The sequence below is a fragment of the Streptosporangium sp. G12 genome, assembly GCF_052983175.1.
Genome location: NZ_JBRIQO010000022.1, coordinates 1 through 55,159, shown reverse-complemented (window position 1 = coordinate 55,159; position 55,159 = coordinate 1). Strand labels below are relative to the sequence as shown.

Genomic DNA, 55,159 nt, shown 5'->3' with positions numbered 1-55,159 from the left:
CTGCCTTGGGGGGTGTAGGTGTCGGTGTAGGCCAGACCGATGATGAGGGTCTGGAGCTTGCTGATTTTGCCCCGGACGTCCTTGAGCTTGAGCGGCTGGTCTCCGGACTCGGCATCGCCGACGACATGGTGAAGAACGACCACCGCGGCCTCGGTCTTGCGCGCCAGATCAGCGAGGAAACTCATGGTGGATTCCAGGCTCGTGAAGCCCTCCCCGCCGTCCTCGTCGAAGACGTTGGCGAGGTTGTCCAGCACGATCAGCTCAGGCCATTTGCCATACATGTAGGCGTAGGCGGTGACCTCGGCTTCGATGTGGCTCAGCGACGGTGCGGCGTCGAAGTCGAACCAGATCCTGTTGAAATCCCGCAGGGTCGTGTCGTACTTCTCCCCCTTGCCGGCCTTGTAGGCGGCCTCGATGTCCTGCACGCGTTCGCCGGTGATGATGGCCGCTGCGCGGATGGCCTGGGTGACCTCGTCGCTGTCGGCGCTCATGTAGATGCCCCGGCAGCCGGAGCGGATCGCGAGGTTCAACGTGAGGGCGGATTTGCCCACTCCTGGCGCCGCGACGACCATGGCGACTTGGCTACGGCGGACGTGTACGCCCAGCGCTTCGAGGGACTTCCACACCGTGGGGATGGGGGCGCCTGCGTCCTTGGCTTTTCGCTTGGCGTGAGAAAGAAGAAGGATCTCCTCACCTCCTATTTCAGTGCGGGGCAGTGGGGTGCGACGCCGCAGGTCCGGCAGGCGTCACCGGGGTTGGGGAGGTACAGGCCCTGTCGCTCGATCTCGACCTGGCGGACGAACCACTTCTCGATCCACTCGTTGTCCAGGGTGGTGAGGTCGATGGCGCGGGTGGGTTTACCGTCGCGGGTCATGAAGAAGTCGCCCCACGTCACGTCGATGCCGAGAATCTCTCTCATGGCTTTTCGGTAGACGATGAGCTGGAAGGGCACCGAGGGGACCTTGGCGCCGCTCTTGATGTCGCGGATGAGCGGCTCACCGGTGGCGGTGTCTTGCATGATGATGTCGATGTAGCCCCGGACGACGACGCCTTGGAACTCGATCTCGAAGCCGACTTCGGCGGCGACTGAGCCGTCCGGCATGAGGTAGGGCTGGAGGCTGGTGTCTTCGAGGTTGTAGGTGATGTAGTTGGCGACCTGTTCGAAGCCGCCGTCGTAGCGGTCACGAAGGTCGTTGGAGACCTTCTTGCGGCCCCCTACAAGCCACCTGTCGCGGTCGGGCTCCACCGCGTCGGCCTTGGCAATCTCGGCCGTCCACGTGCGTTTGAAGACCTCCTGGGCCTCAGGGATGGACATGGTCCGGCCTGAGAGTTCCCAGCGGTTGGCGGCCTCGTGGATGGCGGTTCCCTGGGCGAGCCATCCGGCCGGGAGGGAGGGCAGGCGCATCACGCGTTCCAGCTCGAAGGCCGTTCCGCAGCGGGCGATGCTCGTGATCCGGGAGACGGACGTTCGACGACTCACTTGATCGCTCCCACACTCTTGTTTGAGATCATAGGTCAGCCAACCTCCTTCCAGAAGTTGATGCAGATGCCGTCCGGATAGCTGAACGCGTCGCGCATCAGCGCGTCCGGTGGCAGGAGCTGGAGCCCGGCGATGATGTCGGCGACCGTGTTGAAGGCTTCTCGCTCGGCGGTGATCTCGTAGTACGTCCCCTGCTCGCCCCTGGAGAGGTCTACCGAGAGACCGGGCAGGGACAGGATGGGCTCAGGGGCGTTGAGGTCATTGAGGTTGGCGGGTCCGAGCATAGTGTTACCAATCTTATGTACTTGGGGGTGAAAAAAGCGGCCCCAGTCAGATGGGGCCGCTATTCCCGCACACGAGAGGGGAAGTCTATTGATTGAGAGCCCGGTCTACGTCGTCGAGGACCATCTTGATGTGCCAGTTGGTCTCGTCGGCGGGCTTCTCGAAAAAGCCGGTCTCCTCGTTGTAGTCGATGTCCAGGTGGGCATCGTGTAAACGAGTGGCCCAGCGCAGCGCGGAGTTCAGTTTCGCAAGGGGCACCTGCTGCCCTTGTGCGACCCGGCTCAGTTGGCGCAGGGAGGTGGTGGGTCCGGACTGGTTGTGGTCCTTGGACATCTTCCAGGGGATGAATTTATCGTGCCGGAGGTTCTTCCTCTGGAGGCCGATTCGCTCGACGGCTTGCTGTACACCACCGACCGAAACGCCGAAATGCTGGGCAATCTCGCTGTAGTTAACCCCGGACTCAACCATTCGCCTGAGTTCCAGAGGATCAATCTGCCTGTTTGCCATTTTGATTCCTTAGTAGGCTCGTATGCTGTTTACATCAATGGGCTGCCCCTCTCCTTGGGTATTACGAATACGTATAGTAGTGGTAGAAGTGGTCACATACGGTTTCAACTCGTATGTTTAACATGGTGGTATCGGTCCCTGTTATTGGATTATGTGCAATTCTATTCAGTTGTGAGTGCGTTCGACGGTGATCCGAACGTACGGACATGTGGCCGTACGCTCAATTACTATCGAATCCACGTAGTCAGGTTCCAACCCAGAGCCAGTACTGCCTGCATAAGCAGGCCCACGGTTTTCGGTTAAGTTTCCACGGAACCTTTGTGGTCTTGTAGTCACTGGGGCGCGGCCGTGACAGCCGTCTTTGTATCTTTCCACCTCACGAGATTTCAGCGGTTCGCCTTACGAGCTTAGCTACTGATCCCGGACCGTTCTTCTGGCGACGGTGCCCACGTTAATACTGTCAATTTGTGCCGAGTGCGTATCCGCTCTACTTTCTGGCTTTTGGGGCCAGTCGGTGGCGGTGCATATTTTGAAGCTACCAGACTAATATTCGCCTGGCAAACTCCGCCGCTTCGAGATCTTCACTTACCGATCTTGTGTACCGGCTTCGCACTGTCCCTCGGTGGCGACGAACGAAAAGCTACCACACTGATGAATCGTTGCCAATCTCATGTAAACGATCACTGAGAGTTGGGGGTTTCCATGGGCAGTCATGGGCACAAGGGTCCGTTGCGACCCCTCTATGGGCAGTTTGTACAGCCCCTGAGGCTTGTCACGAGCGTTGCACAGAGTGACGTCTTCCCAGGTCAGAGCATGATTGACGCAAAGAAAGATCTACCCTTAGGATGTTGCAGTAGTAACGCCGAAGCCCTGCATGTGCCGGTAGTCGGTGGGGATGCCGCGCGGGCTGAACAGGTTGACGATCATGTGCATGCTCTCCGGCGTCTGCGACATGAAGTCGAAGATCCGGCCGGGCTCCTGCCTGAACGTCACCGGGTCCGGCTTGAGCGCGTGGATCACGTCGGGGAACTTGATGGCGTCCCTGATGAAGAAGACGCCGAGGTTGTTGCCGACGAGGTCCCAGTTGCCGTCCTCGGTGTAGAACTTCACCGCGAACCCGCGCGGGTCGCGGGCGGCCTCCGAGGAGTCCCTGCCGCCGATCACCGTGGAGAACCGCACGGCCACGTCGGTCCGCTTGCCGGCCTCCTGGAAGAGTTTCGCCCGCGTGTAGCGGCCGATCGGCTCGTCGCCGAGCTTGCCGTAGGCCTCGAAGTGGCCGTAGGCGGTCGTCCCCCGGGCGTGGACCACCCGCTCGGGGATGCGTTCACGGTCGAAGTGGCTGATCTTCTCCAGGAACTGGTAGTTCTCCAGCGTGGCCGGGCCCCTCGCGCCGACCGTGCGCTGGTTCTGGTTGTCGTAGACCTGGTGCCCCTGACGATTCGTCAGGACCGGACGGTCATCGCCCGGCTGGGGTCCCATGCTCGACACATCCGTCATGACGACGCTTCCTTCCCTGCCGCGATCGCTTCGGCGTGCGATATACATATCGATACACGGCCCCCTTATCCGACATAAGGCGCTTTATGGCGATAAGGAAGAAAATCTTCGCAAAAAGGGGCAGTGATTTACGCATGGCAATGCCCACCCGGGAACACGGTCCCCGGGTGGGCGTGCGGCGCTCAGGAGCTCAGGAGCTCAGCGGGCCTTCGCCGTGGCCCGCCGGTTCGCCTTCTTGATGGCCGAGACCAGCTCCTCCTTCGACATCGTGGACCGCCCCCTGACGTCCAGGCGCCTGGCCACGTCGTACAGGTGCTGTTTGGAGGCGTTGGCGTCCACCCCCTCGGCGGTCTTGCCCGCCTTGGGCCTGCTCCGGGCGGCCTGGGTGTCGGACGGGCCCTTGCGGCCCTTCGGCTCCCAGTGGTCGCCGACCTTCTCGAAGGAGTGCTTCAGCGCGGCGAACGCCGTGCGGTGCGCCCGCTCCCCCTCCCCGTAGGTCTCCACCGCGGAGTCATGTGCCTTGATCCACGTCTCCTGCGCCTTCTTCGGCGAACGCCGCAGGGTGGTCGGGATCTCCTCGCGTGCCGGCATTGCGTGGTCACCTCTCCTCTTTCTTCGCGGGGCACAACCTCAACGGCGACATGCCCGCCCGATCGCCGATCATGCCGTCACCTCCCGCCCAGCAGGGAGACGACGGCCCGCTCCACGGCGCCGTGCGTGGCCAGCCGCCCGAACCCGGTGTCGGCGCCCAGCCGGTCGAGCGCCCGCGCGACGGTCCTTCCCCTGCCGTACGCGTCGATGACGCGCGGGTCGATGTAGGAGGCGCGGGCGACGGCCGGGGTGTTGCCCAGGTAGTCGGCCACCTCCGCGACCACCCGGCTGACCGCCCTCCTCCTGCCGTTCCTGGAGCGGGCCCGGGAGGAGACGGCCAGGCCCACGGCGGCCAGGACCGTCGCGTGCCAGGTCCTGAAGTCCTTGGCGGACACCTCGGTCTCGAGCGTCTCACGCAGGTAGGCGTTGATGTCGTCGCTGCGCACGTCGGTCCAGCCGGAACCGTTCCGGTAGCGCAGCAGTTCCCCCTCCCCCTCGGCGTCGTGCAGCGCGGTGATCACCTTGCACACGTCCACGTCGACGATCTGCAGCTCCCTGGGCTTGCCTCCCTTGGCCGGGTAGGAGCAGATGACGCGCCCCGCCGAGCAGGTGACGTGCTCCATCCTGAGCGTGGCCAGCCCGAAGGACTCGTACGACTCCCCGCCGACCCGGAAGAACCCGATGTCGAGCATCCGCGCCGCGGCGGCCAGCACCCGCTCGCGCGGCAGCCCGCGCCGCCCCAGGTGCTCGGCCACCCGCTCCCTGAACACCGGCAGCCGCTCGGCCATGCGCCGCACCCGGTCGAACTTCGCCCGGTCCTGCTCCTCGCGCCAGACGTCGTGGTAGCGGTACTGGCGGCGTCCCGCGGCGTCGGTGCCGATCGCCTGGATGTGCCCGTCCGCCGACCGGCAGATCCACACGTCGGTCCAGGCGGGCGGCAGGGCCAGCGCCCTGATCCGGTTGAGGACACGGCGGTCGCGGACCGGCGTGCCGTTCGAATAGTGATAGCTGAACCCCCTGCCCCGGCGCCGTCGCAGGATGCCGGGCTCGGCGGGGTCGCTCTGCCGGAGTTCGCTCACGGCCGCCCCCTACCCCGCGTGGTCCCTCTCATGAGAGCGGCGATCGAACTCCTGGGGAGGGAGGGTACGAGGGTGGCGGCCGGAGCCTTCGACCGCGCCCAGGCCGTCACCGCCGCCTGCGGATCAGGCTTCGTCTCCCCCCGCCGAGACCCCGGAGACCACCTGGGACTTCTGGGACCGCTGGGACGGCTGGGACGGCTGGACGGTCACCCCGGCGTTGCGCAGGATCTCCTCCCCGGGCAGCACCGTGCTCTGCGCGACCGTCAGGCCGGACGCGGCCAGGTGGGCGTCCACGATGCGCAGGCCCACCCCGTAACCGGCCATGTCGGGGACGCCGGCCGGTTCCCGGCCGAACCTGCTCATGGCCGTGTCGCCCAGCACGTAGGCCGGGGTGTTCCACATGCCCTGCAGACCCGCGGCCGCGGTGATCGTCTCGTACGCGCGGTCGAACTCCGCGCCGGTCACCATCCCCGACCACGGGCCCATGGCCTCGGGGCCCGACAGTTCCCTGACGAACGCCTCGGCCAGCCCCTCGGACACGACGTGCTCGCCGACCGTGACCGTCGCGGGGTTCCACTCCACGTTGCGGTAGCGCACCTGGTGGTGGAACTCGTGCACCGCGCAGTGGGCGATCCTGCCGATGACGTCGTCCGAGGGCCAGGCCAGCAGGTAGAGCCAGCCCGGCGAGCCGCCCATGCCGTAGTAGCCGCCGGCGACGTTGGTGAGGTACGCGTCGTCGGGGTCGCCGAGCACGAGCATGACCTGCAGGCTCTCCGGCCCCTTGAGGTCCGGCACGGCGTCGCCGAGATGCCTCCAGGCGGACCGCAGGGCGTCCTCGATCTGGCCGCGCACGTCCCGCTCGACCAGCCGCCGCAGCGCGGGGAGGTGGCGGTCGTCGTCACGGTCCACGCGGAAGCCGCCGCCCATGTGGTGGATGTCGACGAGGTCGCCGGACATGGGAATGGCCTCGCGCATGGGCGCCAGCATCGCGCGCAGCGCCTCCGGGCGCCGCTCCAGCGGGAGATTCGCCAGGTCCAGCATGACCCGTGGGGTGTCGTGAACGATGATTTCCATGCCCGCGACGGTAAAGGCTCCCGTTACGGGAGACTCAAGCGAATTACCGGCGAGGAGCCGGGGAACGCGGGGGCGGTCACGGATCGCCCGCCCTCAGGGGCGCGCCACCGTCTCCCCCTCCCCTGCCGCGCCGTCGGTCCACAGGCGGCCGAAGCTCATCCGCTTGACCGGCGGCAGGGTGTCGCACAGGCGGAACCAGGCCTTCGCGCCGCGCCGGACGAGAGGGTTGCCGGAGATCATGAACTCCGCGAACCTCGCGGAGGTGCGGACGGCACCGAAGCCGTACTCGCGCATCCGGGTCTCGTAGCCGCCTATGGCCTCCGTCAGGCCGCCCCTGCCCCGCCGGAACGCCACCAGCCTGCTCGCCAGCAGGGCGGCGTCGCGCAGCGCCGTGTTGGCGCCGAAGCCCATCGCGGGCGTCATGTTGTGGATGGCGTCCCCGAGCAGCGTCACCGGCGTCGCGGGCCACCGGCCGACGGGGACGGAGGTCTTGAACGGCATCAACTGGACACTGGCCGGGTCGGCCTCGGCGACCAGGCGGCGCAGGTCGGGGTGCCAGCCGGAGGTCATCGTCCCGGCCAGAGCCTTGAGCCCGTCACCGTCGAGGTCCGCGGCCCCGGCCGGATAGGTCCCGTGAGGGGCGACGAAGGCCCACAGCACGTAGTCCTGGAGATCGTCGACCAGGGACCTCAGGTCGAGCCCGAACCCGGCGAGGCCGGTCTCCAGATCGGCGAGGCCCTCTTCCCGCGCGGTGCGGCCGGCTCCTCCGGCGACCCCGGGCTCACGGGCGGAACCGGGACCCGCCCCCCGGGCGAGGAGGCGATCCGCCCTGCGTCTGCCGTTGAAGGCCGCGGTGAACATGGCGCTCCCGCTCGGCGGCAGGATGAGGTTGAGCCCGTCGGCGAGGTTTCCGGGCAGCCACCCGCGGACCCGGTCGTCCAGCGGCAGCCGGGCGCCGATCGCGAGCGCGCCGGTGTCGACACGGCGGGCCCGCGGCAGATACTGGCCGCGTACGCGCGAGTTGGCGCCGTCCGCGCCGACCAGCACGTCCCCGGTGGCCGAGGTGCCGTCGGCGAAGAAGGCGACGATCCTGCCGTCCGGCCTCACCTCGTAGCGCTGGAAGGTCCTGCCGTGGTGGACGACGCCCTCCAGCCCGGCCAGCAGGAGCCTGCGCAGGGTGGTGCGGCTGACCGCGTACTGGCCCCCCGAGGGGTCGGCCGCCCCGCCGGTCATCACGCTCTCCTCCACGAACACGAGTTCTCGCAGCTGGTGGGTGTGGAAGCCGAAGCCGGGGCCGGGGTGGCCGGAGGTGGCGAGGAACGCCTCCCACAGCGGGCCCGGCAGGCACCGGTGCAACGCCCGGCTGCCGATCTGGTTCAGGTGGATGCGGTAGCCCCGCACCCAGCCGGCGGCGTCGCGCTCGCGCTCGTAGACCTGGACGTTCACCCCGGAGGGCAGCAGCGCCTGGGCCAGCGCCAGGCCTCCTATGCCGCCTCCGACGACGAGGACGTCGAGTGGTCTCGCGGGCATGTCAGGCTCCTTCGCCGTCGTTGTCGCCGTCGTTGTCGCCGGGGGGCGTCCCGGGGGATCCCCCGGCGCCGAGGAGCCGGGGCAGTTCGTCGAGCAGCGTCTCGTGCCAGGTGATCTCCGCCCGCAGGCGGACGAGGGTGTGGTCGAAACCGAGCGGTTCGAGGCCGCGGAGGTGGGGGGTGGCCGCCTCCCTCAGCCGCTGCCAGGTCTGGAGCTCGGCGGTGAGCTTGCGGTGCCGGTCCTCGATGACGGCCCGCAGCTCCCCCTCGCCCATGTCGGAGCTGAGCTGGAGAGCGAGGTCCACGGGGTCGGGCCGCAGGCGGGTGTCGCGCAGGGCCGCCTCGCGCAGCGACTCCAGCTCCAGCCCGCCGTCCTCGGTGATCGCGTAGACGGTCCGCGCCGGGAGGTTGCCCTGCTGCTCGGTGCGCACCGTCTCGATCACCCCTTCGGCCTCCATCCGGTGCAGCGCCCCGTACAGGGACCCGACCTTGATGTCGGTCCACAGCTCGGTCCGGTCCGTCTGCGCGCTCTGCCGGATCTGGTGACCGTGCATCGGCCCCCGGCGGGCCAGCGCCCCCAGGATGAACAATCGCGTACTACTCATGCGACTACTCAAACACGAGTAGATGGGGATAGTCAAACATGAGTACTCGTAAGCGAGTAGTAAGACAGAGAAGACCCATGGGATCTCCCCCCGGACACGCACCCGGCTCACTTAAAGCCCGACGGAGGCACCTCGCCCGGGCAGGCCTTTTCGACAGGGGAGATGCGATCTTCCCGCCTGGGCGTCCACCCGGTTCACTTCGGGCCCGGCGGGCGTGTCCGGCCCCGGGGCGTCCGGACGCACCGGGCGGGCGCCCCTAGATGGGCTCGCCCTCGTTCTCGTCGCCCTCCTGCGGGCCGGGCGTGCCGGTCCCGCTCTGGCTCGGCGACGGCGACGGGGTGGGCCGGCCCGGCTCGGGCGTCGCCGGGACCGGCGGCGGGGTCGGGACGAACACCGTGGGCGGCAGCGGCCTCGGCAACGGCTCGAAATCGTCTTCCCTGCGCAGCAGGAACCAGACCATCACCGCCAGCAGCACGAGCAGCACGGTCAGCACGACCCCGGCGATGATCACGGACCTGCGGGTCTCGGTCGGCGGCGGCGCGCCCTTGGGCGGCGCGGGCAGCGCGGGCGAGCGGTCGCCCACCCAGTGCGGCGCGAAGTCGGGGCCGTGCTGCTCGCCGATCAGCGTGCCGCTGACCAGCACCGGTTCCAGGAACCGCTCCGCCCCGGCCCTGTCGGGCTCGTACGGCGTGGCCACCCACGGGGCGCTCCCGCCGTCCATCGCCAGCACCTGCGGGACCGTGTCGGCCACCGCGGTGCGCGCGCGTGTCGCCCTGGCCACCCAGCCCCGCACGCCGGAACGGCTCGCCGTCGCGTCGCGGACCCCGGTGACGAAGCGGTCGCGGGCCGCCGGGTCGAGCGCCGCCCCCTTGGTCAGCACCGCGACCGAGACGGCCCGGCCGTCGGGCGCCAGCCCGAGGTAGACCAGCCCGGCGGGTCCCACGCGCAGGCGGGCCTGCACGAGGAAGGGCCCCAGCTGGGGCGGGTCACCGTACTGGAGTGGAGTGGCCACGTCTGACATGAAAGCACACCCGGCCGATCACACCACGCCCCGCGGGCCGCCGGGACGGGCCGCCCCGCGGGCACGCGGGGGCACGCCGGGGGCGCCCTGCGGGCACGCGGCGGGCACGCGGCGGGCGCTGTCAGGAAATACGGGGCGGGCCCGTCGTGCGAGCCGCCATTTCATTTGATGGAATACCGACATGACCGTCGCCGAAGAACTGCCGAGCGAGACCGACACCGGATTGCTGCGCGACGCCCTGACCGAGGTCCGGCGGGTCATCGTCGGGCAGGAGCACATGGTGGAGCGGTTGCTCGTGGCGCTCCTGGCCAGGGGCCACTGCCTGCTGGAGGGGGTGCCGGGGGTGGCCAAGACCCTGGCGGCCTCGACCCTGGCCACGGTGGTCGGCGGGGAGTTCGCCCGCATCCAGTTCACCCCGGACCTGGTCCCGAGCGACATCGTGGGAACCCGGGTGTACCACCCGTCCCGCGAGGCCTTCGACGTCGAGCTCGGCCCGGTGTTCGTCAACTTCCTGCTCGCCGACGAGATCAACAGGGCCCCGGCCAAGGTCCAGTCGGCGCTGCTGGAGGTCATGGCCGAGCGGCAGGTGACCCTCGCCGGGGAGACCCATCCGCTGCCCAGGCCGTTCATCGTGCTGGCCACCCAGAACCCGATCGAGTCGGAGGGCGTCTACCCCCTTCCCGAGGTCCAGCGCGACCGGTTCCTGTTCAAGGTCCGCGTCACCCATCCCAGCGCCCACGAGGAGCTGGAGATCCTGCACCGGATGAGCGTGACCCCGCCGACCCCCAGGCCGGTGCTCGACCCCGCGCGGCTGGCCGCGCTGCAGGCCATGGCCGACCAGGTCTCGGTCCACCAGCTCGTCGCCGACTACGTGGTCAGGCTCGTGATGGCCACCCGCTCCCCCGCCGAATACGGCCTGCCCGAGCTGCAGGAGAACATCGAGATCGGCGTCAGCCCCCGGGCCACCCTCGGCCTGGTCGCCGCGGGACGCGGCCTGGCGCTGCTGCGCGGCCGCGACTACCTGCTCCCCGACGACGTGCGCGACGTGGCGGTGGACGTGATGTCCCACCGGCTGATGCTCACCTTCGACGCCATCGCCGACGGGATCGACCCCGAGGACGTGGTCCGCCAGGTCCTCGCCGCGGTGCCGCCCCCGCTCGTCGTCTGGAACCAGGGCTCCCGGTGACCGGCCTCGAAGGCGCCGGCGATCCCGACCTGAGTACGGCCGAGCAGGCGTTGCGGCGACTGGAGCTCACCATCGTCCGGCGCCTGGACGGGCTGCTGCAGGGCGCCCACCAGGGACTCCTCCCCGGTCCGGGAAGCGAGTTCGGCGACAGCCGCGTCTACGTGCCCGGCGAGGACGACATCCGGCGGATGGACTGGGCGGTGACCGCCCGCACGACCGTCCCGCACGTGCGCGACCTGATCGCCGACCGGGAGCTGGAGACCTGGGCTCTGGCGGACCTGTCGCCCAGCATGGACTTCGGCACCGCCGGCATGGAGAAGCGGGACCTGGTCGTGGCCGCCGTCGGGGCGATCGGCTTCCTGTCGGGCCGGATCGGCAACCGCTTCGGCACGTACGTCCTGCACGACGAGTACGTCCACCGGATGCCCGCCAGGAGCGGCCGCCCGGCGCTGTACGGCCTGCTGCACTCGCTGATGGACGCCCCCAGGGGCCGCGCCGTCGCCGGTGCCCCCGATCTGGCCGAGGCCATCGAGATCCTGGCCTCGGCGCGGCGGCGGCGCGGCCTGCGGGTGATCGTCTCCGACTTCCTCGACCCCGAGCCCACCCTCGATCCCGGCCTGGAGCTGCCCTGGGAGCGGCCGATCCGGCGGCTCGCCGCCCACCACCAGGTGCTGGCCGTCGAGGTGATCGACCCTCGCGAGCTGGAGCTGCCGCCGGTCGGGCTGGTCAGCATGACCGACCCGGAGACGGGACGGAGCCGCCAGATCCAGCTCACGTCCCGGGTCCGCCAGGCCTACGCGGAGGCCGCCGCCGCGCAGCGGATGACCAACCAGGTGGCGTTGCGCCGCTGCGGGGTGGCCCACCTGGTGTTGCGCACCGACCGCGACTGGGTGTTCGACATCGCGCAGTTCGTGCTGCGGCAGCGTCGCATGGCGCACCTGACCCATCGGCCCCCGAGGTCGGGAGCGACACGGTGACATTCCTCTCTCCGGCCTGGATGTGGCTGTTCGCCGCGCTGGCGCTGCTGGTGGCGGGCTACGTGGCCGCCCAGTTCGCCCGGCGCCGTTACGCGCTGCGCTTCACCAACCTGCCCCTGCTGACGCTGGTGGCCCCCGCCGGGCCCGGCTGGCGCCGGCACGTGGCCCCGGCGCTGTTCCTCGTCATGATGAGCCTGCTGATCGTGGGCGCGGCCCGTCCCGCCGACTCGGTGCGCATCCCCCGCGACCGGGCGACGATCATCATCGCGCTGGACGTCTCGCTGTCGATGGAGGCCGACGACGTCCAGCCGAACCGGATCACCGCGGCCAAGGAGGCCGCCCAGAAGTTCGTCGCGGACCTGCCGGAACGGTTCAACGTCGGGCTGGTCGCCTTCGCCCGTTCCGCGTCGGTCGTGGTCTCGCCCACCACCGACCACCAGGCGGTCGGCACCTCCCTCGGCACCCTCGGCACCCGGGCGGGCACCGCGATCGGCGAGGCGGTGTTCAGCTCCCTGGAGTCGCTGCGCTCCTTCGACCAGCAGGCGGTGACCGACCCGCCCCCGGCCGCGATCGTGCTGCTGTCCGACGGCGACAACACCTCGGGACGTTCGGTGGCCGAGGCGATCGACTCGGCCAAGAGCGTACGGGTCCCGGTCTCCACGATCGCCTACGGCACCCAGGAGGGGACGGTCTCGATCGACGGCCGCGACGTGAACGTCCCGGTGAACAAGGCCACCCTGCAGACCCTGTCGGAGGGCACGGGCGGCCGGGCCTACCAGGCGGAGTCGGGCAGCGAGCTGAAGCAGGTGTACGAGCAGATCGGCACCTCGCTGGGCTACCGGACGGTCAACCAGGAGATCACCCATTGGTTCGTGGTGGCGGCGATCCTGGCCGGGCTGCTGACCGCCGGGGTGGCCCTGCTGCTGGGGTCGCGGATCCCCTGACCCCCGTGACCCCCGTGACCCTCGTCCGGCGGGGGCGGGCCTACGGGTGGGGATCGCGGCCGGGGGCGCGGCCGCCCTGAGCCGGTCCCGGCCGTTGGTAACGTTCTACGACGTGGCACATTACTTCGAGGAGCGTCCGGAGACCGCGGGCCGTCCCGGCTCGGTCACGCTCGTGCTCCCCGACCTCCATCTGAGACTGGAGACCGACAGCGGGGTGTTCTCCGCCGAGCGCGTCGACCAGGGCACCCGGATCCTGCTGGAGAGCGTCCCCCCTCCGCCGCCGGGCGGCGACCTGCTCGACCTGGGCTGCGGCTACGGGCCGATCGCGCTGACGATGGCCTCGCGCGCCCCGGAGGCGACGGTCTGGGCGGTGGACGTCAACCGCAGGTCGATCGAGCTGTGCGCGAGAAACGCCAGGGCCGCCTCCCTTGACAAAGTAAGGTCGATGCATGTCGACGAGGTCCCGCCGGAGGTGCGGTTCTCCGCCATCTGGTCCAATCCGGCGATCCGCATCGGCAAGGCCGCGATGCACGAGATGCTGACCCGCTGGCTGTCGCGCCTCACCCCGGACGGCGTCGCCCACCTGGTGGTCCAGAAGCACCTGGGCTCCGACTCCCTGCAGCGCTGGCTGAACGAGCGGGGCTGGCCCGCCGAGCGCGTGGCCTCCCGCTCCTCGTACCGGATCCTCCGGGTGGAGGCGCGCCCGGAGGCGGAGCCGCGGTGAGCCCCCGCTTCCCCCGCGAGCACGCCGGCGCGACGGGTACGGGCAGGCGAGCACGGGCGGGCACGGGCGGCGGCACGGTGGCGGGCGAGAAGCGGATCACCGCGAAACACACGGGACGAACGAGGAACGACGAGGAACGGTGAACGACCGATGACGGCGAACCCGCGCAGGCAGCTGCGCCCGACCGATGTCAAGCGCCTCAACCGCACCTGGCGGAGGAACACCGAGGGGCGGCTGGCCCTGATCCTGGAGTCGGTGACCGGCCCGTTCAACATCGGTTCCATCTTCCGCACGGCCGCCGCCTTCGGTGTGGAGCGGATCTGGCTGGCGGGAAACGCCACGCCGCCGACCAACCCCAAGGCGCAGAAGACGGCGCTGGGCACCGACCGGCTGGTGGCCTGGGAGGAGCCGGTCCCCGTCCTGGAAGCCGTACGGGCGGCCAAGGAGGACGGGTTCGCGGTGATCGCGGTGGAGCTGACCGGGGACGCCGTGCCCCTGTCCGAGGCCAAGCTGGGCGGGGACGTGTGCCTGGTGGTGGGCAGCGAGGACCACGGGTGCTCCCCCGCGCTGCTGGAGGCCGCCGACGGCGTCTGCTACATCCCGCAGGTCGGCCGGGTCGGCTCGTTCAACGTCGCGGTGGCTGCGGCGATCGCGGTGGCCGAGGCCCGCCGCCAGGAGTGGTCGGGCAAGGTGCCGCCCGAGGAGTGAGGGCGCGCGGCCGCCGGGCCGGTCACGGCGACCTGTTCTCGTCCGTTCCCGGCCCGACGGCCGCGCGCCCGGCACGGTCACGCCCGTCGTGCTCGCCGCGGCCGTCGCGGTCACGCCCGTCGTGCTCACCGTGGCCGTCGTGGTCCCGGTCGCCGTCGAGCGGGACCTTCTCCCCGCCGTACGCCCTGCTCATCATGGCGCGAAGCCTGCGGAGCGGGTGATGCTTCCCGTTGTGCGCCGGGACACCTTCCCCGTCGCCGTCCTCGGCCGTCCCCGGAAGGATCGGGACCGGCTCCTTGCCGCGCACCTGGGCCTCGATGGACTCCATGGGCGGGACGTGGACCTCGATGTACTCCCCCGTGGGCCGGCGCTTGATCACACCGGTCTCCACACCGTGCCCGAGAGCCTCGGCGTCGCGGCGCTGCAGGCCCAGGCAGATCCGGTAGGTGACGTAGTACGCCACGGCCGGACCGAGGAAGACCAGGACCCTGCCGGTGTAGATGATCTCGTTTATCGAGAGGCGGGAGTTCGCGGCGATCACGTCGGTGGCGGCCATCAGCCACAGGACGCCGTAGAACGTGACCGCCGACATGCCGATCGCGGTGCGGTGCGGGTTGTTGCGGGGGCGGTCGACGATGTTGTGCTCGCGGCGGTCCCCGGTGACCCACTGCTCGGCGAACGGGTACAGGACCAGGCCCACCAGGATGATCCCCAGCGGGAGCAGCGCCGGGATGATCACGCTCATCGGCAGCGTGCCCCCCTCGGTGCCGAAGAGGTTGATCTCCCAGGAGGGCATCAGGCGCAGCGAGCCGTCCAGGAACGCCAGGTAGAAGTCGGGCTGGGAGCCCGCCGAGATGTCGGACGGCGTGTAGGGGCCGTACAGCCAGACGGGGTTGATCTGGGCGAAGGTGCCCAGCAGCGCGATGACGCCGAAGGTGAACATGAAGTAGGCGCCCGACTTGGCCATGAAGGAGGGGTAGGTCGGCCCGCCCACCACGTTGTCGTTGGTGCGGCCCTTGCCCGGCATCTGCGTGTGCTTCAGCACCCACGTCAGGATCAGGTGGGCGGTGATGAGCGCCAGCAGGATGCCCGGCAGGAGCAGGATGTGGATCGAGTAGAACCGCGGGATGATCTCATCGCCGGGATACTCGCCGCCGGTGAGGAGGAAGGTGAGCCAGGTGCCGACCAGCGGCAGTGACTGCGCCACACCGGCGGTGATCCGCAACCCGGCGCCGGAGAGGAGGTCGTCGGCCAGCGAGTAGCCGGTCAGGCCCTCGAACAGGGAGAGGGCCAGCAGGGCGACGCCGATCAGCCAGTTCAGCTCCCGCGGCTTGCGGTACGCCCCGTTGAAGAAGATCCGGAGCATGTGGATCATCATGCCGCCGATGAACAGCAGGGCCGCCCAGTGGTGCATCTGCCGCATCAGCAGGCCACCGCGCACGTCGAAGCTGATGTCCAGTGTCGAGGCGTACGCCTCGGACATCGCGATGCCCTTGAGCGGCGAGTAGGAGCCGTTGTAGACGACCTCCTCCATGACGGGCTTGAAGAAGAACGTCAGGAACGTGCCGGTCAGCAGCAGGATGACGAACGAGTAGAGAGCGATCTCCCCCAGCAGGAAGGTCCAGTGGTCAGGGAAGATCTTCCGCATGTTCCGTTTGAGGAATCCCGCCGTGCCGAGACGGTCGTCGGCGAAACCGCTCACGCTCGCCAGGCGTCCGGACGTGCTTCCCTTGCTCATGCGCGGCCTCCGTTCTCACGGACCTCCGCCTCGACGCCGCCGCGCCCCGGAAAACCGGAAATCAGGCGAAACAGCGAGGTCGGCCGTGGACAACCAGGTATTTCCCATCATCCACGGCGATGGGCAGGCCAGGGCAAAGTCCTGCCCGGGGTCCGGCCGCGTCCCGTTCGGCACCTTGTGATCCAAACGTTCACCCGCCCGCGATGACGCGTCCAGCTCGCAGGGGGCATACTCCTGCACGTGCAACGCCGTTATCCCTTCCTCGACCATCCCGGCCCCCTGCCCTTCGCCCACCGGGGTGGAGCCGCCGAGGGCAGGGAGAACACCTTTCCCGCCTTCGAGCGGGCCGTCGGACTCGGTTACACCTATCTGGAGACCGACGCGCACGCCACCGCCGACGGGGTGCTGCTGGCCTTCCACGACCACACCCTGGACCGGGTGACCGACCGCCGGGGCCGGATCGCCGAGCTGCCGTACCGGCTGGTGCGCGAGGCGCGGATCGGCGGCGTGGACGAGATACCGCTGATGGAGGACCTGCTGGGCTCGTGGCCCGAGGCGCGCTTCAACATCGACGTCAAGGAGTCGGCGGCCATCGCGCCGCTCGCCCGGGCGATCGGCAGGACCGCCTCCCACGACCGGATCTGCCTCACCTCCTTCTCCGAGGAGCGGCTCGCCAGGGCCCGCGCCGCGGTCGGCCGCGAGGTGTGCTCCTCGCTGGGCCCGCGCGGCGTGGCGACCCTGCGCGCCGCCGCCACCACCTCCGGGTACGGCCGCCTGCTCGCCCGCCTGGCCCGCGCCGGTGTGCCGTGCGCGCAGGTGCCGGTGGGCTTCCGCGGCCTGCGGATCACCACGCCCGCCCTGATCCGCACGGCCCACGCGCTCGGCATGCAGATCCACGTGTGGACCGTCAACCACACCGGGGTGATGGAACGCCTGCTCGACCTCGGTGTGGACGGCCTGATGACCGACAACATCTCGGGGCTGCGCGACGTGCTGGAGTCCCGCGGCCAGTGGTATCCAGGTCGTCTCGCCGCGTAGGCCGCGCGGGCGCGAGTCCTCCGCCCGTTCCCCGCTCCTCCCTCGATTCCCCGATTTCCCCCCGCCTCCCGACAGACCGAGGACCGCTCATGACCTCCGAACAGGCCGTCGAGGACTCCCCCCAGTCCCGGCGCCGCGAGCAACGCGGCTGGTACTTCTACGACTGGGCGAACTCCGCCTTCCCGACCACCATCCTGACGGTCTTCCTCGGCCCGTACCTGACGACGATCGCGGAGGCCGCCGCCCAGGGGCGCCCGTACGTGGACGTGATCGGGTTCGACGTGCGGCCCAGCGCCTACTACTCCTTCGTGGTGGGCTTCGCGGCCATCCTGCAGATCATCCTGATGCCCCTGGTGGGCGCGCTGGCCGACCACACCGGCCGCAAGAAGGAGCTTCTCGGCCTGTTCGCCTACCTCGGCGCCGGTGCGACCGTCTGCTTCTGGTTCGTCGCCGACGGGCGTTACCTGCTGGGCGGCGCGCTGTTCCTGGTGTCCAGCGTCGCCTTCGCCGCCGCGTTCGTGATCTACAACTCGTTCCTGCCGGAGATCGCCACGGCGGACGAGCGTGACAAGGTCTCCGCCAGGGGATGGGGTTTCGGCTACCTCGGCGGCGGCCTGCTGCTCGCCCTCCATCTGGTGCTCTTCCTCTACCACGAGTCCTTCGGCGTCACCGAGGGCGACGCCGTGCGCATCGCCCTGTCGTCCGCGGGCCTGTGGTGGGGCGGGTTCACGATCATCCCGCTGCTGCGGCTGCGCAACCGGCGGGCGCTCCCCTCGGGCGCCGAGTCGACCGTCCAGGCGGTGACCGGCAGCTTCCGCCAGCTGGGCCGCACGATCAGGGAGCTGCGGCGCTACCCGCTGACCCTGGGCTTCCTGGTCGCCTATCTCATCTACAACGACGGCGTGCAGACCGTCATCTCCTTCTCGGCCACCTACGCCCAGGAGGAGCTCGGGCTAGCCCAGGACGTGCGGATCCAGGCGATCCTGATGGTGCAGTTCGTGGCCTTCTTCGGAGCCCTGCTGCTCGGCAGGCTCGCCGCCTCGTACGGGGCCAAGCGGGTCGTGATGGTCGCGCTGATCGCCTGGATCGCCGTGGTGGCCGTGGCCTACTTCCTGCCCAGGGGCGCGGCCCTGCCCTTCTTCGCGCTGGCGTTCGCCATCGCGATCGTGATGGGCGGGACCCAGGCCCTGTCGCGGTCGCTGTTCTCCCATGTGATCCCGAAGGGCAAGGAGGCGGAGTACTACAGCCTGTACGAGATCAGCGACAAGGGCTCGACGTTCCTCGGCTCGTTCACCCTCGGCCTGGCGCTCCAGCTGACCGACAGCTACCGCCTGGGCATCATCTCTTTGATGATCTTCTTCGTGCTCGGTTTCGTGCTGCTCGCCCTCATCGACCTGCCCAAGGCCATCAGGGCGGCCGGAAACCAGGTGCCCGAACGCATCTGAGAAACCCCAGAAAAGAGGGCCCTTCGCAGACCGGGTCAAGAACGTGCGATTGGATCACCCTGTCTGTGGGAATCCACACACGGTATCAAGCGTTGTACGCCGTGGGAGACGAACCCCTCACGACGGGGCCCTCAGGAGGCATTCAGACATGGGCGAGCGTGCGCTACGCGGCACCAGACTCGGGGCGACCAGCTACGAGAACGACCGCAACACCGATCTGGCCCCGCGCCAGGAGGTGTCCTACACCTGCCCGAAGGGTCATCGATTCGACGTTCCGCTTGCCGCTGAAGCCGAGATCCCGGCGACCTGGGAGTGCCGCATGTGCGGCGCGACCGCCCTCCGGGTGGACGGCGAGCTGCCGGAGGCAAAGAAGGCCAAGCCCCCACGGACGCACTGGGACATGCTGCTGGAGCGCCGCACGATCGAGGACCTGGAGGAGGTGCTCAACGAGCGCCTGGCGATTCTACGCGCCCAGCGCCGCAAGAGCGCCTGACCGATTTCAGAGAGTTCGGAAAGCGTGAGACCCCCGGCCCACCAGGGCCGGGGGTCTCACGCTTTCCCGATCCCGGAGGGCCGTCCCGGCCACGGAAGGGCGTCCGGCTCCTCCCCCGGCGGCGGGCCCGAGGGGAAGTGGCCCAATGGATTGGCGCGGAATTGGCCCTTAAGATCGGTCCGCTCTCCCCCTAGGGTCGCTCCCATGACCACTTCTACCAGCGAGGACACCGGCGGCACCGCGTCCACGGCCCGCGGGAAGGCCTCGGCGCTGCGGGCGCTGCACGTACCCGGCCGTCCGCTGGTGGTGCCCAACGTCTGGGACGCCGCGTCGGCCCGCGCCGTCGAGGCGGCGGGCTTCCCGGTGATCGCCACCGGCAGCGCCGCGATCGCCCCGGTGCTCGGGTACGACGACGGCGAGGAGACGCCCGTCGGGGAGATGCTGGCCGCGATCGCCAGGATCAGCCGCTCGGTCGGCCTGCCCGTCACCGCCGACATGGAGCGCGGCTACGGGCTGGAGCCCGCGGAGCTGGTCGAGCGGCTGGTCGCCGCGGGGGCGTCCGGCTGCAACCTGGAGGACTCCGACCCCCGGACCGGGGCGATGGCCGACGTCGACGAGCAGGCCGCCCTCCTCGGCGCCGTCAGGGCCGCCGCGACCGCCGCGGGCGTGGACCTGGTGATCAACGCCCGGGTCGACACCTACATCCACGGTACGGGGAGCGCCGAGGAGAGGCTGGCCGAATCGGTGCGGCGGGGCCGCCGTTACCTGGAGGCGGGCGCCGACTGCGTCTATCCGATCTTCGCGGCCGAGGCGGGGGCCGTCCGCGCGCTGGTGGAGGGGATCGGCGGGCCGATCAACATCCTGTTCCGCCCCGGCACGCCGTCGCTCGGCGAGCTGGCGGACCTCGGGGTGGCCCGCGTGAGTTTCGGCCACGGCCTGCACGAGGCCGTGCGGGCGTACGCGGCCCGGATGCTCGCGGCGATCCGGGACGGCGAGAGCCCCTACCCTCCGGGGTTGTCCGCGCCCTGACCCCGGCGCCCCGCGTCCGGCACGGGCGGCACGGCCTCCGCGGCGCCCGGTTCAGAGGCGCAGTTTCCCCTGGGCGCCGCCCCGCCACTCCACCAGCAGGACGGTCGCGTCGTCCTGCAGCCTCCCGTCGTGATACTCCAGCACGCTGCGGATCAGGCGGCGCAAGGTCTCCGGTACGGGAAGGCCGTCGGCGTTGCGGCGGATGATGAAGTCGACGAAGCGCTCCAGGCCGAACTCCTGCCCCAGCCGGTTACGGGCCTCGGTCATGCCGTCGGTGTAGAGGAGTACGCGGTCGCCGGGTTCCAGCTGCTCCCTGCACGGGGTCACGGCCAGTGCCAGGCCGAGACCCATCGGGTGAGCGGGCGGGCACTGCAGGGTGGCGACCCAGCGCCCCCTCCTGATCACCACCGGGGGGTGGTGCCCGCGGTTGACCCAGGTGAACACGCCGGTACGCATGTCCAGGTCGGCCAGGATCCCCGTGGCGAAGCGGTTGCCCACGCCGAATTCCTCGATCAGCACCTCCTCGATCCCCTCGCTGACCTCGACGAGGTCGGCGCCCTGGCGGCGGCGGTTGCGGCAGGCGGCCACCGCGAGGTTCGCGGTCAGCCCCGCGGACGCGTCGTGGCCCATCGCGTCGAAGATCGCCAGGTGGACGGAATCGCCGGCCAGCGCGTAGTCGAAGGCGTCGCCACCGAGTTCGTAGGCCGGTTCGAGCGCGGCGCCGATCACCACCTTCTCGGTGGCGAAGGTGAGCGGCGGCAACAGGTTCCACTGCATCTCGGCGGCGACGTTCATCGGCCGGGTCCGTACCAGCCGGGCGTAGGAGTCGCTCTGGGAGTGCTTGCTCGCCAGCAGCAGCGCGACCATGGACGCGAGATGCCTCATGTCCTCCTGGGCCCGTTTCCCGTCCGTCCGCGGCCGGAGACTGACGCGCAGTACCCCCAGGCGTTCGGTGCCGTCGAGCAGCGGCACCCACCAACGGCCCGGTTCGTCTTCCAGAGGGGGCCTGGACAGGATGCGCACCTCCTGGAAGGCCCGGCCCGCCAGCGTCCCGTCGATCCGCAGCTCGCCCTTCTCCCGATCCGTCTCCTCACCGGCGCCATGGCCGTTCAGCGGGCGCAGCACTTCCTGCTGCAGATCGGCCAGGTAGATCAGCACGTCGTACAGCCCGACGTGGGCGGCGTGCTCCTCGACGATGGCCGGTAGATCCTCCATCGCGCTCATGTGGCTGGCCTCGGCCAGTCCCGCGAGCATTCTCGCGCGTCCTTCGCAGGGCCTCATCCTGCCGTTCCCGCGATTCCCGTCCGTTCGCGGTACAGATGACATGGATCCGTCCACGACCACTCCTCGACACTCACGGCACCACCCAGGGCGGCCGGCGCGGGTGGCGCATCGGCGTCCATCCAGAATCTCTACCCCCGCCCGGGGGATTGACCCGGCTCCCCCGCCCTCCTCCGGGGAACCGGTGGATCACCATTCGTCGGCGGGCAGGTCGACGCCGTCGACACGGTCGTAGATCACCACTCCGTCGGACAGCCTGACCACGCGCACCCTCCTGGCGAGCCCGGCCGTCTCCAGGTCACGAGCCGAGTGCACCGCGTGCCGGGGAAAGTGGTAGCGGTCGCGGGTGCCCCCGTGCGGCTCGACACGCTCGCAGACGACCTCGTAGCGGTCCTCCGGCCATACCGGGGGCGGCGTCTTCCGTCCTTGACCGGTGAGCCTGGTCATCGGCTCTCCTCCTCTCCTGGAATGTTCACTTCACGTGAGCGGAACAGTCACCGAGTGATCCTTTTAGACATTCTTAATCACCCCATTATGGCCATTCGGAGCCACGGAACTGTAAGGTGAGCACCCCTCGCAGTGATTGGTCGGTCAACCAGTCACGGTCCGGGTCACCCCACGACCGATCCCGCACGCCGCCAGACCCGACCTCCCTTTGGCACGTTCCAACCCTCTCCCCTCCGCCAGGAGCCCGCCATGCCTGCCATCGACCATTTCGCCTACGGGTTCGTCACGCCGGCGGCCTCGTACATCATGTCGAGCATCGGCTGCCTGCTGGGGCTGCTGCTCGCCGCGCGGGCGCGCGGGGCGGAGGGCGGCTCGCGCGCGCGCTGGCTCGGCGGCGCGGCCCTGTCCATCGGCGGGACCGGCATCTGGGTGATGCACTTCATCGCGATGATGGGCTTCGACGTGCAGGGCACGTCGATCCGCTACGACGTACCGCTGACCGTCGCGTCCGCGCTGCTCGCGGTCGTCGTCGTCGGCGCCGGCCTTTTCCTGGTCTCGCGCAGGGAGAACAGCACCGGCGCGCTCGTCGGCGGCGGGCTGCTCACCGGCCTGGGCGTGGCCGGGATGCACTACCTGGGCATGGCGGCCATGAACATGTCCGCGCCCGTGAGCTACGACCCTCTGCTGGTCGGTTTGTCGCTGCTCATCGCCGTGGTCGCGGCGACGGTGGCGCTCTGGTTCAGCCTGCGCGTACGCGGTGCGCTCGCCACCACCGGCGCCGCCCTGCTGATGGGACTCGCAGTGAATGGAATGCACTACACCGGCATGTTCGCCGTCGGCGTCGGTGCGCACGCCGACGCCGCGCCGGCGAGCGGGGCACAGGGGATGGACTTCATGCTGCCCCTGCTCGTCGGGATCAGCCTGCTCACCCTCGGACTGCTCCTGGCCATCTTCCTGTCCCCCTCCGAGCAGGAGCTGCGCGAGGACGCGGAACTCCGGTCGCAGCTGCGGCGCGACCGCGCGGGCGACGACCGCCACCCCGCCGGGCCGATGGAACCCCACGCGCGGCCGAACCGGCGGCGCGAGCCGTCCCTGTTCGACGACCACGGCCCCGGGCACTGACCGGGCACCCTCCCCGCCAGGGGAGGGCCAGGGGAGGCCCGAGGAGGCCCGGCGAAAACCCGTGGCGGCGACGGCCTCCCCGACGGCACACTGCCCGCGTGAGCGAAACATCGCGTCGCACGGTGAACGCCCCCGTGAGCGAAGCCGAGGCATCAGGCCGCACGGTGAGCACCCCGTGAGCGAAACCGAGGCGTCGGGCCGCACGGTGAGCGCCCTCGTGACGGCCGGCGACAAGTGGCTGGGAACGGTCGGGCCGTTCCCGGTGGCCGACCCCTGGTGGGCCGAGGTCGGATCGGTCGTGGCCCACCTGGAGGAGACGCTCGGCACGCCCGTGGTGGTGCTGCGCCTGGTCGACGCCGAGGATCGGGGCCGCGGCCCCCGCGAGGGCCACACGACCTACCACGTCGAGGCCCTCGGCCGCCCTGCGGCCGGCCCGGCCTCCTTCGGGTCCGGCGCCGCGGACGCGGCCGGGAGGCCGTCCGCGCCCGCGGACCTGACGGCCCCCGTGGCGCACCGGGCGGAGTGGGCGAAGGCCTCGGGGGTGCGCGAGGCACTGGGCTGGGCCGGGACCGCGCTGCGCGAGGCGGGCAGGCCCCCCGAGGGGCCCGCGCGTCAGGTGAGGACGTGGAACCTGGCGGGGCTGTTCCGCATCCCCACGAGTCCGGGGCCGGTCTGGCTGAAGATCACTCCTGGTTTCGCCGCCGACGAGGCCCGCGCGATCGGGATGCTCGCGGCGGAGGACCCCGGCCTGGTGCCCGCCGTCGTGGCGGCCGACACCCCGAACCGGCGGGTGCTCCTGGAGCACGTGCCCGGCGCCGACTGTCGCGACGCCCCGCGGGAGATCGTCGCCGAGGCGGTGAGCCGGCTGGCGAGGGCGCAGGCGGCCCTCGCCGGGCGCTGGGGCGGCGGGCGGCCCGGCGGGCTCCTCGACCGCACGCCCTCGGCCCTGGCCGCCCTGGTGGGCGGGCTGCTCGACGGCGAGGCGGCCGGCGACCTGGACGCCGGGGAGCTGCGCCTGGCCCACCGGCTGGCCGGCCGCCTGCCGTCGCTGACCGCCGCGCTGGAGTCCTGCGGCCTGCCGTGCACGCTGGTGCACGGCGACTTCCACCCGGGCAACTGGGTGTCGGGGCCGCGCGGCACCGTCGTGCTGGACTTCGCCGACAGCCACTACGGCCACCCCGCCCTCGACGGGCTGCGGCCCCGCGACTTCCTGCCCGCCGACCGCTGGGAGGCGGCGGCGGAGGCCTGGTGCGAGACGTGGGCGGCGAGCGTCCCCGGCTGCGACCCGGCCCGCGCGCTGATCCTGGCGGAACCGCTGCAGCATCTCGCGTACGCCCTCCGCTACCAGGAGTTCCTCGACAACATCGAACCCAGCGAGCGGCGCTACCACGAGGGTGACCCGGCGCAGGCCGTCCGCGCGGCCGTGGCCGCCGCCGAGGTGGCCGGCGCCCTCTGAGGGGATCTCCCCCGCACCGGCGGGCCTGTCCGCGGGGCCGGAGGCGGGAACGACCGGTGGGCGGCCGGCCCGTCACTCACCCGCGCACAGCGCGGGAGCCTTCTGGTGCGGGTAGACGTGGTCCAGATCGTGGTCGGGTGGCAGGACGCAGCGGCGCTCGCCGGGCTCGGTGTGCGGGCACCGGAGCGCGTCGACGCGGCGCGGCAGCGTCGCCGTCTCCTCGCTCCCGCCGTCGGCGGCGGCTTCGTCAGTCATGACACGTGTCCTTCTGTGACATCCGTGCCGTGACGGCCGGACGGTGGGAGGCCGGGACGACGGTCCGCGCGGGGCGCGTCCGGGGGAGACACGGAACGGATCCCGCGAGGGAGCCTTCCCCGCGGGCGGCCGCACGTGCGGCGCAGCGACCCATCCTCGCGAGTTCTGGATGTCCAGAACAAGTCATCGACGCTGCTCCGTTTGATCGCTGTCAAAAGTCGGCACCCGTGCGCCGAAGGCGCGGCGACCAGTCTTCCAGAGTTCCCCCCGGCCGCGCGAGGGGGAAATCACGCGATCGTCGATCACTCGCCCGCCGTTTCGGCCATATTCCTCGACCGTTTCGGTCACATCACGCCTCCAGGGGAAAGGCGTCCGCGGTCCTCGCACAGGTCGCCGTGCCCTCACCGTTCATCGCCCCAGAAAGCCATCAAGGTCCCCATAACATCGCGATAGGGATTCTTTGGGAGATCCCTCCGCAGGCCTCTCCCCCATACCTTGACATCACCCCTCACAAGGAGTGTTCATGTTACGTCGAGGTACCCTCCTGACCGGCGCCGCTACCGTGGCCCTGTACCTGGTCGCCACCGTGGCGCCCGCCGTCGCGGCATCCGCCCCCCCTGCCCAGCCTCCCGCAACGATGATCGAGGCCCTCCAGCGCGACCTCGGTCTCACCGCCGAGCAGGCCGTCCAGCGCCTGGCCAACGAGCACCGCGCGGCCGCCTCCGAGGCCGCCCTGACCCAGGAGCTCGGCGCCGAGTACGCCGGCGCCTGGCTCAACGGTGACGCCTCCCAGCTCTCCGTGGCCACCACCGACGCCGCCGACGCGGGCGCCATCAGGGCCAAGGGCGCGCAGCCCGTGATCGTCGGCCGTTCCCTGGCCAACCTCGAGGCCGTCAAGGCCAAGCTCGACGGGGCGTCGGCGGAGGCGAAGGCCGGCGCGTCCCTCTGGTACGTCGACGTCACGACCAACAGCGTCGTGATCCTCGCCGGCAGCCAGGCCGCGGGCGAGGCCCTCGCCGCCGCCGCGGGCGCCGACAAGGGCGTCGTGAAGGTGGTGCTCTCCACCGAGCAGCCCCAGGCCTTCATCAACATCATCGGCGGCAACGCCTACTACATCGGCAGCAGCCGCTGCAGCATCGGCTTCTCCGCGCGCCGGGGCAGTGCCCCCGGCTTCGTGACCGCCGGCCACTGCGGCAGGGCGGGAGCCACCACCAGCAGCCCCTCCGGCACCTTCTACGGCTCGTCGTTCCCCGGCAACGACTACGCCTGGGTCTCCACCCCCGGCCACACCGTGACCCCCTACGTCCGCGGCTCCGGCGGCGCCAACGTCACCGTGCGCGGCTCCACCCAGGCCTCGGTCGGCGCCTCGATCTGCCGCTCCGGCTCCACCACCGGCTGGCGCTGCGGCGTCATCCAGCAGCACAACGCCAGCGTGAGGTACTCGCAGGGCACGGTGAGCGGCCTGACCCGCACCAGCGCGTGTGCCCAGCCCGGCGACTCCGGCGGCTCGTTCATCTCCGGCAGCCAGGCCCAGGGTGTCACCTCAGGCGGCTCCGGCAACTGCAGCGTCGGCGGCACGACCTACCACCAGCCGGTCAACGAGATCCTCTCGGCGTACGGGCTGACGCTCGTCACCGGCTGATCTCGCCTCCTCACCAGCTGCTCCCCGTGAGCAACCCCCCGATGGCCGAGGAGGCCCGCTAGAGATGTCAAGGATCATCCGCTTCGGCGTCGCCCTCATCCTGGGGCTGGCCTTCCTGGTGACGGTTACCCCCGCCCAGGCGACGCCCGCCCACGCGGCGGACGCCCGCACCGCGGCGGTTCGCGTGCTCAGATACGACGCGAGCAGGGCCGCGGAGTTCCGGTCCGCCGTCGACCAGGCGGCCCAGATCTGGAACTCCAGCGTCTCGAACGTACGACTGGTGGCCGGCAGCCCCGCGGACTTCGTGGTGCTCGCCGACAACGGCTGGCCCCGCGCGCAGCCCACCAGCCTGGGTCGCGGAACGGTGTGGATGGGACGGCAGGCGACCGCGCAGGGCCACAACCCGCTGCGCATCGCCGCCCACGAGATCGGCCACATCCTGGGCCTGCCCGACCGGCGTACCGGCCGGTGCACGGACCTGATGTCCGGCGCGAGCGCGGGCACGAGCTGCACCAACCCGAACCCGAACACGGCGGAGAGAGCCGAGGTCCAGCGCAACTTCGCCGGTTTCGCCCCGGCGATCGACTTCGGTCAGATCTACGTCGACAGTCCCGAGTACGCGGCGTCCCCGTCCTAGACGGACGCCCGCGAGCGCCTCGCCGGTCCGGCCGTTCCCTCGGCCGGGCCGGCGAACCCGTGTCCGGGGACCGGCCAAGGCCCGGCTCCCGGCGGGCGGGAGATCCACCGGAACGCCCGGCCCCCGGCGTGCGAAGCCCGCGTCAGAGGAGTTTCTCGAAGCAGAGGGAGCCCGGGAGCCGGTCGTAGGGAGGGAAGACGGGGATGGGGGTGTAGCCCTCCCGCTCGTACATCCGCACCGCGTCCGGCTGGCGGGGACCGGTCTGCAGGACGACCCGGGGCGCGCCCAGCGCGCGGGCCGCGTCCTCGGCGGCGGCCAGCAGGGCCCGCGCCACGCGGGTGCCCCGGTGGGACGGGGTCACGAACATCCGCTTGAGCTCCATGTCGTCACCGAGCCGGCGCAGCGCCACGTGGCCGACCGCGACGCCCTCCGCCGCGTGGGCGACCCCGGTGTAGGCGACGGTCCCCGGCTCGACGTTCATGCCGCTGGGCATGAGGCCCGCGGCGAGCACGTCGGCGTAGCGGGCGTCCATCTCCTCCGTCATGGCCCGCCGGAGCGCCACGGCCGCCGCGTCGTCCCAGCCGACCGGCCGGACCTCGACCAGGCCGGTTCCCTGCGTGAACGCGGTCATGTGCGAAACCGCCCCTCTCCCCGTTCTCGCGGCCGCGGACCGCCCCGGGCTCGCCGCGGCGCGTGTCGCGCCGTCACACCCTCACGATTCCGAGTCATGCGAAATTCCGACTTAAAAGGTAGAAAAACAGGGTTTTCCTGTCAACGTCCATGGCAGGATCTCACGGACACGGCGACGCCCGAGGGTCGGCCACCGGCCACGAGGGAAGGATCCGGGCATGACCAGTTCCCGCATCAGCGTCTCGGTGGACGCGCACACCCCGCCGGAACGGGTGTTCGCCGTGCTCACCAACTGGCCGAGACACGACGAGTGGATGGTCCTGACCCGGGCGCGCGTCACCGCCGGGAACGGCCACAGCGTCGGGAGCCGCCTGGAGGCCTTCACCGGGGTGGGACCGGCCGGGTTCCTCGACACCATGGAGATCACCGAGTGGGACCCGCCGAGGAGCGTGGGGGTCCGGCACACCGGGTGGCCGGTGCGCGGCACCGGGGTCTTCCGCGTGCTGCCCCGCGAGGGCGGCGGCAGCACGATCGTCTGGGAGGAGGATCTCGACGTGCCGTTCGGCGCGGCCGGACGGCTCGGCTGGCAGGTGATCAAGCCGCTGAACGCGGCCCTGTTCCGGTTCTCGCTGCGCCGCCTGGCCGCGCTCAGCGATCGGTGAGACCCCGGCCGGAGTCTCCGGCGCCACCCGGCGCCCCCGCGCCCCCCGGCTCGTCGCGGACGACCTCGCCGTGGACGACCGGCCCCGAGCCCGGAGGCCTCCCCGCGTCGCGCAGCACGTCGAAGGGAGATCCCGGGCCGCCGAACGGCGAGCCGAGCCCGGCGCCCGCCGCGTTCCTGGCGACGAGGGTGCGGACCCGGCGGGCGAAGAACCAGGATCCGAGCCTGCGGACCATCGGCCGGGTGAACGGCAGCAGGCACAGGAAGCCGAGGATGTCGGTGAGGAACCCCGGGGTGAGCAGCAGCGTGCCGCCCACGAGGACCAGCCCGCCGTCGGCGAGCTCGCGGTCGGGCATCCGGCCGCTCTGCAGCGCGCCCTGGAGATTGCGCCAGGCCCGGCGGCCCTCGCGGCGCACGATCCAGGCGCCGAGCAGGCTGTCGGCGAGCAGGAGGGCCACCGTCGGCCACCCGCCGATGACCTGGCCGACCTGGATGAGCACCCATATCTCGAGGACCGGCACCACGAGGAAGGTCAGGAACAGCAGAATGCGCATTTTCGCCTCAACTCGTGCGACAGCCGTACGACATGAACAACGTCCCGGAGCGGCGGCGCGTTCCGCTTTCGCTCAGCGTGGACGGCGTCCTCAGCGGACTCTCAGGATCGCGCCCCCCGGGGAGTCCGGCGGCCTCGCGGGAGCGCCCCGGACGGCCCGGCCGCGGGACCGCGGAGCCGCGTCCGGGCCGCCCGGACCGTCCGGGTGGACGCGAGACCCCGGAGCCGCGGAGCCGCGAGGTCAGCGACGGCGATCGCGGCGGCGGCGCAGGCGGGCGGGCAGGCCGGTGACGCCCCAGACGGTGATCCGCCACAGGGCCTCGACCACGATGCCGCGGCTCATCTTGCTGGCCCCGACGGTGCGCTCCACGAAGGTGATGGGCACCTCCTTGACGCGCATCCCGCAGACGGCCGTACGCAGGGTCAGGTCCACCTGGAAGCAGTAGCCGCGCGACTCGACGTCGTCCAGGTTGAGCTTCTCCAGGGCCGAGGCGCGGTAGGCGCGGAAGCCCGCGGTGGCGTCCCTGACCGGGAGGCCGAGCACCAGCCGGGTGTAGATGTTGGCGCCGCGCGACAGGAACTCCCGCGAGGCGGGCCAGTTGACGACCTTGCCGCCGGGCACCCACCGGGACCCGATCGCCAGGTCGGCCCCCTTCGCCAGCGCGGCCAGCAGCTTGGGCAGCTCCTCCGGCTGGTGGGAACCGTCGGCGTCTATCTCCACGAGGACGCCGAAGCCCTCCTTCAGACCCCAGCGGAAGCCCGCGATGTAGGCGGCGCCCAGTCCCTGCTTGGCCGGCCGGTGCAGCACGTGGACGTGGTCGTCGTCGGCCGCCAGCTTGTCGGCGATCGCCCCCGTGCCGTCGGGGCTGTCGTCGTCCGCGATCAGGAGGTGGGCCTGGGGCACCGCCTCGCGCAGCCGCCGGGTGATCAGCGGCAGGTTCTCCCGCTCGTTGTACGTCGGGACGATGACGAGCACCCGACCAAGCCTTCGCTTCATCACGCGTCTCCCACCTGCTGATCATCCTCCCGGTTCACGGAGTGCCCCACGCGGGGTCTCCGGCGCCGCCAGGCGGCGGCCACCGCACCCGCACCCACAAGTATCAGGGCCCATTCGGGCAGCGCGCCCACGCGGGTGGCGACGGTCCGCGCGGTCCTGACCGGAACGGTCAGCACGTTCATGGCCGGCACCAGCTCGCCGGTCCGCCAGGCGATCGAACCGCTCGGGGTCACATACGCCGATATGCCGGTGATCGCGGAAGTGATCACCGCTCGATTGTGCTCCACGGCCCGCAGCTGGGACATGGCGAGCTGCTGGGGCGGCAGGTTGGTCAGGGCGTAGGTGGCGTTGTTGGTCTGCACCACCAGCGGCGTGGCGCCCGTCCTGGCGGTGTCGCCCACGATGCCGTCGAAGGCCACCTCGTAGCAGTTGATCGCCCCGACGGTCACCGGGCCCAGCCTGAGATCGCCGTCGCGGGTGCCCGCCACCGACTGCCTGCCGACCAGGGAGGCCCGCTCGAACAGGGCCAGCACGAGACCCTTGAGCGGGGTGAACTCCCCGAAGGGGACCAGCTGCTGCTTGTCGTAGTAGGCGCCGGGACCGGTGACCGGGTCCCAGACGATGCTGCGGGTCGCCCGGTTGTTCTCGCCGATCCTGACCACGGCGCCGACCAGGACGGGCACCCCGACGTCCTTGACCGCCGCGTCGATCTCGTTCCGGGCGAACTCGTTGCTCAGCGGGTCGATGTCGGTGGAGTTCTCCGGAAGCACGACGAGGTCGGGGCGGGGTGTCCTGCCCTCCCTGACGTCCCGCGCCATCTGGTGGAGCATCCGGGTGTGGTTGCCGAGGACCACGGCGGGCTCGTCGCCCAGCGGGTGCATGCCCCGGCCGGGGACGTTGCCCTGGATGACGCCGACGGTCACGCTCCTGCCCTCGTCTCCGTACCGGGGAACGGCGAGGGCCGCGGCCGGCACGGCGAGCGCCCCGGCGAGCGGCAGGGCCAGCGGCAGGGCCAGCGCCCGTCCCCGGCGCGCGCCCCGGGCGGGGCGGGGGCCGGGAGAGGCGGGCGGGCCCGAGGACGCGATCGGGCGGGAGGCCGCGATCGAGCGGAGGGCGGGGAACGAGCGCACCGCCGCCAGGGCGAGCAGGCCGCCGCACAGGGCCACCGCGAAGCTCACCAGCGGCGCCCCGCCGAGCGCGGCGTACGGGGTGAAGATCGACTCCCCCTGGCTGAAGGCCACCCGCGCCCAGGGAAATCCGCCGAAGGGAAACCATCCCCGCGCCCACTCGGCCGCCACCCAGAGCGCGGCGCTCCACAACGGCCACAGGGGCAACCGGGTCACCAGGGCGACCCCCGCCCCCCAGGCGGCGTAGAAGACGCTCTCCATCGCGACCAGGCCCAGCCAGGCGTCGGCGCCGATCGGGCTCACCCAGTGCAGGCCGGGCAGCAGCAGGGCGGCCCCGGCCAGGAACCCGAGCCACGCGCCCCGGCGCGGACGGGTGCCGCGGACCGCTAGGACCGCCAGGGTCATGCCGGGCGGCGCGAGGAACCACAGCCCGAGCGGCGGGAAGGCGAGGAACATCAGCAGGCCGCCGGCCACCGCGCCCGCGACGCGGGCGGGCAGTGCCAGGCGCGAGGCAGGGGGCGGGGTCTCCGCGCCGGACGGGTCCTCCGCGCCGGGCGGGCCGTCCGCGCCCCCGGCCACCGGACGGTCCGCGAGACCGCCCGCCGGACCGCTCACCGGGCCGGCCGCCGAGCCGTCCGCGGGATCGCCCGCCGCGGGCCTCTCCGGTACCGGGACGGCCGTCTTGTCCTGCACCACGGGCGGGGCTCCTTGCGATGTCGTGCGGGCGGGTGGCGCCTGGTCTTCCCAGCCGGTCTTCCTAGCCGGAACGCTACCGCCCGGTGGGCACGCCCCCAAAAGCCCTGCACCATATCAATCAGAAACAACACTAAAGCACGATAAATCCGACAAAAACTGCCACAAGTGTCTTCAGACGCGGCAACGGGGCGGCCCGGGGTGTCCTTTTCGACACCCCGGGCCGCCCCGACGCTTGCGGCGCTCGCACGGGAGCGGGAAGAGGGCCCGGGCGACCCTTCGGACCGGTTCCGTCCCGTCGGCGGCGAGCGCGGATTGCCGTTGTCTACTGGGTGCCCGGACCCCTCCTGGGTCCAACCCCCCGCCCGGAAGGAGTGCCCCGCCTCGACGGACTGCCGGCCCTGCGCCTGGCTGTACGGACGGGGTGATCCCCCGTCACGGGCGCAGGAGACGGCGATGTCGAAAGGCGGCCGACCGGCCAGTCCCGTGCTGGACTGGGCAGCAAACTACCGAGCCCAGCGCAGATGTCAACCGTGTCACCAACTGCGGAAACATCAAGTTTTCGCAGCTGGGACATGATCGACGAGAGCCGTCAATGGTCTCATGTGATCCGATGTCTCTCAAGTCGAGCGAGCGCGCCGGGGAGCGGACCGTCGTGCACGACGCCAAGCCGCTGGGTGGCGCGGGTCAACGCCACGTAAAGGTCGCTCGCCCCGCGCGGGGACTCGCCCAGGATCAGCTCCGGTTCGACCACGACGACCGCGTCGAACTCCAGCCCCTTGGCCTCGGCGACGGTCAGCACCGCCACCTGCGCGTCCAGGGCCGCCGCCCCCGGCCCGGCCACCGCGCCGTCGACGGAGCGGACCACGATCTCCCCGAACTCCCCGGCGCGCGACTCGGGGACGATCACGACGAGCCGGCCGCCCTCGACGACCTCGGCCTTGACGACCTCGCCGAGGGAGGCCGTCGGCGAGGTCGCCCACGGGTGCGACCCTGTCTCCCTGACCGAGGCCGGGGCGGTCAGCGCCGGGTCGACCAGGGTGAGCACGTCGGCGGCCACGGCCATCAGCTCGGCCGGGGTGCGGTAGTTGACGCTGAGGGTCTCCTCGCGCCAGCGCCCCGACACGTACGGGTCGAGGACCCGGCCCCAGGAACGCGCCCCGGCCGACGAACCGGTCTGGGCCAGGTCGCCGACGATCGTCATCGACCGCGTCGGGCAGCGGCGCATCAGCATCCGCCAGTCCATCGGCGACAGCTCCTGCGCCTCGTCGACGATGACGTGGCCGAAGGCCCAGGTGCGGTCGGCCGCCGCGCGCTCGGCGGTGGTCAGGAAGACGTCGTCGCCGAGGTGGCGGGCGGCGAACTTCTCGGCGTCCATGATGTCGGACAGGCCGGTCAGCTCCAGGACCTCCTTGGCGTAGGCGAGCTGGTGCTGCCGCTCGTCGAGCGCGGCGGCGCGCTGCGCCGCCTGCTCCTCCTCGGCCATCCAGGCCCCGGCCCGCAGCACCGCGGGGTCGATGTCGCCGAGCAGCTCGGCGGCCTCGTCCAGGAGCGGCACGTCGGACTCGGCCCACCAGTTCTCCCCCGTGCGGGGCGGCTCGCGCAGCATCAGCTCGCGCTCGGCCTCGCCGAACTCGGCGGCGGCGTGGTCGAGGCGCTCGCGGGAGGTGAACAGCCCGATCAGGAGCTGCTGCGGGGTGACGTAGGGCCACAGCCGGTTCAGGGCCGCCTTGACGGGCCGCTCGGTGCGCAGGTCCTCGCGGATGTCGGCCAGCTCGTCGTCGTCGATCATGCCCTTGCCGAGCTGCCTGGCGGCCTGCCGGGCGAGCGCGTTGAGCAGGTGGCGGACGAAGACCGCGCGGGCCTCGTTGTGCGCCCTCTTGGAGCGGGCGGCCCGGCTGCGGGCGGCCTCCAGGACGTTGCCCTCCAGCCGGAGGGTGTAGCGGTCGAGCTTGATCTCGATCGGCTTGCGCGGCACCCGCTGCCGCTCGCGCACGGCCCGCGCGACGACCTGGGCCATCCGGGCGTCGCCCTTGACCGCCGCCACCTCGGGGCGCTCCTTACGGCCCGGGACGACCCCCGGGTACAGCTCGGAGACGGTCGACAGCAGCACGTCGGTCTCGCCCAGGGAGGGCAGCACCTGCTCGATGTAGCGCAGGAAGGTCAGGTTCGGCCCGAGGATGAGCACGCCCCTGCGGGCCAGCTTCTCCCGGTGGGTGTAGAGGAGGTAGGCGGCGCGGTGCAGCGCGACCACGGTCTTGCCGGTGCCGGGACCGCCCTGCACGACCAGCACACCGTTGAGGTCGGAGCGGATGATGCGGTCCTGCTCGGACTGGATGGTGGCGACGATGTCGCGCATCCGGCCGGTGCGCTTGGCCCCCAGGGAGGCCAGCAGCGCGGCCTCCCCGTTGAGGGTGGCCACGTCCTCCTCGGTGAGGCTGTCGAGGTCCAGGAGATCGTCGTCGATCCCGATCACCGTGCGGCCCTTGGTCTGCAGGTGGCGGCGGCGGGTGACGCCCATCGAGGCCGCCGGGGTGGCGCCGTAGAAGGGCTGGGCCACCGGCGCCCGCCAGTCGATCAGCATCCGGCGCTGGTCGTCGTCGGCCATGCCGATGCGGCCTATGTAGAGTGAGGTGTCGTCGGCGTTGTCGAGCCGGCCGAAGCACAGGCCGTTCTCGACCGCCCACAGGCGGCCCAGGCGCTCGGCGTACATCCCGGCGAAGCTGTCGCGCTCGGAGCGGTTCTGATGCGTGCCGCCACTTCCGCCCTGCGCGAGGACGCCGTCCAGCTGCCGCTGGGTGCGCTCGCGCAGCAGATCGAGCCGGGCATAAAGGCAGGAAACATACTCCTGCTCCCGGGTCAGCTCGATTTGACGGGTTGCCGTCGCTCCATTATCGTTGCTAGTAATGGGATACTCCGGGCCATTGCGCTGGTTGTTATGACAAACCATCACCTTAGCAGGTCCGTCGAGAAGTTTACCCGCCCCTCCGTCATCACAGCTTGATTGCGGCGCTCCCCGCCTGCTTGACGAAAATCCGCCGGGTTCCTTACATTCACTCGAAGTTAGGAAAGTTTCCTAACTTTGCGTCATCAGTGGATGCAAGGACGCACGCGGAGGATCAGTGACCCAGCCGACGCCCGGCACTCCCAGCCTGCTGCGCGCGATCAACGACCGCGCCGCCCTGCAGGCGCTGCTGGAGCGCGGCCCGCTGACCCGCCCGGAGATCGGCGCCCTCACCGGCCTGTCCAAGCCCACCGCCTCACAGCTTCTCATCCGCCTGCAGGAGGCGGGCCTGGTCGTGCTCGACGGCATCCGCGAGGGACTGCCCGGTCGCACCGCCGAGGTGTACCGGCTCAATCCCGCCGCCGCGCACGTCGCCGCACTGGACGTCACCCGCGCGGGCATCGACGTCAGGGTCGCCGACATCACCGGCGCCGTGGTCGGCGAGCACCACCTGCCCAGCCCCGGCCGCTCCGGCGGCGACGCGCTGGAGCGGGTCCGGGCCGCACTGGAGGGCGCGGGCGCCCCCGCGGCGCTGCGGCGCGTGGTCATCGGCGTCCAGGGCACGATCGACCCCGGCACCGGCAGGATGGCGTACGCCACCAGCAAGGACATGCCCGGCTGGCACATCCCGGACCTGGTCCGCACCCTCGGCGACGGCCTGGGCGTGCCGGTCGCCGTGGAGAACAACGTCAACCTCGTCGCCCAGGCCGAGCAGGCGCACGGCGTGGGCCGCGGCCACCGCGACTTCGTCCTGCTCTGGGCCGACGAGGGCCTCGGCGCCGCGCTGGTCCTCGGCGGGCGGCTGCACCGGGGCGCCACCGGCGGCGCGGGAGAGGTCGGCTACATGCCCACCCCCGGCGCGCCGACCGCCAGGGACACCGGCCGCTACGCCAACCACGGCTACCAGGCCCTCACCGGCGGCCCGGCGGTGCTCAAGATCCTCAGGTCGTACGGCGTGCGCGGCACCGCGCCCGCGCAGGCGGTGCTGAACGCCGTGCAGGCCTCGGCGTCCACCGGCAGGCGCGCCGACGACGCCCGCGCCGGACTGCGCGACATCGCCTCCCGGCTGGCCGTCGGGCTGGCCGCGATCACCTCCGTCGTCGACCCCGAGATCATCGTGCTGACCGGCGGGACCCTCCTCGCCGGCGGCGACACCCTGCGCGAGCTCGTCGAGCACGAGCTCCACGCGCTCACCATCCCCCGGCCCCCGCTGCTGCTGTCCACCGTCGAGGGCAATCCCGTCCTCGCCGGCGCGCTCGACCTCGCCCTCGCGACCGCGCGTGACGAGGTCTTCAGCTCCACCGTCCCCTCCTGACCCCCCCGAACCCCGCACGGGCCCCGAACCGTACGGACCGTACGGACCTCGCCCGGCCCCGCTGGACCCCGCCCGGAACCCCGCCAGATCCCCCGCCCCCAGGAGGCAGCCGTCGTGCACCGACGCTTTCTCACCCTCGCCCTGGCCACCCTGACGGCCACCACCCTGACCGCCTGCACCGCGGGCACCGAGAGCGCGCCCGCGCTGGGCTCCCAGCCCAGACCGTCGGGCTCCGCCTCCGCGGCGCTGCCGGCCTCCACCATCGAGCTGTGGCACGGGTTCTCCGCGCCCGCCGAGGTCAAGGCGTTCGAGGACGCCGTCGCAGGCTTCCGCACGAAGTTCCCCCAGATCACCGTCAAGCTGGTCAAGGGCGTGCAGGACGACCAGATCACCCAGGCGGTGCGCGGCGGGAAGGCGCCGGACGTCGCCTCCTCGTTCACCACCGACAACGTGGCCCAGTGGTGCCGCAGCGGAACGTTCCAGGACCTCACCTCGGTGATCGAGCAGGACGGCATCGACCTGTCCGTGCTGCCGGAGGTCTCGCGCTCCTACACCGAGTACGAGGGCAAGCGGTGCGTGATGCCGCTGCTCGCCGACGCGTACGGGCTCTACTACAACAAGGCCCTGATGAAGGGCGAGCAGCCGCCCAGGACGCTCTCGGAGCTGACCGAGCTGACCAAGAAGCTCACCGTCCGCGACGCCGACGGGAACATCAAGGTCGCCGGGTTCGTCCCGAGCTTCCAGTACTACGAGAACTCCGCCTCGCACATGGGCCCGATGGTCGGCGCGACCTGGTACAAGCCGGACGGCACCTCGGCGGTCGGCTCCGACCCGGCGTGGAAGGAGCTGCTGCGCTGGCAGAAGGAGCTCGTCGACTGGTACGGGTACGACAAGCTGGAGAAGTTCCGCAAGAGCCTGGGCCAGGAGTGGTCGGCCGACCACCCCTTCTACAAGGGCAAGATCGCCATGATCCTGGACGGCGAGTGGCGCAACGCCATGCTCGCCAACGAGGCCGGGGACATCGACTACGGCACCGCGCCGCTCCCGGTCTCCGACACCAAGCCCGACCTGTACGGCAGCGGCTTCACCGCGGGCACCGTGATCGGCGTGCCCAAGGGCGCCAAGAACCCGCAGGCCGCCTGGGAGCTGGTCAAGTATCTGACCACCGACACCTCGGCGCTGGTCACGCTCTCCAACGCGCTGCGCAACGTGCCGACCACCAAGGCGTCGCTGGAGTCGCCCGACCTGAAGAAGGACGCGAACTTCCAGACCTTCCTCGACATCTTCGCCCACCCGAAGACGAGCACGGTCCCGGCCAACGTCAACAGCACCTTCAACCAGGACTCGCTGCAGGAGTTCCTGGTCAAGTGGGAGAACGGCTCGGCCACCGACCTCGACGCCGGGCTCGCCGCGGTCGACAAGCGCCTCGACGACAAGATGAAGCTCTCCGGGGGCTGATCCTCGATGAGCACCGTCCACGCCGCGCCGCCCAGGTGGCGGCGCGGCGAGGGCCTCAAGGCCCTCCTTTGGATGTCGCCCTGGCTGGTGGGGTTCGCGGTCTTCTTCGCCTACCCCCTCGCGGCGACGGTCTACTTCTCCTTCCACCGCTACGACCTGTTCACGCTTGAGTTCATCGGCCTGGACAACTACCGCTACTTCCTGGTGGACGACCGGGCCTGGGTCTCCATCGGGAACACGCTGTGGCTGGTGGTCCTCATGGTCCCCGCCCAGGTGCTCTTCGGGCTGGGCGTGGCGTGGCTGCTCACCCGGCTCAAGGCGGGCGTCGGCTTCTTCCGCACGGTGTTCTACCTGCCGTCGCTGATCCCGGTGGTGGCCGGCACGGTCTCCTTCGTGTTCCTGCTGAACCCCTCGGGGCCGCTCAACCAGTTCATCGAGCTCTTCGGGATCGCCGCGCCCGACTGGTTCGGCGACAGGGACTGGTCCAAGCCCGGCCTGACCATGCTGGCCATGTGGGGCATCGGCAACACCATGATGATCTTCCTGGCGGCGCTGCTGGACGTGCCCAGGCACCTGTACGAGGCGGCGGCCATCGACGGGGCGGGCGCGTGGCGGCAGTTCAGGAGCATCACGCTGCCGACGATCTCGCCGGTGCTGTTGTTCTCGACGGTCACCGGCGTCATCTACGCCCTGCAGTACTTCACCCAGGCGATGATCGCCTCCCGGGTCGCGGCGGGGGTCACCGACTCCCCCGGCAGCACCTTCGTGCCCGGCTACCCGGAGCTGTCGACGCTGACGCTGGCCCAGTGGCTGTTCCACGTGGGCTTCCGCGACTTCAGCATGGGCTACGCCTGCGTGCTGGCCCTGCTGCTGTTCGCCTTCTCCACGGTCTTCACCCTCATCCTGCTCCGCAGGTTCCGCGCGTTCGACGAAGGAGGGGACCGGTGACCGCCCTCACCGCCTCGGCCACCCCGGCCGCACGGCCCGCCTCCCGCGGGCCGCGCGGCCCGCGCGGCCGGGTGATCCTGTACTGGATCGCCACCCACGCCCTCGCCGTCGCGCTGTCGCTGATGTTCGTCGGACCGCTGGTGTTCGTGGCGCTGACGGCCGTGATGAGCAACGACCAGGCGCTCACCGGCGACCTGTGGCCGCGCACCTGGAACTGGGCCAACTTCGCCGACGTGTTCGCCAGGTCACGGCTGCTGGCCTGGCTGGGCAACACGTTCCTGTACGCCGGGCTCGGCACCGCGTTCATGCTGCTGTCGTCGATCCCGGTGGCGTACGCGATGGCCCGCTTCCGCTTCCGGGGGCGCAGGCTGGCCTTCCTCGCGGTCATCACGATGATGATGCTGCCGCCCCAGGTCGTCGCGGTCCCCGTCTATCTCATCTGGGCGCGCCTGGACCTGACCGGCACGCTGTGGCCGCTGATCCTGCCGATGCTGCTCGGCGACGCCTTCTCCATCTTCCTGCTCCGGCAGTTCCTGGTCAGCATTCCCCGGGAGTACACCGAGGCCGCCAGGGTGGACGGCTGCTCGGACTTCCGGACCCTGATCAGGGTGGTCCTGCCGATGGCGCGCCCGGCGATAGCGGCGGTGGGCCTGTTCCAGTTCTTCTACTGCTGGAACGATTACTATGGTCCGCTGCTCTACGCCCACACGAACGAGGCAAGCTGGACGCTCTCCCTCGGGCTGGCGTCCTTCCGGGCACTGCACAGCGTGCAGTGGAACCTCACCATGGCGGCGACGCTGCTCGTCATGGCCCCGGTGATCATTGTTTTCTTCTTCGCCCAGAAGGTCTTCATCGAGGGCGTCACGCTGACAGGAGTAAAAGGGTGAAACTCGCCGTTGTCGGGGGCGGCTCGACGTACACGCCGGAGCTGATCGACGGGTTCGCGCGGCTGCGCGAGGAGCTGCCGCTGACCGAGATCGCGCTGGTCGACCCGGACACCCACCGGCTCGAGCTGGTGTCCGGCATGGCGCGCCGGATGCTGGCGCGGGCCGGGCACCCGGCCACGGTCGTCGCGACCACCTCCGTCGAGGAGGGCGTCGCCGGGGCGCACGCGGTCCTGCTGCAGCTGCGCGTCGGCGGCCAGGCGGCGCGGAACGTGGACGAGACGCTGCCGCTGGAGTGCGGGTGCGTCGGCCAGGAGACGACCGGCGCGGGCGGGCTGGCCAAGGCGCTGCGCACGGTGCCGGTGGTGCTCGACATCGCCGAGAAGGTCAGGAGGCTCGCGCCGGACGCCTGGATCGTCGACTTCACCAACCCCGTCGGCATCGTCACCAGGGCGCTCCTGGAGGCCGGGCACCGGGCCATCGGCCTGTGCAACGTCGCCATCGGCTTCCAGCGCCGCTTCGCCGCGAACCTGGGCGTGGCCCCGGAGCGGATCTCGCTCGGCCACGTCGGCCTGAACCACCTCACCTGGGAGCGGGCCGTCCACCTGGACGGGGTGGACGTGCTGCCCAAGCTGCTGGAGAGCCACGCGGAGGAGATCGGCCGGGACGTCGGCCTGCCCGCCGCGCTCATCCGCCACCTGGGCGTGGTGCCCTCCTACTACCTGCGCTACTTCTACGAGCACGACCTGGTGGTGGAGGAGCAGCGGGCCAAGCCGTCGCGCGCGGCCGAGGTCGCGGCGATGGAGAAGACCCTGCTGGAGCTGTACGCCGACCCGGCGGTGGACACCAAGCCCGAGCTGCTGGGCAAGCGCGGCGGGGCCTTCTACTCCGAGGCGGCGGTGGCGCTGATCGCCTCGCTGGCCGGCGACCGCGGCGACACCCAGGTGGTCAACCTGCGCAACGACGGCACGCTGCCGTTCCTGCCCGACGAGGCGGTCATCGAGGTCCCGGCCACGATCACCTCGGCGGGCGCGGCCGCGCTGCCCGTCGCCCCGGTGGAGCCCCTCTTCGCCGGGCTCATCGCCCACGTCACGGCGTACGAGACGCTGGCGATCGAGGCCGCGCTGCACGGCGGCGAGGACCGCGTCGCCGACGCGCTGCTGGCCCACCCGCTGATCGGCCAGGCCTCGCTCTCCGGCGACCTGGCCAGGCGCCTGATCGAGGCCAACCGCGGGCACCTGTCCTGGGCGACCGCGTGAGAACGGTCCTGGCGGTCGACGGCGGAAACAGCAAGACCGACATCGCGCTGGTGGCCGAGGACGGCTCGGTCCTCGCCACCGGGCGCGGCGGCGCCTTCCAGCCCCAGACCACGGGGGTGGGCGTCGCGATCGACGCGATCGGCGACACCGTGCGCGCCGCGCTCGGCCCCGGCGCGGCCACGCCGTACGCCGACCACGTGGCCGCCTACGTGGCGGGCGCGGACCTGCCGGTGGAGGAGGAGGCGCTCCGCGAGGAGATCCTCTCCCGGGGGTACGGCAGGGAGGCGACCGTCGGCAACGACACCTTCGCGCTGCTGCGCGCCGGGGCCTCCGGGCCCGCGGGGGTGGCCGTGGTGTGCGGCGCGGGGATCAACGCGGTGGCGGTCTCCCCGTCGGGGGAGGTGGCGAGATACCCGGCGCTGGGGCGGCTCACCGGCGACTGGGGCGGCGGCCTCGGCCTCGGCGAGGAGACGCTCTGGCACGCGGTGCGCGCCGAGGACGGCCGTGGCCCGGCGAGCGCGCTGGCCGCCGCGGTCCGCGAGCACTTCGGCACCCGCACCGTCGAGGAGGTGTCCCTGGCCGTCCATTTCGGCGAGCTGCCCTACGGCAGGCTGAACGAGCTGGTGCCGGCGCTGATGGCGGTCGCGGCCCAGGGGGACGGGGTGGCCCGCTCGCTGGTGGCGCGGATGGCCGAGGAGGTCGTCGTGCTCGCGGTGGTCGCGATGCGCCGCCTGGACCTGCTCTCCGTCCCGATGGAGGTGGTCCTGGGCGGCGGCGTGCTCACCGCCCGCCACCCGCTCATGAGCGAGCTGCTGGAACGCGGCTTCGCCGGGAGCGCGCCGCAGGCCAAGCTGATCGTCGCCGACGTCGCGCCCATCATGGGCGCCGCCCTCCTGGGCCTGGACGCCCTCGGCGCCACCGAGGAGGCCAGGGCCCGGCTGCGGGCCCACTTCCGCCCCCGGACATGAGACCTCTGGACATGACCTCACGGGGATGACACTCCCCGGCATGACGGGGTGACGTGATGGGCTGACATCACGCCGCGCACGGCCCGCATCTCACGGCGCGGGCCGCGGCGTGCGGGGAGCCGAACGCTCAGGAGGCCGGGTGAGCGTCCGGCAGGGGAAGGAGCGTGGCCGCCGTGCTCTCGGTGAGCAGTGCGAGGAAGGCCCCGCCGAGGGCGTCGAACCCGGTGCGAGCGTAGGCGGTGAGGACGCGGGTCACGGCGGGCCTCGGCCGGAGGATGTGGCCCTTGTACCCGCCGGGCACGATGTTGGCGGGGATGAGGGCGGGTCCGAGACCTGCAGCCGCGAGGGCTGGAGCCGATGCCGTCTGCTCGGTGCGCACCGCGATCCTGGGCCGGAACCCGGCCTCCGCGCAGGCGCGGTCCAGGATGTCGGCCAGGCCGTTGCCGGGGGCGTAGTGGACCCAGCGGCGGTCGCGCAGGTCGTGCAGGTCCACCGAGGTCGCCCCGCCGGACGCGAGGGGATCGCCGGAGGAGACGGCCACGACGAACTCCTCGGCACCGAGCGTGCGCACCGGCCCCGCCCAGGACGCGGGCCGGGGACCGACGGCGAGGTCGGCCTGCCCGCTCGCCATCGCCTCCGCCAGTTCGCCGGCGTGGCGGTGCTCGAAGAGCCTGACGTCGACCTCTGGATGGAGCCCGCTCCAGACGCGCAGCGCAGCGGGCAGCACGCCCAGGCTGATCGAGTAGACCGTCGCCAGCCGCAGCTCTCCCCCGGCCAGCCCGGTCGTCCGGCGTACGGCCGACAGGGCGCGGGCCGCGTCGGCCAGGGTGGCCCGCGCGTGCGGCAGCATCGCACGCCCGGCCGCCGTGAGGTGGATCGCCTTGGGCAGCCGTTCGAGCAGCCGCGCGCCGACCGTCCGCTCCAGAGCCTGGATCTGGTGCGACAGGGCCGGCTGGGTGACGTGGAGGGTCTCAGCGGCCCGTGTGAAGGAACCCTGGTCGACGACCGTCACCAGATACTCGAGCTGCCGCAGACTCAGCATGCACAGAAGTTATCACAAGCATAGAAAGTATAATTTTTACTTATGTTTCTGAAGGAGTGAGGCTCAGCTCACGTTGGCCGCCGGGCGCGACGTTTCGATCATCAGCGCAGGCCAGGACGCTGCGGCGTCCCGGCGAGGAAACCGGAGAGAGTGAGAACACGACGTGACCTTTCTCGGCAGCCCGCCCATCGCCGGCCACCTGGTGGCCGAGAACCACCAGGGCCGGCCGGACGCCCTGCGCGAGGAGTTTCGCGACAACTCCCACAACGGCCATGTCGGCGGGCGGCTTCTGCCGGTCCCGGACGTCGTCATAGAGAATTTTTATCGGCCGGACAAAAAACATCACTTGGACTTATGACGATGGGTCGACGCAGAATCGAGTCCCCGCCTCCGTTCACGGGCCTCCCGCGGGGGACGCGGTCCAAGGCGGAGGCTTCGCACGGATCAGGAGAAGAACCCATGAGCACGCAGCCCAAGGTCGCCCTCGTCGTCGGGGCACAGGGGGTGATCGGCCGCAACCTGGTCGACCACCTCGCGGCGCTCGGCGACTGGGACGTCATCGGCCTGTCACGCCGCGGCGGGGAGAGCACAGGCCGGGTCCGCCACATACGGGCCGACCTGCTCGACCGGGAAGACTGCGCCAAGAAGCTCGGCGAGCTCGTCGACGTGACCCACATCTTCTACGCCGCCTACCAGGACCGGCCGACCTGGGCCGAGCTCGTCCCGCCCAACCTCGCCATGCTCGTCAACGTCGTCGACGCGGTCGAGCCGGTGGCGCCGGGCCTGCGGCACGTCAGCCTCATGCAGGGATACAAGGTCTACGGCGCGCACCTGGGCCCCTTCAAGACCCCGGCCCGCGAGAGCGACCCGCACCACATGCCGCCGGAGTTCAACGTCGACCAGCAGAACTTCCTCGAGGAGCGCCAGAAGGGCTCGGGGTGGACGTGGACCGCGATCCGCCCGTCGGTGGTGTGCGGCTTCGCCCTCGGCAACCCGATGAACCTGGCCATGGTCATCGCGGTGTACGGCGCCGTCTCGAAGGAACTGGGCCTGCCGCTGCGCTTCCCCGGCAGGCCGGGGGCCTACGACACGTTGCTGGAGATGACCGACGCGGGACTGCTGGCCAGGGCGACCATCTGGGCGGCGACCGACGAGCGCTGCGCCAACCAGGCGTTCAACGTCAACAACGGCGACCTCTTCCGCTGGAACGACATGTGGCCGAAGATCGCCGGGTTCTTCGACCTGGAGGTGGCCCCTCCCCTGCCGATGTCGCTCGACGTCGTCATGGCCGACAAGGGCCCGCTCTGGAACTCCATGACCGAGAAGTACGGGCTGGAGCCGCACCCGTACGAGGACGTGTCCTCCTGGGCCTTCGGTGACGCCGTGTTCTCCTGGGACTACGACTTCTTCGCCGACGGTTCCAAGGCCCGGCGCTTCGGCTTCCACGAGTACGTCGATACCGAGGCGATGTTCCTGGACATCCTCGGCGACCTGCGCCGCCGCAGGATCATCCCCTGAGGGATCCGTCCCCCGAAACCGGCCTCAAGGCTCGATCGACTCCGCGACCCGGGCGTAGACGGTGAGCAGGAGGTCCCAGAAGCGGCCCACGTCGAGGGAGGTGCCGACCAGGGCGTTGGGGGCGCGACCCCGCAGGGCGAAGTCGGTCACGGTCATCCCGGCGGTGAAGCGGCCGGCCGTCTCGACGTCCACGACGGCGGGTTCGAGGATGATCAGCGACGGGTCGATCAGGTGGGCGATCGCGCAGGCGTCGTGGATCGCGGGCCCGTCCTCGGCGGTGATCACGCCGTAGAACCGCACGCACGGCAGGAGCAGGTCGGTGCCGAGCCGGCCCATCGCCGCCATGCGCTCCGCCACCGCCAGCGTGGTCACGGCGCCGCGGCTCACGTCGAGACCGATCATGGTCACCGTCCAGCCCGCGCCGAAGACGACCGCGGCGGCCTCCGGGTCGGCGGCGATGTTGAACTCGGCCGCGGGAGAGAAGTTGCCCCGCGTGTAGGACCCGCCGAGGATCGTGAGCCCCCGCGCCCAGCCGACGATCGCGGGTTCCCTGAGCACGGCGAGCGCCACGTTGGTCAGCGGGCCGATGGCGACCAGGGTCACCTCGCCCGGGTCGGCCCGGAGCGTCTCGATGATGAAGTCCACGGCGTGCCCGGCGGCCGGCGGGAGCGACGCCGGGGGCAGCAGCGCGTCCCCGAGGCCGGAATCGCCGTGCACCCCGGCCGCGTTCACCCGGGGGCGCAGGAGCGCGCCCGCGCTGCCCGCGACGACCGGCACGCCGCCGAACCCCAGGAACTCGCGGAGCCGCAGCGCGTTGTCGGTGGTCCTGGCCAGCTCGACGTTGCCGCCGACCGTGGTGATCCCCAGGATCTCCAGCTCGGGGCTCCCGTGGGCGAGGACGAGCGCCAGCGCGTCGTCGATCCCCGGGTCGCAGTCGATGATGATCTTTCTGGGAGGCACCCGTCCAGCTTGGAGCAATCACCTCGTTCCCGGCAAACCAGGAACATCCTCCCGGGGAGGTGCGCGGTCGCCACGCCGGGAGGACGCCGGCGCGGGCCCGTCACGCACCCGCGGGGAGCGTCCCCGGGACGGTCAGGCGCGCTCCTCGGGCCTCCCGCCGTCCTCGCCCGCCGGCTCCGGGGTGCGGTGCTCGTACGGCGTGCTGAGCACGACCGTGGTGCGGGTGGAGACGTTGGCGGCGGTGCGGATCTGGTTGAGCAGCTCCTCGAGCGCGATCGGTGAGGCCACCCGGACCTTGAGGATGTAGCTCTCGTCCCCGGCCACGCTGTGGCAGGCCTCGACGGCGCTCAGATGGGCCAGCCGCTCCGGGGCGTCGTCGGCGGCGGCCGGGTCTATCGGCTTGATGGAGACGAACGCGGTGAGCGAGAGCCCGATGGCGTCGTAGTCGACCAGCGCGGCGTATCCCCGCAGCACGCCACGCTTCTCCAGCCGGCGCACCCGCTGGTGCACCGCCGACACCGAGAGCCCGGTCTCCCTGGCGAGATCGGTGAAGCTCATCCGGCCATCCCTGGCCAGCAATGTGACGATACGGCGGTCGATCTCCTCCATCCGGTAAACGGTAACGGCATTCGGATACCGCGCGTACCGTCCGCGTGTCACGGCACGGTCCCAACCGCGATCTCCGCGGGGTCCTCCCGTCCGGCCTCGGTCTCGGCCTCGCCCTCCCGCTCCGGAGAGACGGCCTCGGCGGGCAGCGTGATGACGAAGCGGGCTCCCCCGGTGTACTCGGTGTCCAGCCGGATCGTGCCGCCGTGCTGCTCCACGATCTTCCGGCAGAGCGCCAGGCCGATCCCGGTGCCCTCGTAGGCGTCCCGCTGGTGCAGCCGCTGGAAGATGATGAAGATCTTGTCGGCGAAGTTGGGGGAGATGCCGATGCCGTTGTCGGTCACGGTCATCCGCACCTCGCCGTCGAGCCGCTCGGACTCGATCCCGATCCGGGGCGCGCGGCCGGGGTCGCGGAACTTCAGGGAGTTGCCGATCAGGTTCTGCCAGAGCATCACGAACTGGGTCCGGTCCCCGACGACGGTGGGCAGGTCGCCGACCTCGATCTCGGCCCCGGACTCCTCCACCGCCGCGGAGAGGTTGACCAGGGCCCTGCCGACCACGTCGTTCAGATCCATCTCGACGGGCTCCCGGCTGATCCGTCCCACCCGGGAGAAGGTGAGCAGCTCGTTGATGAGCACCTGCATGCGCTTGGCGCCGTCCACGGCGAAGTCGATGTAGGTGTTGGCCCTGTCGTCGAGCTGGGAGGCGTACCGCTGCTGAAGCATCTGGCAGAACGAGGCGATCTTCCGCAGCGGTTCCTGCAGGTCGTGCGAGGCCACGTAGGCGAACTGTTCCAGCTCCGCGTTGGAGCGCTTCAGCTCCTCGGCCTGGGCGGCGATCTGCAGCCGGGCGCCTCGGGCCTCCTCCAGCTCGGTGACGATGCGCCGGCGCATCGCCTCCATGTCGTCGGCCAGTTCGGCGAGGTCGGCGGGGCCGCCGGTGTCGACGTGGTGCGCGAAGTCTCCCATGGTGACCCGTCGCGAGGCCTCGCGCAGCCGGGCCAGGGGGCCGAACACTCCGATCCTCAGCAGCACCGCCACCGTGACGATGGTGACCAGGAAGGCGGCCAGGATGCCGAAGAAGGTGGCGTCCCTGACCGTGCGGGCGGCCTCCAGCTCGGCGCGGGCCCGCTCCCTCGCGTGGGCCCAGGCGGCGTTCTGGGTGTCGAGCGCCTTCCTGACGGCGTCGAAGGAGCGCTTGCTCTCCTCGGACTGCGCGGCGCTCACGCTCTCCGGGCCCTCGTCCCTGACACTGGTGATCATCGGCTCCGCGTAGCGGGCCCGCCACTCGGCGGCCAGCCGTCCCACCTCGTCGAGTGCCCGCAGCGGTTCCGTGCCCGGTGCCAGCCGCTCGATCTGCGACGACACGGAGATCTCGTCGCGCCGCCCGTCCACGTACGGCTGCAGGAACTCCTCCTTGCCGGTGATGACGAAGCCCCGCACCCCGGTCTCCTGGTTCAGCAGGGTCGCCTGCAGGCGCTCCGCCTGGATCCTGCCCACCGAGATGTGGTCGATCAGCCTGTTGGAGGCGGACGCCGCGTTCTTCAGGACCGTGGCGCCGACGATCGCCGACACCCCCAGCAGGACGGCCATGACGAGCAGCACGACGTTGAACCACGTCTGCGCGCTCCAGCGGCTCTTGCCGGATCCGCTCGGAGGTGTCTCGGTGGTCATTCGGCCTCTCACTTCACGCGGTGTCCGTCCCGCCGTGGCCGTAGGTGCCCGGCGGGGTGGACGAAAGATACCGGAACCCGCCGCCGGCCACGCACGTGATCCCCTCCCGGGGAACGACGCCACCCGATGCCCGGTATGGGCGGATCGCGACGTACATTCGCGGGATGAGCAATCTGGAAACGGATCCGCGCGCGTCGGCCTGCGGCGGCCTCGCGGACGTGGCGGCGGAGCCGGTGAACGAGCTACTGACCGGCCGGGACGTGGTGCTGGGCGGCCCCCGGGCGATGAAGGTCACCAGAACCCTGCCGAACCGGGACGTCAGGATGGTCGGCGCGTGGTGTTTCGTCGACCACTACGGCCCGGAGCGGGCGAGGATGCACGTCCCCCCGCATCCGCACACCGGCCTGCAGACCGTCAGCTGGCTCGTGGAGGGTGAGATCCTGCACCGCGACAGCGTCGGCAGCGAGCAGCTGGTCAGGCCGGGCCAGCTCAACCTGATGACCGCCGGGCGGGCCATCTCCCACTCGGAGGAGTCGCCCGCCGAGGCCGTGCTGCACGGGGTCCAGCTGTGGGTGGCGCTCCCCTCCGCCGCCCGCGACGCCGCCCCCGCCTTCGAGCACCACCCGGCGCTGCCCGCGTTGACCTCTCCAGGAGTGACGGTGACCGTCATCATGGGCGAGCTGGGCGGTGTCACCTCCCCGGCGACGATCCACACCCCGCTGGTCGGGGCCGAGGTGACGCTGGAGGCGGGTGCCGGGACCTCGGTCCCGCTGCGTCCCGGCTTCGAGTACGCCGCGCTGGCCCTGTCCGGCACCGTACGGGTCGGCGAGACGGCTCTCTCCCCCGGGCCGCTGCTCTACCTGGGCAGCGGGCGCTCGGAGCTGGCCCTGGGCGCCGAGGGCCCCGGGCGGCTGCTGCTCGTCGGCGGCGAGCCGTTCGAAGAGCGGATCGTGATGTGGTGGAACTTCGTCGGCCGGAGCCACGAGGAGATCGCCGGGTTCCGGCGGGAGTGGATGGAGGGCGAGGCGTTCGGCACGGTGCCCGGCGCGGGAGCCGCCCCGCTGCCCGCGCCCGAGCTGCCCATGACTCCCCTCAAGGCGCGCGGGCGCCGCCGCTAGCGGGCCGGGGCCCACCGGCCGCCACCGGCCGCCACCGGCCGCCACCACCGGAACCGGCACGAGACGGTCTCCGCACCACCGCAGGACGGCCGCCCGGCCGGCGGCCGTCCACGGCCACGTCCTCACTCCAGGCTCCGGCGCGGAGGGTCTCCCCGAGATCGTCGTGCACCCGCCGCACACCGGCCGATCCGGCAAGGCGGTGATCGGGAAGAACCCGCGTACCGCTCAGATCATCCGCCGGAGGGCGGTCTCCACGGCGTCGACGAGCGCGTCGCCCTCGGTGCCGGGGTGGCGGGCAAGGCCGAGTTCGACGTCCGGCAGCGCGGGCAACGCGGCCGCGTCGTGGCAGGCCATGGCCGGTTCGAGGTTGGCGGGCAGAAGCGCCGCGACCCCGAGCCCGGCCCGTAGCGCGGCGAGCACCCCGGCGAGACTGTTGCTCTCGAACGCCACCCGCCAGCGGCGCCCCGTGCCCTCCATCGCCTCCATCGCCTCCAGCACCGACGTCCGCCAGGCGCACGTGTTCGAGAACAGCACCACCGGCAGCGGGTCGGCGTCGATGGCGACCCCCTGCCCGACCGCCCAGACCAGCGGCAGCCGCACCGTCCAGCGCGGTGGCCAGGGAAGGTCCTTGACCTCGTCGAGCACGAGGTGGACACGGCCCGTGTCGTAGGCCTCCCGCATCTCCGCGCCGGAAAGGCTGAGCACCTCCAGCGTCGCGCCGGGGTGCAGCCGCGCGAGGTCGGCGAGTGCCTGGGAAAGGCGGGAAGCGGCGAGATCCTCGAGGAGTCCCACCCCGCAGTGCCCGGTGAGCGCGCGTCCTGTTTCGGTGAGTGCCTGTGCCGACAGGGCGAGGATGCGCTCGGCGTAGGGCAGCAGTTCCTCGCCCGCCCGGGTCGGCGAGACGCCGGACGGCGCCCGGTGCAGCAGCGGGCTGCCGACGGCCCTTTCGAGCTTGCGCAGCTGCTGGCTGAGCGCCGGCTGGGTACGGCCGAGCGCCGCCGCCGCACGGCTGATGCTGCCCGCTCGCACGGCGGTGACGAACGACCGCAGCAGGGCGGTGTCGAGATCACGTGCCATAAGCGTTCATTATGCCTGGTCCAACGAATTGACGGCTTCCTATGGCATTCGGGGTGACCTAGCGTTGAAGCGGTGATCAGATTTCGACAGGTGCTCGCGGTGCCGGGGATGACGCCGCTGCTGGGCGTCTCGCTGCTCGCTCGTGCCGCGATCACGGCGGACGCGACGGCGCTGACGATGTACGTCGTCATCGCCCTCGACATGAGTTACGCGGCGGCGGGGGCCGTGGTGGCGGCGCTCACCGCCGGTGTCGCGCTGGGCGGGCCGCTGCTGGGCCGGATGATCGACCGGCGGGGCCTGCGTACCGTGCTGCTCGCCACGGTCGTACCGCAGCTCGTGTTCTGGTCGGCCGTGCCCGTGCTGCCGTACGCGATCCTGCTGTGCGCCTCCTTCGCCGCCGGCTTGCTGATGGTGCCGGTCCAGTCGGTCACCCGGCAGGCGATCGCCGCCATGACGGCGGCGGGGCAGCGGCGGGCGGCGTTCGCGCTGGAGTCGGTGGTGGGCGAGCTGTCGTACATCGTGGGCCCGGCGGCGGTGATCGTGTGCGCGGCGACGGTGTCCCCCGGCGTGGTGGCGTGGGGAGTGGGCGCCGCGATCGTCGTCGGCGGGGCGGGGATCGCCCTGCTCGACCCGCCGATGCGGGCCGAGGACGAGGCGGGCGGCGAGGCGGCGGGCCGGCCCAGGCGCCGGGAGTGGCTGGGAGCGCGCATGGTCGCCGTCCTGACGATGGGGTTCGGCGTCGCGATGCTGCTCAGCGGCGTCGATCTGGCCATCGTCGCCACTCTCCGAGAAGCCGGTCAGGTCTCGTGGGCGGCCGTGGTCGTCGTCGTGTTCGGGGTGACGTCCGTCGTGGGCGGTCTGGTGTACGGAGCGCTGCCCCGGCCGATGCCCACCTGGCTGCTGCTCGGCCTGCTCGGGCTGTTGACGGTTCCGGCGGGACTCGCCCGTGACTGGCCTTGGTTGTGTGTGGCCGTCATCGGTGCCGGGCTGCTCACCGCGCCGACCCTTTCCACGGTCTCCGACGCGGTGAGCCGGCTGGCGCCGGCCGGTGTGCGAGGTGAGGCGACCGGCATGCAGTCCTCGGCGGCGAGCGCGGGGTTCGCGCTCGGCGCCCCGGTCGTGGGAGTGGCGATCGACGCGTCCGTGCCCGCGGGCGGCTTCGCGGCGGCCGGTCTGGCCGGCCTGCTCACCGCGCTGACGGGATATCTGCTCTCGCGCCGGTCACCCGCCGCGCCGTCTCCGTCGTCCTCGTCGCGGGCACGCGAGTCCTGCGACGCCGTCGCGCCGGCCCCGTGACGTCGGCCCGGTGCGGCTGTGGGCGCTTCGCGTACTCCTGGACGACGACGCCGCGACCGCCGCCGGCCGGCTGCCGGCTCGGTCCACGACCCGTTTCCTCCGTGTTCCGGCCGCACCCCTGTCAGAGCCGGTCAGATCAGCCCGCGATGGCGGCACGGTCACCCGGCGCTCCACCGGCGTCTTCTGGCATCCCAGCCTCGACACGGTGATCGAGCCGCTGGAGCCGTTCGTCGGCCCCGAGGGCAGCGACTTCGAGCCGGAGCTGCTGTGGGACCAGGCCGGCGGGCAGGTGGAGGAGTACCTGCGGGTCTTCGGACGGCCCGACCAGACCGCGGCCTGGCGCGAGCGCAGGCCCTACGTCACCGAACTCGCGGAGGCGTAGGCCGTGCCCGCGTCGGGAACGTTCAACGGGGAGCCCGGCGAGCGCTGGGTCCGCGGGACCAGGGGCGACGTCACCGTCGTCGACAGCCGCCGCCCGGTGCTGGTCCGGGAGTCGCGTCCTCCTGGTCGGCGCGCCGGGGCGGCTCCGTCCCGGCCGACGTGGCCTGGGCCTACCCCGACCCGATCCCGGCCGCCGGGAGGATCAGGGATCACGTCGCCTTCCACAACGAGGTCGTCGACATCGTCGTGGACGGCGTGAAGCTCGAAGGGCCCGTCACGCTCTTCACCGGACGCCCGCGGGAGGGGTGAGAGGGGTCCGCGGCCCACGGGCGGCCCATGGAACGGCCTCGTCCCGTACCCGCCGGGGTCACCGGAGGGTGGCCCCGGTCACGGCCTTGGCGGGAGGATGCGAAGCTGGTATGGACCGCGTCGCCAGAGATGGCGCACGGTCGACGGGCCGGTTCTCTTTGGGAGGTAAGTCGTGTCGGACGAGTTCGACGTGGTGGTTGTGGGCGCGGGCCCCGCGGGCGAGAACGTCGCCGACCGCGCGGTCAAGGGAGGGCTGAGCGCCGCGATCGTCGAGGGGAACCTGGCCGGCGGCGAGTGTTCCTACTGGGCGTGCATTCCCAGCAAGGCGCTGCTGCGCCCGGTGGAACTGGCCGCCGAGGTCTCCAGGATGCCCGGCCTGACAGTGGGCCCGATCGACGCCGCCGCCGTGCTCGCCCGGCGGGACGAGGCGGTGTCCCACTTCGACGACGGCGGCCAGGTCGAGTGGATCAGGAACGTGCCCGCGGAGTTCGTCCGCGGGCACGGGCGGCTGGACGGTCCCGGACGGGTCGTGGTGACCGGGAAGGACGGCTCGGTCCGCGCGCTGACCGCCCGGCGGGCGGTCGTGCTGGCCACCGGCAGCGACGCGGCCGTCCCGCCGATCCCCGGCCTGGTGGAGGCGTCGCCGTGGACGAGCCACGAGGTGACGGCGGCGAAGAGCGTCCCGGGGCGGCTGGCCGTGCTGGGCGGCGGCGTGGTGGCCTGCGAGATGGCCCAGGCCATGCACGGGCTCGGCGCCCGGGAGACGACGGTGCTGGCGCGCGGCGGGCTGCTCGGCAGGATGGAGCCGTTCGCCGGGGAGCTGGTGGCCGAGTCGTTCGCCGAGGCGGGTATCACGGTGCGCACGGGCGTCCGGGTGACGCGGGTCGAGCGGCCCACGCCGGGGGGCCCGGTGACGGTCCACCTGTCCGAGGGACCGCCCGTCGAGGCCGACGAGCTGCTGGTGGCCACCGGCAGGCGTCCCGCGACCGGCGACCTCGGACTGGAGACCGTCGGCCTGGAGCCGGGACGCACGGTGGAGGTCGACGACAGCATGCGCGCGACCGGCGTCTCCGGCGGCTGGCTGTACGCGGTGGGCGACGTCAACGGCCGCGCCCTGCTCACCCACATGGGCAAGTACCAGGCGCGGGTGTGCGGCGACGTCATCGCGGCGCGGGCCAAGGGCGAGTCCGACGACCTGCCGGGCCTGCGCGACGCGGCGGACGCGTACGGCGCGCCGCAGGTGGTCTTCACCGACCCTCAGGTGTGCTCGGTCGGCAAAATCGAGGCGGAGGCCCGCGCCGAGGGGTTCGACGTCCGCGTGGTCGAGTACGACCTGGGCAGGGTGACGGGGGCCTACCTGCGGGGCGAGAACTACCGGGGCAGGGCCAAGGCCGTCGTGGACGAGCGGCGCCGCGTCCTGCTGGGAGTGACCTTCGTCGGCCCCGACGTGGGCGAGATGCTGCACTCCGCGACGATCGCGGTCGTCGGCGAGGTGCCCCTCGACCGGCTCTGGCACGCCGTGCCGTCCTTCCCCGCGGTCAGCGAGATCTGGCTGCGGCTGCTGGAGACGTACGGGCTCTGACCACGACGTGCGGGCTCTCGCACGGCCTCCGGGCCCTGACGCCGACATCCGGCCCTGACGCCGACATCCGGACCCCGATGCCGAGGTACGGGCTCCGACACGGCGTCGGGGCCGGGAGGCGACGCCCCGCTCCCGGCCCTGACCTCCGTCGCCGGGACCACCCGGCGGGTCACCGGCCCGTGGACGTCCTGAACGGCGCGGACACCGTGGACGCCGTGGAGGTCACCGCCCGGCGTTCCCGGCCTCCTTGGCGAGGGCGCGGCCGATGACCAGGCGCTGGACCTGGTTGGTGCCCTCGACGATCTGCAGGACCTTGGCCTCCCGCATGAGGCGCTCGACCGGGAAGTCCTCCACGTACCCGTAGCCGCCGAGGACCTGGACCGCGTCGGTGGTGACCTTCATGCACACGTCGGTGGCGAAGAGCTTCGCCATCGCGGCCCGCGTGCCGTACGGCCGGCCCGCGTCGCGCAGCCTGGCGGCGTCCAGGTAGAGGGCGCGGGCGGCGGCGATCTGGGTGGCCATGTCGGCGAGCATGAAGCCGACGCCCTGGAAGTCGATGATCCGCGAGCCGAACTGGCGGCGCTCGGCGGCGTACGCCGTGGCGGTCTCGAAGGCGGCCTGGGCCACGCCCACGGCGCAGGCGGCGATGCCGAGCCTGCCGCCGTCCAGCGCGGCCATCGCGATCCGGAACCCCTCCCCCTCGGAGCCCAGCAGGGCCTCGGGCGGCAGCCGCACCCCGTCGAAGCGGACCTGGGCGGTCGGCGAGGACTTCATCCCCATCTTCCGCTCGGGGGCGCCGAACGACAGCCCCTCCGTCCCGGCGGGCACGTGGAAGCAGGAGATGCCGCGCGCGCCGTCGTCCGAGGTCCGGGCCATCAGCGTGTAGAAGTCGGCGGCGCCGCCGTGGGTGATCCAGGCCTTCACCCCGTCGACGGTGTAGCCGGCGGGACCGGCGGAGCCGCCGTCCCCGGGAACCGCCCTGGTCGTCAGCGCGGCGGCGTCGGACCCCGACTGCGGCTCCGACAGGCAGTAGGCGCCCAGCCACTCGCCGCCCAGCATCTCGGGAAGCAGCGCGGCGCGCTGCTCGGCGGTGCCGTAGGCGGCCACCGGGAAGCACGACAGCGTGTGGACCGACAGGCCGAGACCGACCGCCAGCCAGCCGGCCGCGAGTTCCTCGATCACCTGCAGGTAGACCTCGTAGGGCTGCGCCGCCCCGCCGTGCTCCTCGGGGTAGGGCAGGCCGAGCAGCCCCGCGCGGCCGAGCGTGGTGAACACCTCCCGGGGGAAGCGCCCGGCGGACTCGTCGGCCGCGGCCCGGGGGGCGACCTCCTTGCCGATCAGGTCGCGGACCAGGTCCAGGAGGTCATGGGCGTCGCCGGTCGGCAGAACGCGCTCAACGGTCATCTGAGTCCTTCCAGCGTGGAGACCCGCCCCAGGGTTCGCGGGGAGGGGGTCGTGTCCACGGGCTCCGGGTCCCGGCGCGGGGTCCTGGAGCGGAGTCCCGGCACGGGGTCGCGGCGCGGACGACGAAAGGGCGGCCGGGGTCACCGGCCACCCCGATTCTGGCACCCGCCCCCCGGGCGCCGCCACGCGACCGTGCCGTGCGCGGCCGTGCCGTGCGCGGCCGTCCGGGAGCCGCCGTCCGGGAGCCGCCGGGTAGGGAAGACAACGGTGCCGGTCCCCACAGGGTGCCACCGGCCACCATGACGCCCACCACGGGCACGTTCATCACCGCGGCGCTTGTCGGCCGGGCGACCGGCGCGAAGCGCGGCCCGTAACCGCGACAGGGCGGCGGGTCACATCGACATCACACCAGTGTCCGCGTTCGTTCACATCAGTGCGGTCAACACCCGCTGTCATCGACCGTACAGGACCTTCCGACCCGCGGCCCGGAGGCCGGCACGACGACCCGGGCCACCGGCTACGGGCACCGAAAAGAGGGTTGAACAGGCGATATAACCGTCTGCGGCCGGAGACCCGCACCGCACGCCATCGCCACTGCCGCAGGATGTCGACCGCACGGAGACGAATTTCTTGTAGCGAGATGTTGACATCCCGCCTGTAAAGCCTAAACACTTTGCGGAAATACAACAGAAACATGAATGCGACCCGATCGCCGGCCCTTCATCGGGAATCAATCGCCCCATTGTCAAGCTCGCAGGGACGAGGTGCACGCAGTGATGTTAGCGCTAACAACTGTTCGTGCGCCCGTCGATGCGCCATGCGCCCATTGTCTCTGAGGCCTCGCCGTGAGTGCGCGGCCGTGATGTCGCCCCTCGACGTCTTCTCCCCGATTCCCGGAAAGGATGCCCG

The 55,159-nt window shown here is 71.4% G+C and carries 54 protein-coding genes and 1 pseudogene (1 of these 55 cut by a window edge); 28 read left to right on the top strand and 27 right to left on the bottom strand.

Features of this window, described 5'->3' with window-relative positions; genetic code table 11:
- The 11 genes and pseudogenes from ACVCAG_RS30820 to ACVCAG_RS30770 form a co-directional block, all read right to left on the bottom strand.
- Positions 1–626: the 5' portion of an AAA family ATPase gene (locus ACVCAG_RS30820; protein WP_447190893.1), read on the bottom strand. Its footprint begins 190 nt before the window's first position; only the first 626 of its 816 coding nucleotides appear in the window; its start codon is at positions 624–626; its stop codon lies off the left edge, out of view.
- Positions 627–697: 71 nt separating this feature from the next.
- Positions 698–1,480 (bottom strand): RecB family exonuclease, encoded by a 783-nt coding sequence (locus ACVCAG_RS30815; RefSeq protein WP_447190892.1) that lies wholly within the window; start codon positions 1,478–1,480, stop codon positions 698–700.
- A gap of 35 nt (positions 1,481–1,515) precedes the next feature.
- Complete coding sequence (locus ACVCAG_RS30810; RefSeq protein WP_447190891.1) at positions 1,516–1,764, bottom strand: hypothetical protein; 249 nt, start codon at positions 1,762–1,764, stop codon at positions 1,516–1,518.
- An 85-nt stretch (positions 1,765–1,849) separates the two neighbouring features.
- On the bottom strand, positions 1,850–2,269 hold the full coding sequence (locus tag ACVCAG_RS30805; protein ID WP_447190890.1) for a hypothetical protein: 420 nt from the start codon (positions 2,267–2,269) through the stop codon (positions 1,850–1,852).
- An 858-nt stretch (positions 2,270–3,127) separates the two neighbouring features.
- A pseudogene (locus tag ACVCAG_RS30800) lies at positions 3,128–3,766 on the bottom strand (catalase); the annotation flags it as partial.
- A 198-nt stretch (positions 3,767–3,964) separates the two neighbouring features.
- Entirely contained in the window at positions 3,965–4,357 is a 393-nt protein-coding gene (locus ACVCAG_RS30795) for a ChaB family protein (protein ID WP_440087485.1), read from the bottom strand.
- A gap of 77 nt (positions 4,358–4,434) precedes the next feature.
- Entirely contained in the window at positions 4,435–5,436 is a 1,002-nt protein-coding gene (locus tag ACVCAG_RS30790; protein ID WP_440087483.1) for a DNA topoisomerase IB, read from the bottom strand.
- A 123-nt stretch (positions 5,437–5,559) separates the two neighbouring features.
- The gene (locus tag ACVCAG_RS30785; RefSeq protein WP_440087481.1) at positions 5,560–6,510 is read right to left on the bottom strand and encodes a DUF2268 domain-containing protein; all 951 of its coding nucleotides are present in this window, start codon (positions 6,508–6,510) and stop codon (positions 5,560–5,562) included.
- A 93-nt stretch (positions 6,511–6,603) separates the two neighbouring features.
- The gene (locus ACVCAG_RS30780; protein ID WP_440087480.1) at positions 6,604–8,040 is read right to left on the bottom strand and encodes an FAD-dependent monooxygenase; all 1,437 of its coding nucleotides are present in this window, start codon (positions 8,038–8,040) and stop codon (positions 6,604–6,606) included.
- Position 8,041: 1 nt separating this feature from the next.
- On the bottom strand, positions 8,042–8,644 hold the full coding sequence (locus ACVCAG_RS30775) for a helix-turn-helix transcriptional regulator (protein ID WP_440087479.1): 603 nt from the start codon (positions 8,642–8,644) through the stop codon (positions 8,042–8,044).
- Between the two features lie 256 nt (positions 8,645–8,900).
- A complete protein-coding gene (locus ACVCAG_RS30770; protein WP_440087478.1) occupies positions 8,901–9,665 on the bottom strand; it encodes a hypothetical protein in 765 nt (254 codons plus the stop codon).
- Between the two features lie 181 nt (positions 9,666–9,846).
- Here ACVCAG_RS30770 and ACVCAG_RS30765 point away from each other — a divergent pair, with 181 nt between their 5' ends.
- The 6 genes from ACVCAG_RS30765 (at position 9,847) to ACVCAG_RS30740 (ending at position 14,204) form a co-directional block, all read left to right on the top strand.
- Positions 9,847–10,851: an AAA family ATPase gene (locus ACVCAG_RS30765; RefSeq protein ID WP_440087477.1), complete on the top strand. Its 1,005-nt coding sequence runs from the start codon at positions 9,847–9,849 to the stop codon at positions 10,849–10,851.
- The gene (locus ACVCAG_RS30760; RefSeq protein WP_440087476.1) at positions 10,848–11,828 is read left to right on the top strand and encodes a DUF58 domain-containing protein; all 981 of its coding nucleotides are present in this window, start codon (positions 10,848–10,850) and stop codon (positions 11,826–11,828) included. Before ACVCAG_RS30765 ends, ACVCAG_RS30760 begins: the two co-directional genes overlap by 4 nt.
- Positions 11,825–12,772 carry a VWA domain-containing protein gene (locus ACVCAG_RS30755; RefSeq protein ID WP_440087475.1) on the top strand — a complete coding sequence of 316 codons (948 nt, stop codon included), beginning with the start codon at positions 11,825–11,827 and terminating at the stop codon, positions 12,770–12,772. Before ACVCAG_RS30760 ends, ACVCAG_RS30755 begins: the two co-directional genes overlap by 4 nt.
- A 112-nt stretch (positions 12,773–12,884) precedes the next feature.
- Positions 12,885–13,496 carry a class I SAM-dependent methyltransferase gene (locus ACVCAG_RS30750; protein WP_362686291.1) on the top strand — a complete coding sequence of 204 codons (612 nt, stop codon included), beginning with the start codon at positions 12,885–12,887 and terminating at the stop codon, positions 13,494–13,496.
- Positions 13,493–13,639: a hypothetical protein gene (locus ACVCAG_RS30745; RefSeq protein ID WP_440087474.1), complete on the top strand. Its 147-nt coding sequence runs from the start codon at positions 13,493–13,495 to the stop codon at positions 13,637–13,639. The genes ACVCAG_RS30750 and ACVCAG_RS30745 overlap by 4 nt, the downstream gene beginning before the upstream one ends.
- 7 nt (positions 13,640–13,646) lie before the next feature.
- Positions 13,647–14,204 carry a TrmH family RNA methyltransferase gene (locus ACVCAG_RS30740; RefSeq protein ID WP_440087473.1) on the top strand — a complete coding sequence of 186 codons (558 nt, stop codon included), beginning with the start codon at positions 13,647–13,649 and terminating at the stop codon, positions 14,202–14,204.
- 22 nt (positions 14,205–14,226) lie between these two features.
- Here the strand turns inward: ACVCAG_RS30740 and qcrB are convergent, their stop codons facing one another.
- Positions 14,227–15,942, bottom strand: coding sequence for a cytochrome bc1 complex cytochrome b subunit (qcrB, locus tag ACVCAG_RS30735; RefSeq protein WP_447190889.1), 1,716 nt, complete (start codon positions 15,940–15,942; stop codon positions 14,227–14,229).
- A gap of 240 nt (positions 15,943–16,182) precedes the next feature.
- On the opposite strand from qcrB, the gene ACVCAG_RS30730 reads away from it, so the two are divergent.
- From ACVCAG_RS30730 to ACVCAG_RS30715, 4 genes are all read left to right on the top strand, one after another.
- Positions 16,183–16,980, top strand: coding sequence for a glycerophosphodiester phosphodiesterase (locus ACVCAG_RS30730; RefSeq protein ID WP_440087471.1), 798 nt, complete (start codon positions 16,183–16,185; stop codon positions 16,978–16,980).
- An 89-nt stretch (positions 16,981–17,069) separates the two neighbouring features.
- A complete protein-coding gene (locus ACVCAG_RS30725; protein ID WP_440087470.1) occupies positions 17,070–18,425 on the top strand; it encodes an MFS transporter in 1,356 nt (451 codons plus the stop codon).
- A 148-nt stretch (positions 18,426–18,573) separates the two neighbouring features.
- Positions 18,574–18,918: an RNA polymerase-binding protein RbpA gene (locus ACVCAG_RS30720; protein ID WP_089205581.1), complete on the top strand. Its 345-nt coding sequence runs from the start codon at positions 18,574–18,576 to the stop codon at positions 18,916–18,918.
- Positions 18,919–19,122: 204 nt separating this feature from the next.
- Complete coding sequence (locus tag ACVCAG_RS30715) at positions 19,123–19,947, top strand: isocitrate lyase/phosphoenolpyruvate mutase family protein (protein ID WP_440087469.1); 825 nt, start codon at positions 19,123–19,125, stop codon at positions 19,945–19,947.
- Between the two features lie 51 nt (positions 19,948–19,998).
- On the opposite strand, the gene ACVCAG_RS30710 is transcribed toward ACVCAG_RS30715, so the two are convergent.
- Together ACVCAG_RS30710 and ACVCAG_RS30705 are read right to left on the bottom strand one after the other, a co-directional pair.
- Entirely contained in the window at positions 19,999–21,201 is a 1,203-nt protein-coding gene (locus ACVCAG_RS30710) for a PP2C family protein-serine/threonine phosphatase (RefSeq protein ID WP_447190888.1), read from the bottom strand.
- A 216-nt stretch (positions 21,202–21,417) separates the two neighbouring features.
- A complete protein-coding gene (locus ACVCAG_RS30705) occupies positions 21,418–21,675 on the bottom strand; it encodes a hypothetical protein (RefSeq protein ID WP_447190887.1) in 258 nt (85 codons plus the stop codon).
- A 249-nt stretch (positions 21,676–21,924) separates the two neighbouring features.
- Here ACVCAG_RS30705 and ACVCAG_RS30700 point away from each other — a divergent pair, with 249 nt between their 5' ends.
- Together ACVCAG_RS30700 and ACVCAG_RS30695 are read left to right on the top strand one after the other, a co-directional pair.
- Complete coding sequence (locus ACVCAG_RS30700) at positions 21,925–22,797, top strand: MHYT domain-containing protein (RefSeq protein ID WP_447190886.1); 873 nt, start codon at positions 21,925–21,927, stop codon at positions 22,795–22,797.
- Positions 22,798–22,972: 175 nt separating this feature from the next.
- Positions 22,973–24,253, top strand: coding sequence for a phosphotransferase (locus ACVCAG_RS30695; RefSeq protein ID WP_447190885.1), 1,281 nt, complete (start codon positions 22,973–22,975; stop codon positions 24,251–24,253).
- Between the two features lie 72 nt (positions 24,254–24,325).
- Here the strand turns inward: ACVCAG_RS30695 and ACVCAG_RS30690 are convergent, their stop codons facing one another.
- On the bottom strand, positions 24,326–24,508 hold the full coding sequence (locus ACVCAG_RS30690; protein WP_440087463.1) for a hypothetical protein: 183 nt from the start codon (positions 24,506–24,508) through the stop codon (positions 24,326–24,328).
- A 183-nt stretch (positions 24,509–24,691) separates the two neighbouring features.
- Positions 24,692–24,856, bottom strand: coding sequence for a hypothetical protein (locus ACVCAG_RS30685; RefSeq protein WP_440087462.1), 165 nt, complete (start codon positions 24,854–24,856; stop codon positions 24,692–24,694).
- A gap of 175 nt (positions 24,857–25,031) precedes the next feature.
- Between ACVCAG_RS30685 and ACVCAG_RS30680 the strand changes: the two genes are divergently transcribed.
- On the top strand, positions 25,032–26,150 hold the full coding sequence (locus tag ACVCAG_RS30680) for an alpha-lytic protease prodomain-containing protein (RefSeq protein ID WP_440087461.1): 1,119 nt from the start codon (positions 25,032–25,034) through the stop codon (positions 26,148–26,150).
- Between the two features lie 64 nt (positions 26,151–26,214).
- Complete coding sequence (locus ACVCAG_RS30675) at positions 26,215–26,787, top strand: snapalysin family zinc-dependent metalloprotease (RefSeq protein WP_447190884.1); 573 nt, start codon at positions 26,215–26,217, stop codon at positions 26,785–26,787.
- 142 nt (positions 26,788–26,929) lie between these two features.
- On the opposite strand, the gene ACVCAG_RS30670 is transcribed toward ACVCAG_RS30675, so the two are convergent.
- A complete protein-coding gene (locus tag ACVCAG_RS30670; RefSeq protein WP_440087459.1) occupies positions 26,930–27,418 on the bottom strand; it encodes a GNAT family N-acetyltransferase in 489 nt (162 codons plus the stop codon).
- Between the two features lie 217 nt (positions 27,419–27,635).
- Here ACVCAG_RS30670 and ACVCAG_RS30665 point away from each other — a divergent pair, with 217 nt between their 5' ends.
- Entirely contained in the window at positions 27,636–28,079 is a 444-nt protein-coding gene (locus tag ACVCAG_RS30665; RefSeq protein WP_440087458.1) for an SRPBCC family protein, read from the top strand.
- On the opposite strand, the gene ACVCAG_RS30660 is transcribed toward ACVCAG_RS30665, so the two are convergent.
- From ACVCAG_RS30660 to ACVCAG_RS30645, 4 genes are all read right to left on the bottom strand, one after another.
- Positions 28,066–28,632 carry an FxsA family protein gene (locus tag ACVCAG_RS30660; RefSeq protein ID WP_440087457.1) on the bottom strand — a complete coding sequence of 189 codons (567 nt, stop codon included), beginning with the start codon at positions 28,630–28,632 and terminating at the stop codon, positions 28,066–28,068. The two genes, ACVCAG_RS30665 and ACVCAG_RS30660, sit on opposite strands and share 14 nt — an antisense overlap.
- Positions 28,633–28,872: 240 nt before the next feature.
- A complete protein-coding gene (locus tag ACVCAG_RS30655; RefSeq protein WP_440087456.1) occupies positions 28,873–29,628 on the bottom strand; it encodes a glycosyltransferase in 756 nt (251 codons plus the stop codon).
- Positions 29,628–31,451, bottom strand: a complete 1,824-nt coding sequence (gene lnt, locus ACVCAG_RS30650) for an apolipoprotein N-acyltransferase (RefSeq protein WP_447190883.1) — start codon at positions 31,449–31,451, stop codon at positions 29,628–29,630. The genes ACVCAG_RS30655 and lnt overlap by 1 nt, the downstream gene beginning before the upstream one ends.
- Positions 31,452–32,049: 598 nt before the next feature.
- Positions 32,050–34,398, bottom strand: coding sequence for an ATP-binding domain-containing protein (locus tag ACVCAG_RS30645; RefSeq protein WP_440087454.1), 2,349 nt, complete (start codon positions 34,396–34,398; stop codon positions 32,050–32,052).
- 172 nt (positions 34,399–34,570) lie between these two features.
- On the opposite strand from ACVCAG_RS30645, the gene ACVCAG_RS30640 reads away from it, so the two are divergent.
- From ACVCAG_RS30640 to ACVCAG_RS30615, 6 genes are all read left to right on the top strand, one after another.
- Positions 34,571–35,767, top strand: a complete 1,197-nt coding sequence (locus ACVCAG_RS30640) for an ROK family protein (RefSeq protein ID WP_440087453.1) — start codon at positions 34,571–34,573, stop codon at positions 35,765–35,767.
- Positions 35,768–35,881: 114 nt separating this feature from the next.
- Positions 35,882–37,225, top strand: a complete 1,344-nt coding sequence (locus ACVCAG_RS30635; protein ID WP_440087451.1) for an ABC transporter substrate-binding protein — start codon at positions 35,882–35,884, stop codon at positions 37,223–37,225.
- 6 nt (positions 37,226–37,231) lie between these two features.
- Complete coding sequence (locus ACVCAG_RS30630; RefSeq protein ID WP_447190882.1) at positions 37,232–38,173, top strand: carbohydrate ABC transporter permease; 942 nt, start codon at positions 37,232–37,234, stop codon at positions 38,171–38,173.
- Positions 38,170–39,060, top strand: coding sequence for an ABC transporter permease subunit (locus ACVCAG_RS30625; RefSeq protein WP_440087447.1), 891 nt, complete (start codon positions 38,170–38,172; stop codon positions 39,058–39,060). Before ACVCAG_RS30630 ends, ACVCAG_RS30625 begins: the two co-directional genes overlap by 4 nt.
- Positions 39,057–40,316, top strand: a complete 1,260-nt coding sequence (locus ACVCAG_RS30620) for a family 4 glycosyl hydrolase (protein WP_440087446.1) — start codon at positions 39,057–39,059, stop codon at positions 40,314–40,316. The genes ACVCAG_RS30625 and ACVCAG_RS30620 overlap by 4 nt, the downstream gene beginning before the upstream one ends.
- Positions 40,313–41,284 carry a BadF/BadG/BcrA/BcrD ATPase family protein gene (locus ACVCAG_RS30615; RefSeq protein ID WP_440087445.1) on the top strand — a complete coding sequence of 324 codons (972 nt, stop codon included), beginning with the start codon at positions 40,313–40,315 and terminating at the stop codon, positions 41,282–41,284. The genes ACVCAG_RS30620 and ACVCAG_RS30615 overlap by 4 nt, the downstream gene beginning before the upstream one ends.
- 127 nt (positions 41,285–41,411) lie before the next feature.
- On the opposite strand, the gene ACVCAG_RS30610 is transcribed toward ACVCAG_RS30615, so the two are convergent.
- On the bottom strand, positions 41,412–42,326 hold the full coding sequence (locus ACVCAG_RS30610) for a LysR substrate-binding domain-containing protein (protein ID WP_440087444.1): 915 nt from the start codon (positions 42,324–42,326) through the stop codon (positions 41,412–41,414).
- 163 nt (positions 42,327–42,489) lie between these two features.
- Between ACVCAG_RS30610 and ACVCAG_RS30605 the strand changes: the two genes are divergently transcribed.
- A complete protein-coding gene (locus ACVCAG_RS30605; RefSeq protein WP_440087443.1) occupies positions 42,490–42,684 on the top strand; it encodes a hypothetical protein in 195 nt (64 codons plus the stop codon).
- A gap of 101 nt (positions 42,685–42,785) precedes the next feature.
- A complete protein-coding gene (locus ACVCAG_RS30600; RefSeq protein ID WP_440087441.1) occupies positions 42,786–43,844 on the top strand; it encodes an NAD-dependent epimerase/dehydratase family protein in 1,059 nt (352 codons plus the stop codon).
- 24 nt (positions 43,845–43,868) lie between these two features.
- Here the strand turns inward: ACVCAG_RS30600 and ACVCAG_RS30595 are convergent, their stop codons facing one another.
- The 3 genes from ACVCAG_RS30595 to ACVCAG_RS30585 form a co-directional block, all read right to left on the bottom strand.
- Complete coding sequence (locus tag ACVCAG_RS30595) at positions 43,869–44,804, bottom strand: nucleoside hydrolase (protein WP_440087440.1); 936 nt, start codon at positions 44,802–44,804, stop codon at positions 43,869–43,871.
- 132 nt (positions 44,805–44,936) lie between these two features.
- Positions 44,937–45,413 (bottom strand): AsnC family transcriptional regulator, encoded by a 477-nt coding sequence (locus ACVCAG_RS30590; RefSeq protein WP_440087439.1) that lies wholly within the window; start codon positions 45,411–45,413, stop codon positions 44,937–44,939.
- Positions 45,414–45,460: 47 nt separating this feature from the next.
- Complete coding sequence (locus ACVCAG_RS30585; RefSeq protein WP_440087438.1) at positions 45,461–47,083, bottom strand: ATP-binding protein; 1,623 nt, start codon at positions 47,081–47,083, stop codon at positions 45,461–45,463.
- A gap of 164 nt (positions 47,084–47,247) precedes the next feature.
- Here ACVCAG_RS30585 and ACVCAG_RS30580 point away from each other — a divergent pair, with 164 nt between their 5' ends.
- The gene (locus ACVCAG_RS30580; RefSeq protein ID WP_440087436.1) at positions 47,248–48,201 is read left to right on the top strand and encodes a pirin family protein; all 954 of its coding nucleotides are present in this window, start codon (positions 47,248–47,250) and stop codon (positions 48,199–48,201) included.
- A gap of 225 nt (positions 48,202–48,426) precedes the next feature.
- Here the strand turns inward: ACVCAG_RS30580 and ACVCAG_RS30575 are convergent, their stop codons facing one another.
- Positions 48,427–49,278, bottom strand: coding sequence for a LysR family transcriptional regulator (locus tag ACVCAG_RS30575; protein WP_440087435.1), 852 nt, complete (start codon positions 49,276–49,278; stop codon positions 48,427–48,429).
- Positions 49,279–49,350: 72 nt separating this feature from the next.
- On the opposite strand from ACVCAG_RS30575, the gene ACVCAG_RS30570 reads away from it, so the two are divergent.
- From ACVCAG_RS30570 to ACVCAG_RS30555, 4 genes are all read left to right on the top strand, one after another.
- Positions 49,351–50,574 carry an MFS transporter gene (locus tag ACVCAG_RS30570; RefSeq protein ID WP_447190881.1) on the top strand — a complete coding sequence of 408 codons (1,224 nt, stop codon included), beginning with the start codon at positions 49,351–49,353 and terminating at the stop codon, positions 50,572–50,574.
- A gap of 10 nt (positions 50,575–50,584) precedes the next feature.
- Positions 50,585–50,956, top strand: a complete 372-nt coding sequence (locus ACVCAG_RS30565; RefSeq protein WP_447190880.1) for a hypothetical protein — start codon at positions 50,585–50,587, stop codon at positions 50,954–50,956.
- Positions 50,842–51,264 (top strand): DUF427 domain-containing protein, encoded by a 423-nt coding sequence (locus ACVCAG_RS30560; RefSeq protein WP_447190879.1) that lies wholly within the window; start codon positions 50,842–50,844, stop codon positions 51,262–51,264. Before ACVCAG_RS30565 ends, ACVCAG_RS30560 begins: the two co-directional genes overlap by 115 nt.
- Before the next feature lie 172 nt (positions 51,265–51,436).
- Entirely contained in the window at positions 51,437–52,846 is a 1,410-nt protein-coding gene (locus ACVCAG_RS30555; RefSeq protein ID WP_447190878.1) for a dihydrolipoyl dehydrogenase family protein, read from the top strand.
- A gap of 222 nt (positions 52,847–53,068) precedes the next feature.
- Here ACVCAG_RS30555 and ACVCAG_RS30550 read toward each other — a convergent pair whose 3' ends face one another.
- Positions 53,069–54,250, bottom strand: a complete 1,182-nt coding sequence (locus ACVCAG_RS30550) for an acyl-CoA dehydrogenase family protein (RefSeq protein ID WP_440087430.1) — start codon at positions 54,248–54,250, stop codon at positions 53,069–53,071.
- Between the last annotated feature and the right edge of the window lie 909 nt (positions 54,251–55,159).

Excerpts from the sequence above, each read along its gene's own strand:
- ACVCAG_RS30810 (WP_447190891.1), bottom strand. The coding sequence starts at position 1,764 with ATGCTCGGACCCGCCAACCTCAATGACCTCAACGCCCCTGAGCCCATC.
- ACVCAG_RS30805 (WP_447190890.1), bottom strand. The coding sequence starts at position 2,269 with ATGGCAAACAGGCAGATTGATCCTCTGGAACTCAGGCGAATGGTTGAG.
- ACVCAG_RS30795 (WP_440087485.1), bottom strand. The coding sequence starts at position 4,357 with ATGCCGGCACGCGAGGAGATCCCGACCACCCTGCGGCGTTCGCCGAAG.
- ACVCAG_RS30785 (WP_440087481.1), bottom strand. The coding sequence starts at position 6,510 with ATGGAAATCATCGTTCACGACACCCCACGGGTCATGCTGGACCTGGCG.
- ACVCAG_RS30780 (WP_440087480.1), bottom strand. The coding sequence starts at position 8,040 with ATGCCCGCGAGACCACTCGACGTCCTCGTCGTCGGAGGCGGCATAGGA.
- ACVCAG_RS30775 (WP_440087479.1), bottom strand. The coding sequence starts at position 8,644 with ATGAGTAGTACGCGATTGTTCATCCTGGGGGCGCTGGCCCGCCGGGGG.
- ACVCAG_RS30770 (WP_440087478.1), bottom strand. The coding sequence starts at position 9,665 with ATGTCAGACGTGGCCACTCCACTCCAGTACGGTGACCCGCCCCAGCTG.
- ACVCAG_RS30765 (WP_440087477.1), top strand. The coding sequence starts at position 9,847 with ATGACCGTCGCCGAAGAACTGCCGAGCGAGACCGACACCGGATTGCTG.
- ACVCAG_RS30740 (WP_440087473.1), top strand. The coding sequence starts at position 13,647 with ATGACGGCGAACCCGCGCAGGCAGCTGCGCCCGACCGATGTCAAGCGC.
- qcrB (WP_447190889.1), bottom strand. The coding sequence starts at position 15,942 with ATGAGCAAGGGAAGCACGTCCGGACGCCTGGCGAGCGTGAGCGGTTTC.
- ACVCAG_RS30725 (WP_440087470.1), top strand. The coding sequence starts at position 17,070 with ATGACCTCCGAACAGGCCGTCGAGGACTCCCCCCAGTCCCGGCGCCGC.
- ACVCAG_RS30720 (WP_089205581.1), top strand. The coding sequence starts at position 18,574 with ATGGGCGAGCGTGCGCTACGCGGCACCAGACTCGGGGCGACCAGCTAC.
- ACVCAG_RS30715 (WP_440087469.1), top strand. The coding sequence starts at position 19,123 with ATGACCACTTCTACCAGCGAGGACACCGGCGGCACCGCGTCCACGGCC.
- ACVCAG_RS30710 (WP_447190888.1), bottom strand. The coding sequence starts at position 21,201 with ATGCTCGCGGGACTGGCCGAGGCCAGCCACATGAGCGCGATGGAGGAT.
- ACVCAG_RS30705 (WP_447190887.1), bottom strand. The coding sequence starts at position 21,675 with ATGACCAGGCTCACCGGTCAAGGACGGAAGACGCCGCCCCCGGTATGG.
- ACVCAG_RS30700 (WP_447190886.1), top strand. The coding sequence starts at position 21,925 with ATGCCTGCCATCGACCATTTCGCCTACGGGTTCGTCACGCCGGCGGCC.
- ACVCAG_RS30690 (WP_440087463.1), bottom strand. The coding sequence starts at position 24,508 with ATGACTGACGAAGCCGCCGCCGACGGCGGGAGCGAGGAGACGGCGACG.
- ACVCAG_RS30680 (WP_440087461.1), top strand. The coding sequence starts at position 25,032 with ATGTTACGTCGAGGTACCCTCCTGACCGGCGCCGCTACCGTGGCCCTG.
- ACVCAG_RS30675 (WP_447190884.1), top strand. The coding sequence starts at position 26,215 with ATGTCAAGGATCATCCGCTTCGGCGTCGCCCTCATCCTGGGGCTGGCC.
- ACVCAG_RS30670 (WP_440087459.1), bottom strand. The coding sequence starts at position 27,418 with ATGACCGCGTTCACGCAGGGAACCGGCCTGGTCGAGGTCCGGCCGGTC.
- ACVCAG_RS30665 (WP_440087458.1), top strand. The coding sequence starts at position 27,636 with ATGACCAGTTCCCGCATCAGCGTCTCGGTGGACGCGCACACCCCGCCG.
- ACVCAG_RS30660 (WP_440087457.1), bottom strand. The coding sequence starts at position 28,632 with ATGCGCATTCTGCTGTTCCTGACCTTCCTCGTGGTGCCGGTCCTCGAG.
- ACVCAG_RS30655 (WP_440087456.1), bottom strand. The coding sequence starts at position 29,628 with ATGAAGCGAAGGCTTGGTCGGGTGCTCGTCATCGTCCCGACGTACAAC.
- ACVCAG_RS30645 (WP_440087454.1), bottom strand. The coding sequence starts at position 34,398 with ATGGTTTGTCATAACAACCAGCGCAATGGCCCGGAGTATCCCATTACT.
- ACVCAG_RS30630 (WP_447190882.1), top strand. The coding sequence starts at position 37,232 with ATGAGCACCGTCCACGCCGCGCCGCCCAGGTGGCGGCGCGGCGAGGGC.
- ACVCAG_RS30610 (WP_440087444.1), bottom strand. The coding sequence starts at position 42,326 with ATGCTGAGTCTGCGGCAGCTCGAGTATCTGGTGACGGTCGTCGACCAG.
- ACVCAG_RS30600 (WP_440087441.1), top strand. The coding sequence starts at position 42,786 with ATGAGCACGCAGCCCAAGGTCGCCCTCGTCGTCGGGGCACAGGGGGTG.
- ACVCAG_RS30590 (WP_440087439.1), bottom strand. The coding sequence starts at position 45,413 with ATGGAGGAGATCGACCGCCGTATCGTCACATTGCTGGCCAGGGATGGC.
- ACVCAG_RS30585 (WP_440087438.1), bottom strand. The coding sequence starts at position 47,083 with ATGACCACCGAGACACCTCCGAGCGGATCCGGCAAGAGCCGCTGGAGC.
- ACVCAG_RS30580 (WP_440087436.1), top strand. The coding sequence starts at position 47,248 with ATGAGCAATCTGGAAACGGATCCGCGCGCGTCGGCCTGCGGCGGCCTC.
- ACVCAG_RS30575 (WP_440087435.1), bottom strand. The coding sequence starts at position 49,278 with ATGGCACGTGATCTCGACACCGCCCTGCTGCGGTCGTTCGTCACCGCC.
- ACVCAG_RS30550 (WP_440087430.1), bottom strand. The coding sequence starts at position 54,250 with ATGACCGTTGAGCGCGTTCTGCCGACCGGCGACGCCCATGACCTCCTG.